The organism is Klebsiella ornithinolytica (assembly GCF_030505655.1).
Classification (GTDB): Bacteria; Pseudomonadota; Gammaproteobacteria; order Enterobacterales; family Enterobacteriaceae; genus Klebsiella; species Klebsiella ornithinolytica.
On the sequence record NZ_CP130153.1, the window covers coordinates 2,286,857 to 2,343,555 of the forward strand.

The 56,699-nt window shown below is 57.9% G+C and carries 54 protein-coding genes (2 of these 54 running past the window's edge); 24 read left to right on the forward strand and 30 right to left on the reverse strand.

All coding sequences use genetic code 11. The features are described from left to right. The 8 genes in view from ccmB to ccmI are tightly spaced (at most 53 nt apart) and all read left to right on the forward strand, a layout consistent with a single transcriptional unit that may run on beyond the window. A protein-coding gene (gene ccmB, locus Q1L34_RS10665) for a heme exporter protein CcmB (RefSeq protein WP_032717706.1) crosses the window boundary here: on the forward strand, positions 1-289 show its 3' end. Its footprint begins 371 nt before the window's first position; only the last 289 of its 660 coding nucleotides appear in the window; its start codon lies beyond the left edge, outside the window; its stop codon occupies positions 287-289. Positions 290-342: 53 nt separating this feature from the next. Next, the gene (locus tag Q1L34_RS10670) at positions 343-1,086 is read left to right on the forward strand and encodes a heme ABC transporter permease (RefSeq protein ID WP_004863001.1); all 744 of its coding nucleotides are present in this window, start codon (positions 343-345) and stop codon (positions 1,084-1,086) included. Then, positions 1,083-1,316, forward strand: a complete 234-nt coding sequence (ccmD, locus tag Q1L34_RS10675) for a heme exporter protein CcmD (protein WP_004862998.1) — start codon at positions 1,083-1,085, stop codon at positions 1,314-1,316. Before Q1L34_RS10670 ends, ccmD begins: the two co-directional genes overlap by 4 nt. After that, complete coding sequence (gene ccmE / locus Q1L34_RS10680; protein ID WP_004862993.1) at positions 1,300-1,758, forward strand: cytochrome c maturation protein CcmE; 459 nt, start codon at positions 1,300-1,302, stop codon at positions 1,756-1,758. The genes ccmD and ccmE overlap by 17 nt, the downstream gene beginning before the upstream one ends. Continuing rightward, a complete protein-coding gene (locus Q1L34_RS10685) occupies positions 1,755-3,707 on the forward strand; it encodes a heme lyase CcmF/NrfE family subunit (RefSeq protein WP_048024845.1) in 1,953 nt (650 codons plus the stop codon). Before ccmE ends, Q1L34_RS10685 begins: the two co-directional genes overlap by 4 nt. Then, on the forward strand, positions 3,704-4,261 hold the full coding sequence (locus tag Q1L34_RS10690; RefSeq protein WP_004862986.1) for a DsbE family thiol:disulfide interchange protein: 558 nt from the start codon (positions 3,704-3,706) through the stop codon (positions 4,259-4,261). The genes Q1L34_RS10685 and Q1L34_RS10690 overlap by 4 nt, the downstream gene beginning before the upstream one ends. An 8-nt stretch (positions 4,262-4,269) precedes the next feature. Beyond that, the gene (locus Q1L34_RS10695; protein WP_160873517.1) at positions 4,270-4,713 is read left to right on the forward strand and encodes a cytochrome c-type biogenesis protein; all 444 of its coding nucleotides are present in this window, start codon (positions 4,270-4,272) and stop codon (positions 4,711-4,713) included. Further along, a complete protein-coding gene (gene ccmI / locus Q1L34_RS10700) occupies positions 4,713-5,552 on the forward strand; it encodes a c-type cytochrome biogenesis protein CcmI (RefSeq protein ID WP_088911845.1) in 840 nt (279 codons plus the stop codon). Before Q1L34_RS10695 ends, ccmI begins: the two co-directional genes overlap by 1 nt. A gap of 118 nt (positions 5,553-5,670) precedes the next feature. On the opposite strand, the gene Q1L34_RS10705 is transcribed toward ccmI, so the two are convergent. From Q1L34_RS10705 to budA, 3 genes are read right to left on the reverse strand one after another with little or no spacing between them, the layout of a single operon-like run. Beyond that, complete coding sequence (locus Q1L34_RS10705; protein ID WP_004862981.1) at positions 5,671-6,441, reverse strand: (S)-acetoin forming diacetyl reductase; 771 nt, start codon at positions 6,439-6,441, stop codon at positions 5,671-5,673. A gap of 23 nt (positions 6,442-6,464) precedes the next feature. After that, on the reverse strand, positions 6,465-8,144 hold the full coding sequence (gene alsS, locus Q1L34_RS10710; RefSeq protein ID WP_015584151.1) for an acetolactate synthase AlsS: 1,680 nt from the start codon (positions 8,142-8,144) through the stop codon (positions 6,465-6,467). A 10-nt stretch (positions 8,145-8,154) separates the two neighbouring features. After that, positions 8,155-8,934: an acetolactate decarboxylase gene (gene budA / locus Q1L34_RS10715; RefSeq protein WP_004862971.1), complete on the reverse strand. Its 780-nt coding sequence runs from the start codon at positions 8,932-8,934 to the stop codon at positions 8,155-8,157. Between the two features lie 106 nt (positions 8,935-9,040). Between budA and Q1L34_RS10720 the strand changes: the two genes are divergently transcribed. After that, the gene (locus tag Q1L34_RS10720) at positions 9,041-9,913 is read left to right on the forward strand and encodes a LysR family transcriptional regulator (protein ID WP_015584152.1); all 873 of its coding nucleotides are present in this window, start codon (positions 9,041-9,043) and stop codon (positions 9,911-9,913) included. Positions 9,914-9,958: 45 nt separating this feature from the next. On the opposite strand, the gene cspF is transcribed toward Q1L34_RS10720, so the two are convergent. After that, positions 9,959-10,171: a cold shock-like protein CspF gene (gene cspF / locus Q1L34_RS10725; protein ID WP_004862967.1), complete on the reverse strand. Its 213-nt coding sequence runs from the start codon at positions 10,169-10,171 to the stop codon at positions 9,959-9,961. A gap of 299 nt (positions 10,172-10,470) precedes the next feature. On the opposite strand from cspF, the gene cspE reads away from it, so the two are divergent. Beyond that, positions 10,471-10,686: a transcription antiterminator/RNA stability regulator CspE gene (gene cspE, locus Q1L34_RS10730; protein WP_004862963.1), complete on the forward strand. Its 216-nt coding sequence runs from the start codon at positions 10,471-10,473 to the stop codon at positions 10,684-10,686. A 223-nt stretch (positions 10,687-10,909) separates the two neighbouring features. Here cspE and Q1L34_RS10735 read toward each other — a convergent pair whose 3' ends face one another. The 7 genes from Q1L34_RS10735 to Q1L34_RS10765 form a co-directional block, all read right to left on the reverse strand. Then, positions 10,910-11,080, reverse strand: a complete 171-nt coding sequence (locus tag Q1L34_RS10735; protein WP_213084092.1) for a YnfU family zinc-binding protein — start codon at positions 11,078-11,080, stop codon at positions 10,910-10,912. Between the two features lie 166 nt (positions 11,081-11,246). Then, a complete protein-coding gene (locus Q1L34_RS10740) occupies positions 11,247-12,017 on the reverse strand; it encodes a 3-hydroxybutyrate dehydrogenase (protein ID WP_015584153.1) in 771 nt (256 codons plus the stop codon). A 38-nt stretch (positions 12,018-12,055) separates the two neighbouring features. Continuing rightward, entirely contained in the window at positions 12,056-13,450 is a 1,395-nt protein-coding gene (locus tag Q1L34_RS10745; RefSeq protein WP_196770148.1) for a GntP family permease, read from the reverse strand. A 43-nt stretch (positions 13,451-13,493) separates the two neighbouring features. Next, entirely contained in the window at positions 13,494-14,417 is a 924-nt protein-coding gene (locus Q1L34_RS10750; protein ID WP_015584154.1) for a 3-hydroxyacyl-CoA dehydrogenase family protein, read from the reverse strand. A gap of 11 nt (positions 14,418-14,428) precedes the next feature. Beyond that, positions 14,429-15,610, reverse strand: coding sequence for an acetyl-CoA C-acetyltransferase (locus tag Q1L34_RS10755; RefSeq protein WP_015584155.1), 1,182 nt, complete (start codon positions 15,608-15,610; stop codon positions 14,429-14,431). 9 nt (positions 15,611-15,619) lie between these two features. Next, positions 15,620-16,276, reverse strand: coding sequence for a CoA transferase subunit B (locus tag Q1L34_RS10760; protein ID WP_004862947.1), 657 nt, complete (start codon positions 16,274-16,276; stop codon positions 15,620-15,622). Between the two features lie 2 nt (positions 16,277-16,278). Continuing rightward, a complete protein-coding gene (locus tag Q1L34_RS10765; protein WP_004862943.1) occupies positions 16,279-16,986 on the reverse strand; it encodes a CoA transferase subunit A in 708 nt (235 codons plus the stop codon). A gap of 142 nt (positions 16,987-17,128) precedes the next feature. Between Q1L34_RS10765 and Q1L34_RS10770 the strand changes: the two genes are divergently transcribed. Next, entirely contained in the window at positions 17,129-18,019 is an 891-nt protein-coding gene (locus Q1L34_RS10770) for a LysR family transcriptional regulator (protein ID WP_180553798.1), read from the forward strand. 48 nt (positions 18,020-18,067) lie between these two features. Here Q1L34_RS10770 and Q1L34_RS10775 read toward each other — a convergent pair whose 3' ends face one another. Further along, positions 18,068-18,208 (reverse strand): hypothetical protein, encoded by a 141-nt coding sequence (locus Q1L34_RS10775; RefSeq protein ID WP_004862935.1) that lies wholly within the window; start codon positions 18,206-18,208, stop codon positions 18,068-18,070. A 308-nt stretch (positions 18,209-18,516) separates the two neighbouring features. On the opposite strand from Q1L34_RS10775, the gene Q1L34_RS10780 reads away from it, so the two are divergent. Further along, entirely contained in the window at positions 18,517-19,425 is a 909-nt protein-coding gene (locus Q1L34_RS10780) for a DUF535 family protein (protein WP_004862932.1), read from the forward strand. A gap of 318 nt (positions 19,426-19,743) precedes the next feature. Beyond that, a complete protein-coding gene (locus Q1L34_RS10785) occupies positions 19,744-22,149 on the forward strand; it encodes a membrane-bound PQQ-dependent dehydrogenase, glucose/quinate/shikimate family (protein ID WP_044023519.1) in 2,406 nt (801 codons plus the stop codon). Between the two features lie 131 nt (positions 22,150-22,280). Here Q1L34_RS10785 and Q1L34_RS10790 read toward each other — a convergent pair whose 3' ends face one another. The 9 genes from Q1L34_RS10790 to Q1L34_RS10830 form a co-directional block, all read right to left on the reverse strand. Beyond that, entirely contained in the window at positions 22,281-23,267 is a 987-nt protein-coding gene (locus Q1L34_RS10790; protein WP_065906628.1) for an ABC transporter ATP-binding protein, read from the reverse strand. After that, entirely contained in the window at positions 23,264-24,244 is a 981-nt protein-coding gene (locus Q1L34_RS10795) for an ABC transporter ATP-binding protein (protein ID WP_015584159.1), read from the reverse strand. Before Q1L34_RS10795 ends, Q1L34_RS10790 begins: the two co-directional genes overlap by 4 nt. Then, positions 24,241-25,188: an oligopeptide ABC transporter permease gene (gene opp4C / locus Q1L34_RS10800; protein WP_032717691.1), complete on the reverse strand. Its 948-nt coding sequence runs from the start codon at positions 25,186-25,188 to the stop codon at positions 24,241-24,243. Before opp4C ends, Q1L34_RS10795 begins: the two co-directional genes overlap by 4 nt. 2 nt (positions 25,189-25,190) lie before the next feature. Then, positions 25,191-26,150, reverse strand: a complete 960-nt coding sequence (locus Q1L34_RS10805; RefSeq protein WP_015584160.1) for an ABC transporter permease — start codon at positions 26,148-26,150, stop codon at positions 25,191-25,193. Between the two features lie 45 nt (positions 26,151-26,195). After that, positions 26,196-27,899, reverse strand: coding sequence for an ABC transporter substrate-binding protein (locus Q1L34_RS10810; protein ID WP_015584161.1), 1,704 nt, complete (start codon positions 27,897-27,899; stop codon positions 26,196-26,198). Positions 27,900-28,047: 148 nt separating this feature from the next. Then, positions 28,048-29,106, reverse strand: coding sequence for a methionine ABC transporter ATP-binding protein (locus tag Q1L34_RS10815; protein ID WP_327204498.1), 1,059 nt, complete (start codon positions 29,104-29,106; stop codon positions 28,048-28,050). Positions 29,107-29,155: 49 nt separating this feature from the next. Beyond that, a complete protein-coding gene (locus Q1L34_RS10820; protein ID WP_032717762.1) occupies positions 29,156-29,932 on the reverse strand; it encodes a MetQ/NlpA family ABC transporter substrate-binding protein in 777 nt (258 codons plus the stop codon). Between the two features lie 43 nt (positions 29,933-29,975). After that, positions 29,976-30,641: a methionine ABC transporter permease gene (locus tag Q1L34_RS10825; RefSeq protein ID WP_015584164.1), complete on the reverse strand. Its 666-nt coding sequence runs from the start codon at positions 30,639-30,641 to the stop codon at positions 29,976-29,978. Between the two features lie 10 nt (positions 30,642-30,651). After that, complete coding sequence (locus Q1L34_RS10830) at positions 30,652-31,875, reverse strand: SfnB family sulfur acquisition oxidoreductase (protein ID WP_048024864.1); 1,224 nt, start codon at positions 31,873-31,875, stop codon at positions 30,652-30,654. Positions 31,876-32,164: 289 nt separating this feature from the next. Here Q1L34_RS10830 and Q1L34_RS10835 point away from each other — a divergent pair, with 289 nt between their 5' ends. Further along, positions 32,165-32,668 carry a DUF1543 domain-containing protein gene (locus Q1L34_RS10835; protein WP_015584166.1) on the forward strand — a complete coding sequence of 168 codons (504 nt, stop codon included), beginning with the start codon at positions 32,165-32,167 and terminating at the stop codon, positions 32,666-32,668. A gap of 40 nt (positions 32,669-32,708) precedes the next feature. Here the strand turns inward: Q1L34_RS10835 and arsH are convergent, their stop codons facing one another. Continuing rightward, a complete protein-coding gene (gene arsH / locus Q1L34_RS10840; RefSeq protein WP_015584167.1) occupies positions 32,709-33,407 on the reverse strand; it encodes an arsenical resistance protein ArsH in 699 nt (232 codons plus the stop codon). Between the two features lie 88 nt (positions 33,408-33,495). Here arsH and Q1L34_RS10845 point away from each other — a divergent pair, with 88 nt between their 5' ends. Genes Q1L34_RS10845 through arsC form a run of 3 tightly spaced genes read left to right on the forward strand, consistent with a single transcriptional unit; the run spans position 33,496 to position 35,589 of the window. Continuing rightward, the gene (locus Q1L34_RS10845) at positions 33,496-33,816 is read left to right on the forward strand and encodes a metalloregulator ArsR/SmtB family transcription factor (RefSeq protein WP_004862888.1); all 321 of its coding nucleotides are present in this window, start codon (positions 33,496-33,498) and stop codon (positions 33,814-33,816) included. Positions 33,817-33,861: 45 nt separating this feature from the next. Further along, positions 33,862-35,154 carry an arsenic transporter gene (locus Q1L34_RS10850; RefSeq protein ID WP_015584168.1) on the forward strand — a complete coding sequence of 431 codons (1,293 nt, stop codon included), beginning with the start codon at positions 33,862-33,864 and terminating at the stop codon, positions 35,152-35,154. A gap of 9 nt (positions 35,155-35,163) precedes the next feature. Then, positions 35,164-35,589, forward strand: coding sequence for a glutaredoxin-dependent arsenate reductase (gene arsC, locus Q1L34_RS10855; protein ID WP_327204499.1), 426 nt, complete (start codon positions 35,164-35,166; stop codon positions 35,587-35,589). Here the strand turns inward: arsC and Q1L34_RS10860 are convergent. Together Q1L34_RS10860 and Q1L34_RS10865 are read right to left on the reverse strand one after the other, a co-directional pair. Next, positions 35,569-36,210 (reverse strand): CatA-like O-acetyltransferase, family 1, encoded by a 642-nt coding sequence (locus Q1L34_RS10860; protein ID WP_048024870.1) that lies wholly within the window; start codon positions 36,208-36,210, stop codon positions 35,569-35,571. The genes arsC and Q1L34_RS10860 overlap by 21 nt on opposite strands. A 35-nt stretch (positions 36,211-36,245) precedes the next feature. After that, on the reverse strand, positions 36,246-36,629 hold the full coding sequence (locus Q1L34_RS10865) for a VOC family protein (protein WP_015584171.1): 384 nt from the start codon (positions 36,627-36,629) through the stop codon (positions 36,246-36,248). 90 nt (positions 36,630-36,719) lie between these two features. Between Q1L34_RS10865 and Q1L34_RS10870 the strand changes: the two genes are divergently transcribed. The 3 genes from Q1L34_RS10870 (at position 36,720) to Q1L34_RS10880 (ending at position 41,558) form a co-directional block, all read left to right on the forward strand. After that, on the forward strand, positions 36,720-37,490 hold the full coding sequence (locus Q1L34_RS10870) for a DeoR/GlpR family DNA-binding transcription regulator (RefSeq protein WP_004862872.1): 771 nt from the start codon (positions 36,720-36,722) through the stop codon (positions 37,488-37,490). 348 nt (positions 37,491-37,838) lie between these two features. Further along, positions 37,839-41,054, forward strand: a complete 3,216-nt coding sequence (locus Q1L34_RS10875; protein WP_064359778.1) for a molybdopterin cofactor-binding domain-containing protein — start codon at positions 37,839-37,841, stop codon at positions 41,052-41,054. Between the two features lie 45 nt (positions 41,055-41,099). Further along, positions 41,100-41,558 (forward strand): (2Fe-2S)-binding protein, encoded by a 459-nt coding sequence (locus Q1L34_RS10880; protein WP_004862868.1) that lies wholly within the window; start codon positions 41,100-41,102, stop codon positions 41,556-41,558. Positions 41,559-41,709: 151 nt separating this feature from the next. Here the strand turns inward: Q1L34_RS10880 and fdhF are convergent, their stop codons facing one another. Both fdhF and Q1L34_RS10890 read right to left on the reverse strand, forming a co-directional pair. Then, complete coding sequence (gene fdhF, locus Q1L34_RS10885) at positions 41,710-43,857, reverse strand: formate dehydrogenase subunit alpha (protein WP_327204500.1); 2,148 nt, start codon at positions 43,855-43,857, stop codon at positions 41,710-41,712. A 247-nt stretch (positions 43,858-44,104) separates the two neighbouring features. Then, positions 44,105-45,550, reverse strand: coding sequence for a nucleobase:cation symporter-2 family protein (locus tag Q1L34_RS10890; protein WP_004862857.1), 1,446 nt, complete (start codon positions 45,548-45,550; stop codon positions 44,105-44,107). A gap of 427 nt (positions 45,551-45,977) precedes the next feature. Between Q1L34_RS10890 and ygfT the strand changes: the two genes are divergently transcribed. Together ygfT and Q1L34_RS10900 are read left to right on the forward strand one after the other, a co-directional pair. Further along, positions 45,978-47,918 (forward strand): formate-dependent uric acid utilization protein YgfT, encoded by a 1,941-nt coding sequence (gene ygfT, locus Q1L34_RS10895; RefSeq protein ID WP_015584175.1) that lies wholly within the window; start codon positions 45,978-45,980, stop codon positions 47,916-47,918. Further along, positions 47,915-48,391 (forward strand): 4Fe-4S dicluster domain-containing protein, encoded by a 477-nt coding sequence (locus tag Q1L34_RS10900; RefSeq protein WP_048025211.1) that lies wholly within the window; start codon positions 47,915-47,917, stop codon positions 48,389-48,391. Before ygfT ends, Q1L34_RS10900 begins: the two co-directional genes overlap by 4 nt. 58 nt (positions 48,392-48,449) lie before the next feature. Here the strand turns inward: Q1L34_RS10900 and ssnA are convergent, their stop codons facing one another. From ssnA to Q1L34_RS10915, 3 genes are all read right to left on the reverse strand, one after another. Beyond that, positions 48,450-49,784: a putative aminohydrolase SsnA gene (ssnA, locus tag Q1L34_RS10905; RefSeq protein ID WP_128321164.1), complete on the reverse strand. Its 1,335-nt coding sequence runs from the start codon at positions 49,782-49,784 to the stop codon at positions 48,450-48,452. Next, on the reverse strand, positions 49,781-52,885 hold the full coding sequence (gene ygfK, locus Q1L34_RS10910; RefSeq protein WP_327204501.1) for a putative selenate reductase subunit YgfK: 3,105 nt from the start codon (positions 52,883-52,885) through the stop codon (positions 49,781-49,783). Before ygfK ends, ssnA begins: the two co-directional genes overlap by 4 nt. A gap of 278 nt (positions 52,886-53,163) precedes the next feature. After that, on the reverse strand, positions 53,164-53,763 hold the full coding sequence (locus Q1L34_RS10915; protein WP_327204502.1) for an NTP transferase domain-containing protein: 600 nt from the start codon (positions 53,761-53,763) through the stop codon (positions 53,164-53,166). 34 nt (positions 53,764-53,797) lie between these two features. Between Q1L34_RS10915 and yqeC the strand changes: the two genes are divergently transcribed. Continuing rightward, positions 53,798-54,556, forward strand: coding sequence for a selenium cofactor biosynthesis protein YqeC (gene yqeC, locus Q1L34_RS10920; RefSeq protein ID WP_327204503.1), 759 nt, complete (start codon positions 53,798-53,800; stop codon positions 54,554-54,556). A 57-nt stretch (positions 54,557-54,613) separates the two neighbouring features. Further along, on the forward strand, positions 54,614-56,239 hold the full coding sequence (gene yqeB / locus Q1L34_RS10925) for a selenium-dependent molybdenum cofactor biosynthesis protein YqeB (protein WP_044349858.1): 1,626 nt from the start codon (positions 54,614-54,616) through the stop codon (positions 56,237-56,239). 86 nt (positions 56,240-56,325) lie between these two features. On the opposite strand, the gene arcC is transcribed toward yqeB, so the two are convergent. Then, positions 56,326-56,699, reverse strand: the 3' end of a protein-coding gene (arcC, locus tag Q1L34_RS10930) for a carbamate kinase (RefSeq protein WP_004862832.1). Its footprint extends 559 nt past the window's final position; 374 of the gene's 933 nt are visible here — the last part of the coding sequence; its start codon lies beyond the right edge, outside the window — the gene reads right to left on this strand; its stop codon occupies positions 56,326-56,328.

Sequence of the window (56,699 nt, forward strand, 5' to 3'; positions counted from 1 at the left end):
TGCCGGCGTACTGGCGCTGACCCTGCTGCTGGGGACGCCGACCCTGAGTTTTCTCGGTGCGGTTGGCGTCGGCCTGACGGTAGGGCTGCGGCGCGGCGGGGTTCTGCTGAGTCTGCTGGTGCTGCCGCTGTCGGTTCCGCTGCTTATTTTTGCCTGCGGCGCCATTCAGGCTGGCGCCGCGGGGCTGCCGGTGGATGGCTATCTGGCGATTCTGGCGGCGTTTTTAGCCGCCAGCGCCACGTTGTGTCCGTTCGCCACCGCCGCCGCATTACGGCTGACGGTGCAATAATTCGCTGCGGTGACGCTGCCGCAGTCATAAAAACAGTAGTGTGAGCAAACGTTATGTGGAAAGCATTACATCAACTGGCGATACCCGAACGGCTGTACGGCCTGTGCGGCCGCTGTATTCCCTGGCTGACGGCCTTGAGCGCACTGCTGCTGGCGGTGGGGCTGGTGTGGGGATTTGTCTACGCGCCGGCGGATTATCAGCAGGGGCAAAGCTATCGGATTATGTATCTGCATGTCCCGGCGGCCATGTGGTCGATGGGCGTCTATCTGGCGATGGCCGTCGCCGCCTTTGTGGGGCTGGTCTGGCAGATGAAAATGGCCGATCTGACGGTGGCGGCGCTGGCGCCGGTGGGCGCCGCCTGCACGGCCATCGCGTTGGTCAGCGGGGCGGCATGGGGGAAACCGATGTGGGGAACGTGGTGGATCTGGGACGCGCGCCTGACGTCGGAGCTGGTTTTGCTGTTTCTCTATGCCGGGATTATCGCCCTCTGGCACGCCTTCGACGATCGCCGTCTGGCGGGCAGGGCGGTCGGTATTCTGGTGCTGGTGGGGGTGGTGAATCTGCCTGTCATTCACTATTCGGTCATCTGGTGGAACACGCTGCATCAAGGGTCGACCAACATGCAACAGTCGATTGACCCCAGTATGCGTCTGCCGTTGCGAATCTGTATTCTGGCCTTCCTGAGCCTGGTGGCCACGCTGACCCTGATGCGCCTGCGCAATTTGATTCTGTTACAGGAGCGGCGCCGGCCCTGGGTCCAGGCGCTGGTCACGGCCCCAAAAGGAGCGGAGAAATGACCCCCGCCTTTTCATCTGTCGCCGCCTTTCTGGCGATGGGCGGCTACGCATTTTATGTCTGGCTGGCGGTGGCGGCGACGCTGCTGATCTTCGGGGTTCTGACGCTGCATACCTGGTGGCAGCGACGGACGCTGTTCCGCGAGCTGAGTCGTCAGCAGGCCCGGGAGCGGCGTATCGCCGCCGCTCGCCGCCGTGCAGAAGCGGAGGGCGCCGATGCAAACGCGTCGTAAAACCCGGCTCGGGATCGCGCTGGCGGTGCTGGTTGGCCTCGGGTTGACCATTGGCCTGACGCTGTATGCCCTCAGCGCCAATATCGATCTCTTCTACACGCCGGGGGAGATCCTGTATGGCAAAACGGAAACTCATCAGCGGCCACATCACGGCCAGCGTCTGCGGATCGGCGGCTATGTACAGCCCGGCAGCGTCAAGCGTGATCCGCAGACCCTGGACGTCAGTTTCCGACTGTACGACGCTCGCGGTGTGGTGGAGGTCAGCTATCGGGGCATTCTGCCGGATCTGTTCCGCGAGGGGCAGGGAGTGGTAGCCCAGGGGGTGCTCGATGGCGATCGGCACATTACCGCCCGGCAGGTGCTGGCAAAGCACGATGAGAACTATACGCCGCCGGAAGTGAAAGAGGCGCTGCAGCCGGAGAAGAAAGGAGAACAACCATGATGCCGGAACTGGGGCACTATCTGCTGTGCCTGGCGACAGGCCTCGCGCTACTGCTGGGCATTTATCCGCAATGGGGCGCGGCGCGGCAGGACCCGCGGCTAATGGCGCTGGCGCGGCCTCTGGCCTGCGCGCTCTTTTTCTGCGTCGCGGGCGCTTTTCTCGTGCTGGTCCATGCCTTCGTGGTCAATGATTTCACCGTGCGCTATGTCGCGGATAACTCGAACAGCGCGCTGCCGATGTGGTACCGGGTCGCGGCGACCTGGGGCGCCCATGAAGGCTCATTGCTGCTGTGGGTGCTCCTGCTGAGCGTCTGGACTTTCGCGGTGGCGCTGTTCAGTCGGCGGATGCCGCAGGACGCCGTGGCGCGGGTGCTGGCAGTGATGGGGACCATCGCCTTCGGCTTTCTGCTGTTTATTCTGTTCACCTCGAATCCGTTTGCCCGCACGCTGCCGCTCTATCCGGTTGATGGTCGCGACCTTAATCCGCTGCTGCAGGATATCGGCATGATTTTCCATCCGCCGATCCTGTATATGGGCTACGTGGGCTTCTCGGTGGCGTTCGCCTTTGCGATTGCGTCGCTGCTCGCCGGACGGCTGGATACCGCCTGGGCGCGCTGGTCGCGTCCGTGGACCCAGGCGGCATGGGTATTCCTGACTCTGGGTATCGTGCTGGGCTCTGCCTGGGCCTACTACGAGCTGGGATGGGGTGGCTGGTGGTTCTGGGATCCGGTGGAGAACGCCTCGTTTATGCCATGGCTGGTGGGGACGGCGCTGCTGCACTCCCTGGCGGTCACCGAGCAACGCGGGAGCTTCCGGGCCTGGACCGTGCTGCTGGCGATTGCCGCCTTTTCACTGTGCCTGCTGGGAACCTTCCTGGTGCGCTCCGGGGTGCTGGTGTCGGTCCATTCGTTCGCCTCGGATCCGACGCGCGGGCTGTTTATTCTGGCGCTGCTGGTGGTGGCTATCGGCGGTTCGCTGCTGCTGTATGCCCTGAAGGGGGGGCAGGTACGGGCGCGAGTCGAACATGCGCTGTGGTCGCGAGAGTCGTTTCTGCTGGGGAACAATATTTTGCTGATCGCCGCCATGCTGGTGGTTCTGCTCGGCACGCTGCTACCGCTGGTGCACAAAGAGCTGGGGCTTGGCAGTATCTCGATCGGCGAACCCTTTTTTAATCTGCTGTTCACCGCGCTGATGGCGCCGTTTGCGCTGCTGCTGGGTCTGGGACCGTTGATCCGCTGGCGACGCGACCAGCCGGGCAAGCAGCTTAAGCGGCTGGCGATTGCGCTGCTGGTGACATTGTCACTTTCTCTGCTGCTGCCGTGGCTGTTGCAGGACCGGATTGTCGCCATGGCGGTTCTGGGTCTGATGATGGCGATTTGGGTACTGCTCTTTGCCCTGATTGAAATCCATGAACGGGCGACCCACCGGCACGGTTTCTGGCGCGGCCTGCGGGTGATTTCGCGCAGCCAGTGGGGAATGGTGCTGGGTCACGTTGGCGTGGCGGTCACCGTTATCGGGATTACCTTCAGCCAGAACTACAGTATTGAGCGCGACGTACGGATGAAAACCGGCGATAGCATCGATATTCATCGCTACCATTTCGTGTTCGACGGGGTGCGCAACATCGTCGGCCCGAACTGGACCGGCGGTGAAGGAGTGATTACGGTGACGCGCAACGGTCGCCCGGAGGCAACGCTGTACGCGGAAAAACGTTACTACAGCGCCAGCCGTATGATGATGACCGAAGCGGCGATCGGCGGCGGTTTGACGCGCGATCTGTATGCCGCGTTGGGGGAAGAGCTGGACGATGGCAGCTGGGCGGTGCGTCTGTACTACAAACCGTTCGTGCGCTGGATTTGGTTCGGCGGCGGCCTGATGGCCCTTGGCGGCCTGTGCTGCATGCTCGACCCGCGCTACCGGATGCGTAAACAACGGCAGGAGGCACAATGAAGCGCAGGCTGCTTTTTATTCCGCTGGCGCTGTTTCTGCTGCTGGCGATGGCGCTGTTCTGGCAATTGATGCGTAACGCCGAGGGCGACGATCCGACGATGCTCGAATCTGCGCTGATCGGCAAACCGCTGCCTGAGTTTCGCCTTGAGGCGTTGACGGCGCCGGGAAAAACCTACAGCCGTGCGGCGCTGATCGACGGGAAACCGCTGCTGCTGAATGTCTGGGCCACCTGGTGCCCGACCTGTCGCGCCGAACATCAGTTCCTGAATGCGCTGTCCGGGCAGGGGGTTCGCGTCGTCGGGCTGAACTACAAAGATGACCGGCAGAAGGCGGTGAACTGGCTCGACAGTCTCGGCAACCCCTATGCGCTGAGTCTGTTCGACGGCAGCGGCATGCTGGGGCTTGATCTGGGCGTATATGGCGCGCCGGAAACCTTTCTGATTGATGGCCAGGGCATAATTCGCTGGCGTCACGCCGGCGATCTGAACGCCCGGGTGTGGCGCGAACAGCTCCAGCCGCTATGGCTGAAATATACCCAGGAGCCGGCAGCATGAGGCGCTGGATACTGGCGCTGATGGCGCTGCTGCTCGCCGGCCAGGCGCTGGCCGCCATCGACACCTGGCAGTTCAAAAACGAAGCGCAGGAGCAGGCGTTTCGCGAGATCACCTCGCAGCTGCGCTGCCCGAAGTGCCAGAACAACAGTATTGCGGACTCGAATGCGATGATCGCCGCCGATATGCGGCTGAAGGTTTATGAGCTGATGCAGCAGGGACAAAGCAAAGATCAAATCATCGCCTATATGGTGGCGCGCTACGGCCATTTCGTCAGCTATGAACCACCGTTGACCGCCGGGACCTTACTGTTGTGGCTGGTTCCGGGGCTGTTTGTTATCGCCGGTGTCGCGCTGCTGGTGGCGCGAACCCGACGTCGCGGTGGCGCAAGCGCTGCGCTGAGTGAACAAGAGCGTCAGCGGCTGGCGGCGTTACTGAACAAAGGAGAGGATTGATGACCCTGTTTTTATTGCCGGCGCTCCTGATGTTGATCGGGGCGCTGGCACTGCTCTATTTTCCGTGGCAGGGGAAGGCGGAGGCGGATCGCGATAGTCTGAACCGGACGCTGTACCAGACGCGGCTCGACGAGCTGGCGCAGGAGGACAACGTTGCCGACCGGGAAGCGATGGTGGTTGAACTGCAGCGTACGCTGCTGGCCGATATTCCCGACGTCACGCCGGCAAAAGTCCGCCCGCTCAGCCGTTGGGTGCTGCTGCCCGGCGCGGCGGCGCTGGTACTGTTGAGTAGCGGGATCTTCCTTAAAACCAGCGATATTGGCCAGGTGTTGCTCTGGCAGCAGGCGGAACGTCAGACTCCTGCGCTGCTCCGGCAGGTGCAAGACCCAACGGCGGCGCCGCTGCGGATGGATCAGCTGGCTCAGCTCAGGCTCGGGCTGCGCAGCCAGTTACAGGATCGGCCTGACGATCTTGCTGGCTGGCAGCTGCTGGGACGTATTGCCCTGTTGCTCAACGATGGCGAGACGGCGATCGGCGCCTTTGCCCGCGCCCATCAGCTGGCGGCGGGCGATCCGCTGGCCGCATTCGATTACGCCAGCGTACTGGTGCGGGCCGGCGATAGCGGCCAGCTGCGGATGGCAGAACTGCTGCTGCGCGAACTGCATCAGCGGCAGCCGCACAATCTGCCGGTGCTGGAACTGCTGGCGCTGAGCGCGCTGCGTAGCGAAGATTACCCGCAGGCGGTTGCGGCATTGCAACAACTGCTGGATATATTGCCGGCGAACGATGCGCGACGTCAGGCCATTGAACGCCAGCTGGCGCAGGCGAGCGCGCGTTAATCGTCCGGGATAATCATTGCCCGCCGGGCCGCGGGGGGCGTTTATCGCCCGAGCGACCAGCACATAAAAAAAGCCCCTGTTTCGCGGCAGGGGCAAACCATGTCAGAGCATCATGGAATTAGTTAAAAACCATACCGCCGTCGATCAGTAGCGACTGGCCGGTCATATAGTCGGAGTCCGGGCTCGCCAGATACGACACGCAGGCCGCGACGTCTTCCGGTTCGGATAAACGTCCCAGGGTGATGCGTTTCGCGAACTCGGCCGTACCGTAGCCCAGCGGTTTACCCGCCGCTTCCGAAACCTGACGATCGATCTCTGCCCACATTGGGGTTTTGACGATCCCCGGACAGTAGCCGTTAACGGTGATCCCCAGCGGCGCCAGGTCGCGGGCGGCGGTCTGGGTCAGGCCGCGCACGGCGAATTTACTCGAACTGTAGACCGCCAGCTCCGGATTGCCGACGTGCCCGGCCTGGGAACAGGCGTTGATGATTTTCCCGCCGTGGCCCTCTTTTTTAAAGGCGTCGACGGCCGCCTGAATGCCCCAGATGACGCCTTTGACGTTGATGTTATAGACCTTATCGACGGTCTCCTCGACGATCGCTTCGATCGGCGTCGACGGGGCGATGCCGGCATTGTTGACGATAACGTCGAAACCGCCCAGCGCTGTACGCGCCTGTTCGACGGCGGCGAAAACCTGTTCACGGCGCGCGACGTCTACCTTAAGCGCCAGCGCCCGGCCGCCGTGCTGGTTGATCTCGGCGGCCACGGCTTTCGCCGCGGTATCGTTGTAATCGGCAATGGCCACGGCAAATCCGTCTTTAACCAGGCGCAGCGCGATAGCTTTACCGATGCCCTGAGCGGCGCCGGTGACAAGGGCGACTTTTTGCATATTTCTTTCCTTTTTGTAGTGACTCACAGTATTTGGCTGAGATGGAGTTGCCCCATCAGCAGAGGGTTATCGCGGTAGTCGACCGGAATAGCGACCACCGCCGGGCCATCGACGTCCATGGCGGCACGTAATGTCGGCTCCAGCGCGTCGGCGCTCTCCACCGAAAAGCCTTTGGCCCCGAAAGATTCGGCGTAGGCTTTGAAATCAACCGGACCGAACTCTACGCCGGAGAGGCGCTGGTATTTTTTCTGTTCCTGAATCGCCACCATGTTGTAACCGTTGTCGACCCAGATGATATGCAGGATATTGGCCTGCAGCCGGACGGCGGTCTCCAGCTCCATGCTGGATTGCAGGAACCCGCCGTCGCCGGAAACCGAGACCACTTTGCGCTGCGGATTGACCAGCCAGGCGCCGATTGCCCACGGCAGCGCGACGCCCATCGTCTGCTGACCGTTGGAAATCATCACCTGGCGGGCGCGGAAGCTGTACAGATAGCGGGCGATCCAGATATGGAAGCTGCCCATGTCGACGGTGAGGGTGACATCGCTGTTGACGATATCCTGCATCGCCCGCACGATGCGCAGCGGATGAAGGGCAAATTGATTCAGCTGCGCGCCGCGGCGGTCGAGCAGCTCGCGCTGATGCTGGCGATCGGTGAGGATCTCCGCCGCCTGCGGGGTTAACACCAGCTTATGGCTGATGCGTCGGGTCAGTTTGTTCAGCGTCGCGGCGATATCACCCACCAGCTCCATATCGGGGGTGTAGTTACGCTCTTCATAAGCCGGCAGCACGTCGATATGTACCAGCGTCGCGTTACCGCGGTTCCACATCGCCGGTTCATATTCGACCGGGCTGTAGCCGATGCAGATGATCAGGTCGGCGAGGTGGAGCAGGCGGTCGCCGGCCTGGTTGTTAAACAGTCCGACCCGGCCGGCGAAGCGCGCAAAGTGCTGCTGATTGACCGCCCCGGCAGCCTGGTAGGTGCTGGTGACCGGAATATGACTCTGTTCCAGCAGCTGGTGCAGGGCGCGGCTGTTTTCCGGCTGGCTGGCCATCAGCCCGAGCAGGAAAACCGGGTTCCTGGCGGCGGCGATCATCTGCGCGACCTTCTCGATCGCCTCGTCAGGGGCCGCGCCCATTTGCGGGGCGTTGCCGACCGGGAGAATCGCGCCGTGGGTGGGTTGATCGACAACATCCTGCGGCAGGCTGATAAAGGCGCTGCCGGGGCGCCCCTGCTCAGCGGCGCGGAAAGCGTTGGAGACAACTTCCGCCAGCGCGTCGGCGGCGGTCACTTCAACGGCATATTTGGTTACCGGGCTGAACATCGCCACGGTATCCATGCTTTGATGGACCAGTTTTGCCTTATCCGCCCGCTTAACCGCGCCACCCAGCGCCACCACCGGATCGCCCTCGCTGTTCGCGGTAGCCATCCCGGTAATCAGATTCGAACAGCCTGGGCCGGAGGTGACCAGCGCGACGCCCGCTTTACCGGTCAGGCGACCGACTGCCGCGGCCATAAAGGCGGCATTAGCTTCGTGGCGCACGGGAATAATCCGGATGGTGGAGTCCAGCAGCGAATCGAAGACTTTATCTATTTTCGCGCCGGGGATGCCGAAGACCTGGCGGACGCCCTGGGCCTCAAGCTGACTGACTATCATATCCGCGCCGTGCGCCCACTGGCGTTCGTGACGTTGATTGTCCATATGAAGCTCCTTAATTTTCTACCGCGCGAATGGCGGCGTCGAGATTGTCAGGATGCAAATCGGCCTGGAGAAAAGCGCTGTCGGCCGGGAGGTCAATCAGCAGTTTGTGGATCTCGCCGAAAGTCAGCACGCCGCTATCGAGCTGGTAATCCAGCAGATGGCCGCCGCCCTGACGATCGTCGGTGATGAAGTGTTCGTGATACCCGGCGACGTTAATCCCCTGCATATGCTGCGGGGTGCGAAAACCGACCAGTATCCCTTTGCGCTGGTTGAAGCGGAACACCGGCTGGTCGTCCAGAACATCGGTCATCGCCCGGTAGGGGGGAGTCTGGCGGGGTACGGTCCGGGTATGGGCGTGGCGAAAATGGCCGTCGATATGCAGGGCGCAGAACAGATTGTCGGAGGGGATCTGTCGGTCGATGATCTCATGCAACTGCTGGCGGTTTACCGGGTGGTCGAAGCTGACGCGGTGCTGCGGTCGAAACCAGGTCATCACCGCGAACGGTGTTTTTTGGTCCCCGCGGGCTTTGCGCGCGCTGCCGTCGGCGCGCAGCTGGTAGACCTCGCTGCTGAAGGCGATCAGTTCGCCATCGAGTTCGTTAAAGGTTCCGAGACCGAAATCGCCGTGGGTGAGCAGGTCGGCGATGGTGGTATTGCCCTCATAGACGCCGCTCAGGAGCGCGCTCATCAAAGAGGTCTGATAGAGCACGTTATCAGGCTGCTGGGCAGAAAAACCGCGTACGGTTTCGCACAGGCTTTGCTGGCAGGTGCATGCAGAAGAATGGGTCATCAGAGACTTCCTCGTTCAACAAATATAAGAAAGATTAAATAATTGTTGACCCGATTCAGCTCTCAGTTCCAATATACAAAGCATGCTGGTTTGAGACGTTTTTGATATGGAACTTCGTTATCTACGCTATTTTGTCGCCGTGGCCGAGGCGCGAAATTTCACCCGCGCCGCCAGGGAGCTTGGCATCTCTCAACCGCCATTAAGTCAGCAAATTCAGAGGCTTGAGAGGGAGATTGGTACGCCATTGCTGCGCCGTCTGACGCGGGGAATTGAGCTGACGGAAGCGGGAGAATCGTTTTATGAAGATGCCTGCCAGATCCTTGCTCTGAGCGACGCGGCGCTGGAAAAGACCAAAGGTATCGCCCGCGGGATGAACGGCAGGCTGGCGTTAGGTATCACCAGTTCTAATGCTTTTCATCCGCAGATTTTCGCGCTGCTGCGCCAGTTTCAGCGCCGCTATCCGGCGGTCGCCCTGCGCCAGGTCGAAGGCAATATGGCGGCGCTGATGAGCGCGCTGGGGGAAGGGGAGCTGGATATCGCCTTTGTGCGCCTGCCGTGCGAAAGCAGCAAAGCGTTTAACCTGCGCATTATCGATGTGGAGCCGATGGTTATCGCCCTGCACCGTGACCACCCGCTTGCCGGTGAGAACGCGCTATCGCTGGTACAACTGCAGGAGACCGCGCCGATTCTGTTTCCGCGTGAGGTGGCCCCGGGACTGTATGAGCAGGTCTTTAATAGCTGTTTGCGCGCCGGTATCGATATGCAGCAGGCGAGTCAATCTTCGCAACTCTCCTCCTCCTTAAGCATGGTGGCTGCCGGATTTGGTTTCGCGCTGGTGCCACAGTCGATGACCTGTATCCACCATCCCGACGTCATCTATCGCCCGTTATCGGGGACGCCGGTGACGACCGATGTTGCGATTGCGTGGCGGCGATTCGAACGATCGCGAACGGTAAAACGTTTTCTGGAGATGTTTTAGCCGCTCCGGTGGGCTATCGGAGCCGTATCAGCGGTCGGGTTGTGGCTATGAGAGGTAGACGTTAGCCGCCGTCGGACCGCGCAGGCCGTTGACCCGGCGAAATTCAACGCGAATACCTGGAATTATGGTTTCTGATTCACCAGGGGATAATGCAGAAATATGGACCTGAACGTCTTTACGACCATCGGAGGGAATTATAAGGCCTTTGCCGGTTTTATTATCAAACGCTTTGACAATGCCTGTCATTTTTTGGAACAAATAAAATCCTTGTAAAAATAAGTACCGGCGAACTATACATTAATCGAACAATAAAGCTATCGATTTAATTTTTTACCGGAGCAGGCTTCCGGACGGCTAAAATAAACCTTGCTAATAAATATACCCTGTGCCTTAATAGCCAGGTCGGTTTGTAAGACAGAAAGCAGTTCACTAAAGCAGTCCTCATTTCCAGGCGTTATCGCTGATACCTCCTTCCTTGAGTCCCTCCATTAAGTGTTAAGTTGATTCTGTAGCGCAAACCAGTTTGCCGATTAAGGGCTCATAAAAAGGAATATCGAATGTCGAATAAAATGACTGGTTTAGTCAAATGGTTTAACGCAGATAAAGGCTTCGGCTTCATTACGCCGGCCGACGGCAGCAAGGACATCTTCGTCCACTTTTCTGCGATTCAAAGCGAAGACTTCCGCACCCTGTTTGAAGGGCAGAAGGTTGAGTTTGTGGTCGGCAGCGGCGCGAAAGGCCCGGCGGCGACAAACGTTTCCATCGTAGGCTAAGTATGCTGAACATGGGCGGGTCTGCGATAACGAAGACGGCAGCAGCCTGAGTAGACAGATTTACCCGTGGAACAGACAGAATAGATTTATTTAAAACCCGCCAGAGTGCGGGTTTTCTATTTGCCAAAAAAATAACAACCGATTGTGCCATTCATTCAAGGTGATAAGAATAATCTAATCAGTGTTGGATTTCGTGGAACAATCAGCGTCTGGCATCTAGAGATTAAGCAGCATTTTTTGCTGTTGTCTGGAAGAGTTTGTGGCAGTAGGGGCAAATGAGCTGGGCGCCTTTTTGTACTCGGCTGAAGCTGTGTTCTGAATCCTGGGAGCAATTAGGGCAGGTGCATTTTACAAGATAATTACGGCGGCTTTTGGCATCTTTTCGATCTGACATATGATTTCCTTCCTGATTTAATGGCCTGAAACCATACATCATTATTAAATAAATAGCCCGAACTCATTGTCTTTTGCCGAAAATAAACCGACGGCAGGAAAATATCCCGCCGGAAAAATGAGGCGCCTGCTCAGCAGGAACGGGCGCCTCCTGAGCAGGTTGTCGGTTATTGCGCGACCCAGCCGCCGTCCATGTTCCATGCCGCGCCGCGCACCTGGGCGGCGCCTTCGCTACAGAGAAACAGCGCCAGTTCACCCAGCTGTTCCGGGGTGACAAACTCGCCGGAGGGCTGCTTTTCCGCCAGCAGCTGTTCGCGGGCCTGCTCAGGGTCGCTACCTTCAGCGATGCGTTTATCGATCTGCTGCTGTACCAGCGGGGTTAGCACCCAGCCGGGACAAATCGCATTGCAGGTCACGCCGGTTCTGGCTGTCTCCAGCGCCAGCGTTTTGCTCAGGCCGATCACGCCGTGTTTGGCCGCGACGTAGGCCGACTTATCCTTCGAGGCCACCAGGCCGTGAACCGAGGCAATATTGATAATGCGCCCCCAGTTACGCGCCCGCATCCCGGGGAGCGCCAGACGACTGGTGTGAAAAACGCTGGAGAGGTTGATAGCTATAATATCGTTCCACTTCTCTACGGCAAAATGCTCCACCGGCGCCACGTGCTGGATCCCGGCGTTATTAATCACAATATCCACGCCGCCAAATTGTGCCTCGGCGTAGGCCATCATCGCCTCAATTTGCTGCACATCGCGCAGGTCGGCATCGTGATATCCCGGGGTTTTGCCGATTTGCGCCACTTCCGCGCGCGCGGATGCGCTATCGCCAAAGCCGTTGAGGATCAGCTGCGCGCCGGATTTTGCCAGTACCTTCGCGATCCCTAAACCGATACCGCTTGTTGAGCCGGTGACCAGCGCCACCTTTCCGTTCAGATTCATGCTATTTTCCTTCATGATGCCGGTAAAATATTGTCGCATCAGACAATGCCGGTTAAATAGAAGACGGCAATGACAAACAGAACCGCCAGACTTTTAATCAGGGTAATGGCAAAAATGCCGCCGTAGGCCTGACGATGGCTGAGGCCGGTAATCGCCAGCAGGGTGATTACCGCGCCATTATGCGGCAGCGTATCCATACCGCCGCTGGCCATCGAGGCCACGCGATGCAGCACCTCCAGCGGAATATCGGCGGCGTGGGCGGCAGCGATAAAGGTCTCCGACATCGCCGCGAGGGCGATACTCATCCCGCCCGATGCGGAACCGGTAATCCCCGCCAGCACCGTCACGCTGATGGCTTCATTCAGCAGCGGGTTGGGAATGGCCGTCAGCGCTTTTGACAAAACCAGGAAACCGGGCAGCGCGGCAATGACGGCGCCAAAGCCATATTCCGAAGCCGTATTCATCGCCGCGAGAATAGCGCCGCTAACGGCGGTGCGGCTGCCTTCCGCCAGACGCCCGCGGATATTGCGAAAGCCGAACACCAGCACCACGACAATGCCAGCCAGCAGCGCTGCTTCAACGGCCCAGATCGCGGTGATTTTGCCCACTTCGGTGACGATCGGCTTCGCCAGTCCCGGTAAAACCAGCTCGTGAGTGGTACCGTACCACCGCGGGATCCAGCGGGTAAACAGCAGGTTCAGGATCCCAACCAGCAGCAGCGGGGCAATGGCTATCAGCGGATGGGGAAGGTTGATGTTGTCCGGCGTGTCCGGCTCGTTTTGTAAATCCGTGCCGTAACCTTCTCCCGCGTGCTGGGCTTTACGGCGTTGACGTTCCAGCCAGAGCAGACCGAAGGTGATGATAAACAGCGAACCGATCGTTCCAAGCCAGGGGGCTGCCCAGGCGTTGGTGCCAAAGAAACTGGTGGGAATAATGTTCTGGATCTGCGGCGTCCCGGGCAGGGCATCCATGGTGAATGAAAACGCCCCCAGCGCAACGGTGGCCGGAATCAGCCGTTTGGGGATAGCGCTCTGGCGGAACAGCTCGGCGGCAAACGGGTAGACCGCGAAGGCCACCACAAACAGCGAGACGCCGCCATAGGTTAGCAGGGCGCAAACCAGGACGATGACCGGGATGGCGTGACGTCGGCCGAGGATCTGAATGGCGGCGGCGACGATGGCGCGCGAGAAGCCCGACAGCTCAATAAGCTTGCCGAACACCGCGCCCAGCAGAAACACCGGGAAGTAGAGTTTTACAAACCCGACCATTTTTTCCATAAACAGACCGGTAAAGGTCGGTCCTACTGCGCCAGGGTCGGTGAGCAGTACTGCGCCGAGGGCGGCGATAGGGGCAAAGAGGATAACGCTATATCCTCGATAGGCCGCCAGCATCAGTAATGCCAGCGCGGCCAGGGCAATCAAAACACTCATCACGACACCTCACTCTCATTGTTATTGTGGGCTACAGTTCGAGACGCTACGGTTTCAGGGCATAGCGCAGGAGGTGCTCCCGACGCGACTGGATACGCGCCATTCGGGCATTATCCCAGCGATAAAATCCTTGCCCGCTGCGCGCACCGGTCTCGCCCCTGGCGACCTTTTCCGCCACCAGTTCCATCATTTGTGCGCCGCCGGCCAGCTCCGGCAGCAGGTGCTGACAAATATCCTGCACCGTCGCCAGCCCGGTCATATCGGCCGCCTCCAGCGGACCGACCATCGCGTAGCGGCGGCCGAGGGAGGCGCGCATGACCCGATCTACCACTTCCGGTGAGGCGATACCGCTGTGGACGATATGCAGCGCCTCGCGCAGCAAAGCGAACTGCAGGCGATTGCCGACGAACCCCGGCGCCGCACGTTGAAGCACCACCGCTTCCAGCGCCGCGGTGGCGAAAAAGTCGCTCACCAGCGCGGGGAGGTCCGGGCGCGTGGCGCTGCCGGGCACCACTTCCACAAGCGGAATAAAGTGCGGCGGGTGCCAGAAGTGGGCGATTAACAGCCGCTGCGGGTGGATCATACCCGCCGCGAGGCTATCCGGCGGCAGGCCGCTGGTGTTGCTGGCAATGATCGCATCGTCGGCAATCAGCGTTTCCAGCTGAGCGTACAGTGCATGTTTGAGCGGCAAACGTTCGGGAATCGCCTCAATCAGCAGCGTCGATTCCGCCAGATCGCTGAGGCTGGTGGTCCCGGTTAAGCGCGCCAGAACCGCCTGCTGGTGGGCGGCGTCAAATTGTCCGCTCTCCTGCAGTTCATGCAAAATAGCGGCGGCAACGGCAGGGACTTCCGCCAGACGCGTCGGGTCGGTGTCGTAAAGCCGTACCCGGTGGCCGTGGCGAGCAAAGTGGCAGGCGATACCGATACCCATCAGTCCGGCGCCGAGCACCGCCAGCGTTGGTTTATACATAGTGACTCCTGTTAACGTGCGATCGTCATGGCGATACCCTGTCCGCCGCCCACGCAGAGGGTGGCAAGCCCTTTACTGACGCTCCGGCGCTGCATTTCATGCAGCAGGGTGACGAGGATCCGGCAGCCGGAGGCGCCGATAGGGTGGCCGAGGGCAATGGCGCCGCCGTTGACGTTGACCTTGCTGCTCTCCCAGCCCAGGGACTGGCCAACCGCCAGCGCCTGAACGGCAAACGCCTCGTTAGCCTCAATTAAATCCACCTCATCCAGCTGCCATCCGGCCCGGGCCAGCGCCATCTCGCAGGCGCTGACGGGACCAATGCCCATGATCGCCGGATCGACGCCTGCCACGGCGCTGCTGACAATGCGTCCCAGTACCGGCAGTCCCCGCTCCCGGGCTTTGTCAGCGCTCATCAGGAGTACCGCCGCCGCGCCGTCGTTAAGCGAAGAGGCGTTCCCGGCGGTGACGGTGCCGTTTTCCACGCGGAACGCAGGGCGCAGCTGCGCCAGCTGCTCTGGAGTGGTGGCCGGGCGGGGCTGCTCGTCGCGGGTAATGGTCTGCGGCGGTTGCTTCCCCTGTCTGACGACGACCGGCACGATCTCTTGCTCAAAGCGGCCCGCGTCGATCGCCGCCGCCGCTTTCTGCTGTGAACCGGCGGCAAAGGCGTCCTGCTGTTGGCGATCGATGGCATAGCGGTCGGCGAGATTTTCTGCCGTTACGCCCATGTGATAGTCGTTGAAAGCATCCCACAGGCCGTCCTGAATCATGCTGTCCCGCATGCTGCTATGGCCGATGCGTAGCCCGGCACGGGCGCCGTCAATCAGATAGGGGGCATTGCTCATGCTCTCCTGCCCCCCGGCGATGACCACCTGGGCGTCGCCGCTGCGGATCGCCTGCACCGCTTGCTGCACGGCTTTCAGCCCGGAACCGCAAACCAGATTCACCGTCACTGCCGGACAGTCGATCGGCAGACCGGCGCGTAAGGCCGTCTGGCGCGCCGGATTCTGCCCGCAGCCGGCGGTTAAAACCTGGCCGAAAATAAGCTCGTCGACTTCCGTTACCGACAGCGAGCAGCGGGCCAGCAGGCTGCGCACGACTTCGGCGCCGAGGTCAACGGCGGAAAGCGCTGAGAATACGCCACGAAAGCTGCCGATGGGCGTTCTGACCGCACTGACAATCACCACTTCTTTCATGTTGCCTCCTCAGTTGAAACGCATTTCACAGACGTCGTCCGGGACAATCAGGCGTCCGGCGGTTTTGCGCCTGATGTCGTCGAGGGTGACGCCCGGCGCGTGTTCGCGCAGGACGAAGGCCCCGTCGCGTATCTCCAGCAGGGCGAGGTCGGTCAGTACCCGCCGAATACAGCCGACGCCGGTCAGCGGCAAGGTACAGCGCGGCAGGAGTTTGGATTCGCCGCTTTTCGAGGCGTGGGTCATCACCACGATGATGTTTTGTGCCCCGGCCACCAGATCCATTGCGCCGCCCATGCCTTTCACCATTTTTCCCGGGATCATCCACGAGGCGATATTGCCCTCAACGTCAACTTCAAAGGCGCCGAGAACGGTCAGATCGACATGACCGCCGCGGATCATGGCGAAGGACTGCGCGGAGTCGAAGATCGCCGCGCCGGTCCGGGCGGTGACCGTCTGTTTCCCGGCGTTGATCATGTCGGCGTCGAGCTCCGCCTCGTGCGGAAAACCGCCCATACCGAGCAGGCCGTTTTCGGATTGCAGCATGACGTCAACGCCTGCCGGGATGTAGTTGGCCACCAGCGTCGGGATGCCGATCCCGAGATTGACGTAGTCGCCATCGCGCAGCTCCCGGGCGACGCGGATAGCCATTTGTTCGCGAGTCAGCATAATCAGAGGCTCCCTGCGCGCAGCGTGCGCTGTTCAATGCGTTTCTCGAACTGGCCGACGATCAGCCGGTCGACGTAGATGCCGGGGGTGTGGATTGAAGAGGGCGGAAGTTCCCCCGGCGGGACGATCTCTTCAACCTCGACCACCGTAATGCGCCCGGCGGCGGCCATCAGCGGATTAAAGTTTTGCGCCGTATGGCGATAGATAACGTTGCCGTACCAGTCCGCCTTCCAGCCTTTGATGAGAGCGAAGTCGCCGGTGATGGCCTCTTCGAGGATGTAGTGCTTACCGGCAAACTGGCGCACCTCTTTTCCTTCCGCCACCGGCGTACCGTAGCCGGTGGCGGTGTAAAAACCGGGGATGCCTGCGCCGCCGGCGCGAACTTTTTCCGCCAGCGTGCCTTGTGGGGTCAGCTCCACCTGCAGTTCGCCGCTGAGCGCCTGCTGCGCAAAGAGGGCGTTTTCGCCGACATATGAGGCCACCACTTTGCGTACCTGGCGCGTCTCCAGCAGGATGCCAAGACCGAAACCGTCGACGCCGCAGTTATTTGATACCACCGTCAGCCCCTGTACGTTCCGGCGTTTGACTTCGGCAATCAAATTTTCGGGAATGCCGCACAGGCCAAAACCGCCGGCCAGCACGGTCATACCATCCGTTAACCCTTCCAGCGCCGCTTCGTAGCTGGCGACGCGCTTATCCAGTCCTGCCATGTTTCACCTCTGCTGGCTTGCGATGGGGCTATCATTGGCGGCGCAGACTGATTTGTTAATTTTGAATTTGTGACCTACTCATTGGGTTTTCTTATTAATTTGTTGTTAACTAAATTTTTTCAATTAGTTAACGGGATGAAAAATGAGAATGAGTGTCAAACAGTTACGCGCGTTTTTAGCGGTAGCTCACACTCTGAATTTTGCCCACGCCAGCGAACGGCTGAATATTTCGCAGCCGGCCCTCAGTCTGACCATCAAAGGACTGGAGGAGGGGCTCGGCGGCGCATTGCTGCAACGCAGCACCCGCCGGGTGACGCTGACTCAGGAGGGGGAGATCTTTTTACCGATGGCTCGTCAGCTGCTGGCCGACTGGGATAACGCCGAAGAGGCGATGCGCCAGAGCTTTACCCTGCAGCGTGGCAAAATCTCGATCGCGGCCATGCCCTCGTTTGCGGCAAACGTCCTGCCCGAGGTGTTGAAAGCCTTTCGCGATCGCTATGCCGGAATTAACGTGACCGTTCACGATGTGATTAACGAGCAGGTGATAGAAATGGTTCGTGAAGGGCGGGTGGAGATGGGGATCGCCTTTGAGCCGGCGCCAACCAATAATCTGCTGTTTACGCCGCTGGGCGTTGACCGTTTTATCGCGATTGTGCCGAAATCATCGCCCCTGGCCGGTAAACATCGTCTCTCGTGGCGCGAGCTGTTGACGCTGGATTTTATTACGCTGCAGCGGCCTTCGGCGGTCCGCCTGATGCTTGAAGAGGAGCTGGCGCGCAGCGGTCGTCAACTGGATGTTGCGCTGGAGAGTCACCAGCTGGTGACGGTAGGCAGAATGGTGGCCAGCGGCCTCGGCGGCAGCGCCGTCCCGGCGCTCTGCCAGTCACAGATGCAGGCGCTGGGCGCCGTATGTCTGCCGCTGGATAACCCGCCGATTGAGAAGTGTGTCGGGGTGATCCATGCCGGTCATCTGCAGCTGTCGAAGGCGGCGCAGGCGTTGCTGTGCACGCTGAAGGGGGCATTTACGGCTTGACTGACGGGCGAGGATAAAAAAAACCGGCGTGGTTAGCCGGTTCAGGAATCAGATTTTGCAGGCGTCGCCACAATCATCATCGGCAACGATCGCTTCGGCTTTTTTGTCAGCGTCTTCAAGGCGTTCGGCATTGCGCTCTTGCGCTTCTTCCAGACCGCTGAAGACCAGATTGTCGAGATCAATTTCCATGAGTTACCCACTTTAGTTCACTTTTGACTGGGGTCAGATTATAGAGCAAAACCATGCCAGGATGAACCCTCGGCGCCCCGTTACCGCACAGAGCGGTAATAGCGTGGCGCCGCGTGATATTTTCATCTGACGCCAGAAGAGACTGCCAATAATAAGAGTTGACATCCCCCCGCCTTTAATTATAGGCGTGAGAATGATTATCTACCTATTTATTAAATGAAAGGACAACGACTCACTAATCAAGCGTTGACTTGAACTATTTATGATATTATGGCCGCGATTATGGTTGATTCTATGGATCTTGATCAATGGCTCAAACAGCAACAGTTGCCATCAAAGAATGGCGAAAAAATAATAAATTGATTTGTCAAATTAAACTCAAATATAAAAAGGTCTTACGAAAATGCAGAGAAATACCTCTCGCAGGGGGAAAGTATAAGGAATATCAAGCGCTTTGTGATAAATATGTTTGCGCCAGATTAACCGGTGCAACGCAGGGGCTGGTCAGTTTTCAGGATAAGCCGTTCAAAGCCTATTTAAATAAAAAAATGTCAAGAAGAGCCAAGCTGGATATTGCCTATGGCTCCTTGATTTTTATCGAGAAAACCTTTAGCGCAGCCGCGCTGCCACAGCTGTATAACGTGGTGGAGTATGGGCTGACCGTGGCGGAAATTCCGCTGAAAAACGGTAGCCACATTGCGGTGAAATTGCTGGCTTCGCCTTTTCAGGAAGAGGGCGAACTGATGCTATTAATGCTTCAGGATGGAAAACGCATTTACAGCATCTGTTTTTCCTGCACCGAGGATGGCCGGGCTTATATCGGCGGCATTCAGGGAGGGAAGGATATTGCCAATGATGAAATTAAAGTGCTGACTAAAGAGCTGCACGGCACCCGACCGAAAAATTTAATTATCTCTCTGCTATATGGTTTTTTACAGCATAGCGATATTAAAGAGATCTATGCCATCGACTCCGATTTTCACGTCAAAAGCGAGAAAGTACAAACCAGTTATGCTGCGCTGTGGCTGGAAGTCGGGGGCGAAAAACATCGTCGCGGCTGGTATAAATTACCGCCGCAGGAGATCAAAAAAAGTATAGAAGAGGTCAAAAGCAAACATCGCAGTCAGTTTATCAAACGCGAAGGTTTGAAGGAGCTGGCGCAGCTGGAAATGAAGGCTGCTCTGCGGCAAATCAGTGGGTCCCGGCCCGTAAACTAATTTGCACCTACCGGTGTGCTGGCCCACAGGGGGCTGTTGGCCAGCCATCTCCCGCCCGTTTATCCTCCTCTGGTGATTTATCACGCGCTTTATCACCGTTTCTGATGCAACTTCCGTTTATATATTAAAAAATTTTAAACATTTAATGCTGGTTTGTTTTACATAACTTTTACAAATCCATATACTTTATTACGTTCTTCGCTCGGCTCATGAGCGTCCAACCAGGATGTTATGCGGTCTGTATCCGATTTGTTTGGATCGGATGCTGTTAAAAATAAATATATTGGTTATAACGACTAAAGTCGTATGGGATGAGATATGGACGAACAGCGAGGTAGCGGCAGGAGGATCTTCTTCACCGTCTACCGGGTTATATTTGTATTACTCAGTTTTTGTACTGGACTCTTTTTCACTTTCTGGGGCGGTAAGCTCCTGACTCTGGGCGGTAGCGCCTGGTACCTGTTGGCTGGAGTGGCCTATCTGCTTATCGCCATCGGATACCTTATCCGCAGTCAATACGTCCTCCCTTTCACCATCGTGACCTTCTTACTGACCCTTGTCTGGGCGCTTTATGAAGTGCAGCTCAGCTACTGGGGACTGATTCCTCGTCTGGTGGTTCCGGCTCTGCTGCTGATGCTGGGCCTGTGGCTGGCCACAACGCTGCCGGTCAAACGCACCGCGGTCCGCTATGCGAACTGGAGCGCCTCGGCGATTTTCATCGCGCTGCTGGCGACGCTGGTCTCGGCGTTTTCTCCCCACGGTGGCATTCATCATGGCGTGGTGAAAGCCGCCGCCGATAGTAAGCCAACCCTCGCTTCCCAAAGCGACAACTGGGAGTTTTTCGCCCGCGATGCCTCAGGTACCCGTTTTGCTCCATACGATGACATTACCCCGGAGAACGTGAAAAACCTGAAGGTGGCGTGGACCTACCACACCGGCCGCCGGGTAAGCGGCCCGGGGATCGGGGTGGATGAGAATACGCCGCTGCAAATTGGCGATACGCTCTACTCCTGTACGCCGCTGAACGTGGTCACCGCCCTGGATGCGGATACCGGGAAAGCGCGCTGGCGCTTTGACCCACACGCGCAGACCGCAGAGCACGTTACCTGCCGCGGCGTCGGCTACTATGATGTGCAAAACGATACGACGCTGACGGCGCAGGAGAAAGCCAGCCCGGACCTGCAGCAGTGTCCGCAGCGGATTCTGGTCTCTACCGTCGATGCGCGCCTGCTGGCGCTGAACGCCAAAACCGGCGAGCTGTGCGATAACTTCGGCCGCCACGGTAGCGTCGATCTCAAGCAGGGGATGGACAACACCGAAAACAGCAAGCGCTACCATCCGACTTCGACGCCGGTGATCATGGGGCATATTGCGATACTGGGCGGCTGGGTTCGCGATATTATTCACGGCGAACCTTCCGGCGTGGTCCGCGCCTTCGATGTGCGCAGCGGCAACGTGGTTTGGGCCTGGGATGTGGGGCAACCGGAAAATGTGACCGATCCGCAAAAAGGGCGGGTGTACACACTCGAAACGCCGAACGTGTGGACGGTTCCGGGCTTTGATAAAGAGCTGAACCTGGTTTATCTGCCGACCGGCAACGGTCCGCCGGATTACTGGGGCGGCGATCGTAATGAGGCCAAAGAGAAGTACGGCTCTTCGGTGGTGGCGGTGGATGCCAGCACCGGTGAAACAAAATGGGTCTTCCAGACCGTTCACCATGATGTCTGGGACTATGATTTGCCGTCTCAGCCGGTGCTGTTCCATATGAAAAATGACCAGGGCGAAGAGGTTCCGGTCCTGATTCAGACCACCAAAACCGGTCAGATCTATGTTCTCGATCGTCGCACGGGCAAACCGGTGACGCGCGTTGAGGAACGGCCGGTAGCGCACGCAGGCGCAGAAGGCGAACGTCTTTCTACCACGCAGCCGTTCTCGACCGGGATGCCGCAGCTCGGCGTTGAGCCGTTAACCGAGAAATCCATGTGGGGCGTGACGCCGTTTGACCAGCTGATGTGCCGCATTGACTTCAAAGAGTCCACCTACCTTGGAATGTATACGCCGCCGTCAGAGAAGCCGTATATCGAATGGCCGAGCCTGCTGGGCGGCATGAACTGGGGCGGCATCACCATCGATGAACGCACCGGGACGCTGTTTGTTAACGACATGCGTATGCCGCTGAGAATGTCTCTGGTGCGTCAGGAAGATATGGCGAAATACAAGGTCTCCACCGACGAAGTCCCGGGATTTATGGGCACCGTCCGTCCGCAGATCGCCGGGCCATATGGCGGCGTGCGGATCGATATTCTGCAATCCGCGCTGGGGATTCCGTGTAATACGCCGCCGTTCGGCACGATGAGCGCCATCGATCTCAATACTCGTCAGCTGATGTGGCAGGTTCCGATGGGCTCCGTCGAGGATACCGGTCCGCTGGGTCTGAAAACCCACATGCATATCCCGCTGGGTATGCCGACGCTGGGCGGCCCGACCTCGACCGCTTCCGGGCTGATCTTCTTTGCCGGGACCCAGGATAACTACCTGCGGGCGCTGGATTCCGCAACCGGTAAAGAGCTGTGGCGCGCGCGTCTGCCGGTAGGCGCAGTGGCCGCGCCGCTGATCTACAAATCGCCGAAAACGGGCAAGGAGTATGTGGTGATCTCCGCCGGCGGCGCCAGCCACTCCCCGGATGTGGGCGATGATATTATTGCCTATGCGCTGGAAGAGTAGCGCCCTGAAGGCGGCGTATTGAGTTCGCCGCTCCGCCAGGTTAAAACCAGCCAGCGTCATTGCTGACTGGTTTTTTTTTGCCTCAGCTCAGGTGTCGGCCACGTTGACCGACAGTCGCAAGGCCTCGCGCTTTAGCAGGAGGCGACCACCTCATGGCAGGCCACAAAGTGGCCGGCGGCTATCTCACGCAGCGTGGGGATTTCGCGGCGACAGCGGTCGTTAGCGCTCGGGCAGCGTGAAGAAAAACGACAGCCGGGCGGCGGATTCGCGGGATCGGGGATCTCGCCTTGTACAACCGCGACGGGTTCGGCGTGCGGCTCGAGCGTCGGTATCGCCGCCAGCAGCGCCTGGGTGTAAGGGTGGCGCGGTTGGGCAAACAGCGCATCGCGACTGGCGGTCTCCACCAATTGTCCGAGATACATCACCGCCACGTCATCGCAGAGATGCTCCACCACGCCAAGGTCATGGGAGATAAACAGAAAGGTAACGCCGAAATCGTCGCGCAGATCGGAAAACAGGTTGATGATCTGCGCCTGGATAGAGACATCCAGCGCCGAGATCGGCTCGTCGGCAATGATAAAGTCCGGGTTGAGAATCAGCGCCCGGGCAATCCCGATACGCTGGCGCTGACCGCCCGAGAACTCATGTGGAAAGCGATTGTAGTGGTGGGGCGCGAGGCCGCAGATCTGCATGACCGCAATCACCTTGTCATAGAGTTCCGCCCGGCTGCACAGTTTATGCTGCAGCATGGCTTCGCCAATCGCCTCGCCAACGCGAATCCGCGGGTTCAGTGAACTGTAGGGATCCTGAAACACCAGCTGGATTTTCGGGCGTAGCGCCTGCATCTCCTGCGAGGAGAGGGCGGAGAGCTCCCGGCCCCGGTATTTCACGCTACCGGCGCTCTTTTCGTATAGCCCCAGTAGCGTGCGCCCCACGGTCGTTTTCCCGCTGCCGGATTCGCCCACCAGGCCGAAAATGGTCCCCTGGCGGATGCGAAAGCTGACGCCGTCCACCGCCCGTAGCTGCCCAGTTTGCTGGCCAAACAGCCCCTCGCGCAGCGGAAAGTGTTTTTTTAATCCTTCGACTTCAATGACATATTCATGGTTTTCAGTGTTCATGCAACCGGCCCCGCGGATAGGGTGTGAAAGCAGGCGGCCTGCCGCGTTGTTCCCAATAACGGAGGGAGACTCTGGCGGCAGACTGCGCTGGCCCGCTGGCAGCGGTCGGCAAAGGCGCAGCCGGCCGGCAGGGCGGCCAGATCCGGCACCTGGCCGGGAATTGAGTACAGGCGACGGCGTCGTTCGCCGGGCACCGGACGCGAGGCGATCAGCCCCTGAGTATAGGGATGCTGCGGGTGGCGTAAGATCTCGGCCGTCGGGCCAGACTCGACCACCCGGCCGGCGTACATCACCACCACCTGTTCCGCCATTTGCGCAATCACGCCCAAATCGTGGGTGATCAGCAGCATCGCCATCCGCCTGGACTGCGCCCGATCGCGCAGCAGGCGCAGGATTTGCGCCTGAACGGTGACATCCAGCGCGGTGGTGGGTTCATCGGCGATCAGCAGCTTCGGTTGGCAGCTCAGCGCCATGGCAATCATCACGCGCTGTAGCATCCCGCCGGAGAGCTGGTGCGGGTAGCTGTTCATCAGGCTATCCGCGCGCGCCAGCCCCACTTCGCTTATCAAACGGGTGGCGTGGAGCCAGGCGGCTTTGGGCGTTTCGCCACGGTGGCGAATGAGCGGCTCGCACAGCTGCTCGCCGATGGTCAGCACCGGGTTCAGCGCGGTCATCGGTTCCTGAAAGATCATCGCCAGCTGGTTGCCGCGCAGGTCGGCCATAGGGTTGGCTTTCAGACGCAGCAGGTCCTGCCCGTCAAAGAGGATTTCGCCGCTATCAATACGCGCGGCCTGGGGCGGCAGTAGGCCCATTAAGGCCATGGCGGTGACGCTTTTTCCACAGCCGGATTCGCCGACGATCCCAACGGTCTGGCCGGCATGAATAGCGAACGACACCTCCTGTACCGCCCGCACACGCTGTTTTTCAGCGGCGAAGGAGACCGAGAGTTGTCGGAAAGTGATTAACGGGGCGCTCATTTCAGCCTCTGTTTCATTTTCGGATCCATCGCATCGCGCAGGCCGTCGCCCAGCACGTTAATGGCAATCACGGTGATAAAAATGGCGATACCCGGCGGCATCCATAGCCACGGACGACGCTGGAAATCGATCAGGCTGTTGGCGGCGTCCATCATATTGCCCCAGGAGGGCGTGGGGGGAACCACCCCCAGTCCAAGGTAGCTGAGCGCCGATTCGCTCAGAATGGCATTTGCCACCGCCATGGTGGCCATAACCACCAGAATCGGAATGGTATTGGGCAGCAGATGGCCAAACAGGCGACGGCGCGCGGAGAGGCCCAGCACCCGGGTTGCCAGCATGAAATCACGTTCGCGCAGCGACAGGCATTGACCCCGCACCAGCCGCGCCAGCTTTGGCCACTCCAGCAGGCTGAGCATCACCACGACCATATAGATCCGGGCATCCGGGGAAAAATCGAGTTCGGATAACATCGCGCCAGCGACGATCAGCAGCGGCAGGCCGGGAATCGTCATGACCAGGTCCGCCAGGCGCATGATCAGCTTATCGGTCAGGCCGCCGGCATAGCCGGAGACGGCGCCGAGCAGGTAGCCCAGCGCCACCGACAGCAGCATGGTGAGCAGGCCAATAATCAACGAAATACGTCCGGCCATCAGCAGGCGGGTGTAGACATCGCGGCCGAGAAAGTCGGTGCCCAGCCAGTGCTCAGCGCCGGGCGGCTTGTTAATCATCAGGACATCGGTGGCATCATCTTTCCACGGCGACCACAGCGGCCCCAGCACGCACCAGGCGGCCATTACCGCCAGCAGCAGCAGGCAAAACATGGCCAGCCGGTTGCGTTTAAGCGACCGCCAGGCCTGACGCCACGGTGACGGGGTGATCATAGCGAGCGCCGGAATCTCCGCCTTGCGCAGGCGACGTGGCGTTGAAAACAGAGTGCTAAACATGATTATGACCTCAGCCGAATTCGCGGGTCGGCCCACGCGTAGAGAACATCGGCTATCAGGTTGCCCAGAATGGTGAGCACCGCCAGAAACAGGGTAAATCCCATCAGTACCGGATAATCGCGGGCGGCCAGCGAGTCGATATGAATATGCCCGGCCCCGGGCCAGTTAAAGACCTTTTCCGTGATGATGGCGCCGGAAAACAGTCCCGGTAACTCGAAGCCGAGCAGCGTGATAATGGGCAGCAGCGCATTGCGCAGCGCGTGTTTGAAGATCACCGTCCGTTCATGCAGCCCTTTGGCGCGGGCGGTACGAATAAAATCCATTCTGACCACGTCAAGCATACTGGCGCGGAAGTAGCGCGTCAGGCTGCCGGCCTGCAGCATCACCAGCGCCAGAACCGGCAGCACCAGGTGCGCGGCCACCTGCAGGATATAGCCCCAGCCGCGGTCATCGCTGCCGGTGTTGGTCATTCCGCCAACCGGCAGCCAGTGCAGATCCACGGCGAACCACTTAATCAGCAGCAGACAGAGGAAAAAGGTTGGAAAGGACATCGCGGCAAAGACCGCCACGCTCACCAGGTGGTCAAACAGCGAGTTTGGCTTCATGGCGGAGACGATACCCACCGTCAGGCCGATGCCCCAGTAAAAAACCAGCGCAATGCTTGCCAGCAGGAACGAGTTCCAGATGTACTGGTTTAGCAGCTGGCTGACCGGAATCTGGTACTGCAGCGAGAAACCGAGATCGCCTCGCAGCAGCTGGCCGAGCCAGTGCAGATAGCGGGTCAACAGCGGTTGGTCGAGGCCATAGATGGCTTTGAGTTCGGCGGCGCGAGCGGCAGTGAGGGTAATATTACCGTCGATAAAGTCACCGGGCGTTTTGGCAAACAGCATAAAAATAATCAATGAGGCCAGTAGCAGCATCGGCAGCGTTTGCAGCAGCCGTCTCAGGATAAAATTTCTCATAACATTCTCACATCAGCCGCCGGGTTATTCCGGCGGCTGTGATGGTTACCTGGCGATTTTCACATCCGGCAGGCTGCCGGTCAGGCCGTTATAAATATCCGGTTTAAAACCGGATACCCTGGCGCTGCTGGCCGAGAGAATCTGGCGGTAGCCGAGAAGAATGACCGGCGGGTCTTCCGCCAGCACCTGATACAGCTGGTGGTAAATCGGCTTACGTTTTTCGACGTCGAGCACGGCGTTGCCCGCGTTAATCAGCTTATCGACCTGTGGATTGTTATAGCCTGACTCTTTGGCTTCAGTGCTGTAGAAATCCCATACGCCATCGTGCGGATCGTTGAGCGTGCTGGTGCTGAAGGAGGCCAGGTCATAGTTGCCCGCTTTACGCTGGGCCATCAGGGCGTTGAAGTCGACCACCTGCGGCTTGAGCACGACGCCGATCTGCTGCCAGTTCTCTTTGGCAATCGGGATCAGCGCATCGTTGAGCACCTTCTTACTGACCAGCAGCGTCAGCTCCAGACGCTGGCCGTCTTTCACGCGGATGCCGTCCGGACCCGGTTTCCAGCCCGCTTCATCGAGCAGTTTTTTCGCCTGCGCCGGATCGTAGTGATACGGGTTAACCCCCTGCGGATTGTAGGCCCAGGAGATAGGGGCGATCGGTTCAACGGCCACCTTGCCATAGCCCTGGTACACCACATCGATCAGCTTCTGGCGGTCGAGGCCGTAAATCAGTGCCTGACGAACTTTGACATCCTTCAGCGCCGGACGACGGACGTTAAACTCCACCTGGCTGTAATCGCTGGAGCCGTAGAGGTTGATATTGGCGAAGCCGAGCATTCTCAGCTGTTCGATATCGTCCGGGCGCGAGGTAAAGGCGTCGTAGTCGGTTTCGCCGGTCTGGAACAGCTGGAAGTTGGTCGACGGGTTGGTGACGCGGTAGATAAAGCGCGGCGTCGGCGGTGTGCCGCGGTAGAAGTGGCTGTTAGCGTGGAAACGAATCTCCTGGCCCGGAATATATTTGTCATAGACGTAAGGACCGTTGCCCAGCGGTTTTCCGTGCAGGGTGCGGAGATAGTCGAGGTTGCCGCGCTGATACTCTTTGCCGTACCAGGCTTTCGACAGCACCGGCCCTCCGATCCGCGAAAGGGTGGTGGCCCCGGGCTGCGTCGTCGTGACCTGCAGGGTCAGCGGGTCGATGACCTTCAGGCCGCTGACGCTGTCGGCTTTCCCGGCTTTATACTCGGCGCCGCCGGCAATGTTGGCGAGGGTAATATCGGTATCGCCGTCATACTTTGGATCCAGCAGCACGGTCAGAGTAAAGGCGACATCTTCCGCGGTGAGCGGCGAGCCGTCGCTGAAGGTCAGATTCGGCCGCAGCTTGATGGTATACACTTTGTTGTCGGCGCTCACTTGCCAGCTTTCGGCCAGGCCAGGGACCAGGTTGCCGTGGCTGTCCCAGTCAATCAGGCGTGAAAAGATGACGTTGGTGACGTTTTCGTCCCAGCCGTTAACGAAGAAGTAGGGGTTAAAGATCCCCTGCGGCTCGGAAATCCCGGCGACGACGGTGTCTTTACGCAGTTTGGCTGCCGCCGGGATCTGGCTGGCATCGGTGGCCGGCGTGATGCCTTCCTGCAAAATATCGTCCGCGCTGGCCACAGAAGAAAATGCCAGCGTGCCGCCGATTAACGCGATTCCAAGAGCGTGTGAAAATCGCGTCCGTTTAGTTTTTAATCCATGCAGTAATCTGGACAAAAGTGTTCCCTCATCAAATGATTGCGTTGAAATTTACAATTCATGACGAAAGATAAGAGGCGCACCACGGCCTGTCTAACAACGAAAAAATATGATTTATAGCGAATCAGCATTAGCAATAATCTGGCAATAAAATGCCAGATTTTGATTAAGACGTAGAATTTTCCACCGACAGGTCCGTAGCGAGAGTCAGACGGTCCGCGACCCAGCCGTGCTGACCCAGCGCGCGCTCATCCAGCTGCCGGGGCAGCCGGATGCGCAGTTGCCCGATGACCCGCCCCTGAATCTGCTCGCAGTTGCCGTACAGCAGGCGTGCCCCGTCGCCGAGCAAAGCGGCGATGTGGTGTAAATCCGGTTCACCGCCGCTGCTGCCGTCGAAGTGCAGGGTGACCAGCTGCGAGCCGTCCACCGACGACAGGTTCTCGCCGGGACGACCGTGATGCAGCGTACTGGTCATGCTGCGCGTCACCTCGTGTTGCGGGTTGCCAAACACTCGCCACACCTCGCCCTGTTCGATAATGTGCCCGCGCTCCAGCACCGCCACCCGATCGCAGAGCGTGCGGATAACCTCCATTTCATGGGTAATGAGGATAATCGTCAGACCCAGGCGCTGGTTAATCTCTTTCAACAGCTTAAGCACAGAGAGGGTGTTTTCCGGATCGAGCGCCGAGGTTGCCTCGTCGCAAAGCAGAATTTCCGGCTGGGTCACCAGCGCACGAGCGATCCCGGTGCGCTGCTTTTGCCCGCCGGAGAGCTTTGCCGGCCAGCTATCGCGCAGGGCGCCGAGGCCGACCAGTTCCAGCATCTCATCGACCCGACGCTGTCTTTCGGCCCGCGGGACGCCGGCCATCTTGAGCGGCAGCTCGACGTTTTGCGCCACCGTTTTGGTCGACATCAGGTTGAAGTGTTGAAAGATCATCGCCACCCGGCGGCGCAGGTCGCGCATCTGACTGCGTGAATAGCGCAATGTCTGTTCACCGTGAATGGTGATTTCGCCGCTGTCGGCGTTTTCCAGGCGATTAAACAGGCGCAGCAGCGTCGATTTCCCGGCGCCGCTGCGGCCGATAATGCCAAAAATCTCGCCCTGATAGAGCGTCAGGTCAATATTCTGCAGCGCCTGAACGCCGTTAGGGTAGGCTTTGCTTATTCCGCTTAACTGGATATGCGGTACGGCATGAGGATCGTGAGTCACGGTAGTTTGCTCCATCAACCTTGAAAAACCGGCAGCATCAGCGCTGCCGGATACGCTCCGGCGATCAGAAGCCCGGGACGATTTTGCCTTTGTAGCGGGTCAGGATAAAATTGCGCACCGCGTCGGAGTGCAGCGCTTTCGCCAGCTTCTGGATCCCCGGATCGTTGAGGTTATCGGGACGGGCCACCAGATACTCGACGTACAGATCGCTGCCTTTTTCCACCAGCAGGGCTTTATCGGTGTCGATCCCTGCTTCCAGCGCATAGTTGGCGAAAATAAACGCCAGATCGACCTGATTCACCGCCCGTGCCAGCATGGCGCCTTCCAGCTCGCGAATTTTAAAATGGTGCGGGTTGGCGACAATATCCCGGGTCGCCGATTGCGGATCCTTCGGATTTTTCAGGGTCAGCAGGCCGGCATCGCTTAACATGACCAGCGCCCGCCCGGTGTTGACCGGATCATTCGGCACCGCGATGGTTGCGCCATCCGGGAGCGCTTTGATGTCGTGGTATTTGCTGGAGTAGGCGCCAAACGGTTCAATATGGACGCCTACCACCGGCACCAGATGGGTATGTCGCGTCTGGTTGTAGTTCTCGAGGAACGGACGGTACTGATAGTAGTTGGCGTCGAGGTTTTTCTCCGCCAGCTGTTGGTTGGGCTGAATAAAGTCGTTAAAGACTTTGATTTTCAAATCAACGCCCTGTTTGGCCAGCTCCGGCTTTACAAACTCAAGGATTTCCGCGTGCGGTACCGGCGTGGCGCCGACGGTCAGCGTCTCGTTGGCGGCGACAGAGGCGGAGAAGAGGGTCAGCAGCCCGGCAGCGATAAGGGTTTTTTTCACGATGTTGTTCATGGTTTTTTCCTGGAAAAGTAGCGTGTCTTTGTTATTTACGGCTCATGTACCGCACGAGGCGGTCGCCGCTCATCTGTAAAATCTGCACCAGGGCAATCAGCAGCAGGACGGTGACTACCATCACGTCGGTCTGAAAGCGCTGGTAGCCAAAACGAATCGCCAGATCGCCGAGCCCGCCGCCGCCGATAACCCCGGCCATAGAGGTGTAATCCACCAGCAAAATCGCGGTAACGGTGACGGCGGCAAGCAGTCCGCCGCGTGATTCGGGCAGCAGGGTGTGCCAGATCAGCTGCGCGGTATTGCCGCCCATTGACCAGCTGGCCTCCACCAGACCGTGATCCACCTCGCGCAAAGCGCTTTCCACCAGCCGGGCGAAGAAAGGCGCGCAGCCCGCCACCAGCGGCGGAATGGTGCCCTGTACGCCCAGGGAGGTGCCGGTAATTAAGGTGGTGACCGGGATCATGACGATCAGCAAAATAATGAACGGCAGCGAACGCAGGACGTTGACGCAAAGCGACAGCAGGCGATACAGCCGCGGGGCATGCAGCAGCTGCGGCTGGCCGGTGAGGTAGAGGACAATCCCCAACGGCAGGCCGAACAGTACGGTAAAGCCCAGCGACCAGCCCAGCATGATTAACGTGTCGATGCCCGCCTGGGTCACATCGCTCCAGTCGATATCGGCAAAAAACTCCAGCACGGGGGCCACCTTAGTTCCAGTCGTGACGCTGTGGGCGAATGCCGTTTAATACCCAGTTGCCGAGCAGCTGATATTTCCAGCGTACCGGGTCGTGCAGGGTGTGAACGCGCGCATTGCGCCAGTGGCGATCGAAGTTATGGCGGTTGCCGGTCGCCCGGGTGCCGCTGAGTTCAAACAGGCGGCTGGCGGCGTCAAGGGCGACCTCGGTGGTGAACACTTTGGCGCGGGCAACGGCGATGGAAGCCTGCGCCACATGCTCTTCGCTGAGATCATGTTTAAACCGGTCGAGAACCTTGCCTGCCTGCTCCAGCAGCGCCTCAGCGGCGGCCAGTCGGCTATCAATCTGTCCGATATGGTAGATGGTGAGCGGATCGTCGCTGGCCCGTTCGACGCCGGCATCAATCCACGGTCGGGCGAACTGGCGAACAAAGGTGACCGTGTCGTTGAGGGCCGCGCGGGCGATCCCGGCATCAATCGCGGCGGTGGTGAGCTGCGCGAAGGGGCCGGCGAGCGTCGGCGTGGCATAAGATTTCCACGTCGGGAAAAGATGGAACGGCGCGACCGCCAGATTCTCCGCCAGCACCGTGCCGCTGGCGGTATTCCGCTGTCCAAGGCAGTCCCAGTCATCGAGCACCGTCAAGCCAGCGCTGTCGCGCGGTACGAAGGCCAGCTGCGCGCGATCGTCGGCGTCCAGCGCCAGAATACCTATCCAGTGGGCGTAGAGCGATCCGGTGCAATAGCCCTTACGTCCGTTGATGTACAGCGTTTCACCGCGGGTTTCCAGGCGGGTGCGGATATCGAGCACCGTTTTGCCGCCGGTCTCGGAGAGCGCGTTGGCAAAACGATACCCCTGTAACACCAGACCAAAAAAGAAGGCCTGCTGCTCTGCGCTGCCCTGCAAACGAATGTCCTCGAGCAGGCAGTAGTGGTTTTGCGGAATTTGTCCGAGCGACGGATCGGCGGCGGAGATGATGGCAATCACCTGGGCCAGGGTGGCGGCGGAGACCTCGGCACCGCCCCATTGGCGCGGCACCGTGATGCCCCACAGGCCGCTGTTGGAGAAGGTATCGACAATCTCGGGCGCCACCGTCCCGTGACGGTCGCGTTCTGCGGCCCCGGGTTGTAGCCGCTGGGCAATCTCGTGGGCGATGGCGATGGCTTCTTCATCGCTGCTGATGACATGGGCATTCGGCGAATGGCGGGTGTAGCTGACAGGCGATTTACTTTCTGACATACGGATTTCTCGTGGTTAACTAAATGGCTATATGCAAAAAATGGATAACTAAATAACCTATAATTCCAATGTGTTATATGTGAATAGCAAAGGCTGTGCCAGTTCGCGGAGAATTTTTAGATGAATAAAATCAATTAATTACGTTTCTATTTGCCGGAGGGGCTGCTGCAAATGCAGCTGCGGTGATAGCAGGCTGTTGCATTTCCGACAGCCTGCGTCGGGGAAACTTGCTGCAACAAGCGTTATGTAGTTTGATATATATCGAAAAATGATCATCAGAGGATCGGCAATGCATCTGTTTATGTTCTACGTCGGTGGCAATGCGGGTAAATCGAATATTGAAGTCCATGACATTCAGTTTGTGGTGGCGCGAACCCCGGAAGAGGCGTGGCCTGCGCTGCGCGAGGCCTGGTTTGGCGATGCGGATAAAATCCATATTGACGGCTATAGCAGGATCCGCTGGGCCGATGGTTATGAGGTGACTTTGGCCAGAACGCCTGCTCACGACGGGGTGAAGCTGTTCTTTGTTAACGCCGGCGGCTATCGATCCGACACCCTGGCGGAGCTACATGAATTCGGACTGTTTGCGGCGAGTGATGCGCGGGAGGCGAAGGCGAAAGCGCTGCAGACGCTGCTGCGCGGCGCCTGGCAGCAGCATAAGGACAACCTGCAGGCCGTCGATGATTGTCTGCTGCTGGACAAGGTGGGCGACTGGTATCTACACCTGACGCCCAACGCTGCGGGCGAGGCGGCAAAACCCGAGTGGCAAGGCTATCAACCGATTGGGATTTGAAATCCTGTCAGCGCCGGGAGGCATCCTCGCTCATTGCCCGTCAGATTTTGGCCTGATTGACTCGCGTTGAGAGGGCCTGATGGCTCTCTTTACGTTCGCTGTATCGCCCGGCGAGCAGCGGGGTATGGCCTTTCAGCAGCTGGGTTATCTTGAACAGTTCTTCGCTGACGTCGACGATTCTGTCGTACCACGGCGAGGGCTTCATGCGACCCTGTTCATCAAACTCCTGCCAGGCTTTGGGGACAGACGATTGATTCGGGATAGTAAACATCCGCATCCAGCGCCCGAGGATGCGCATCTGATTGACGGCGTTGAACGACTGGGAACCGCCGCACACCTGCATCACCGCTAGCGTTTTGCCCTGAGAAGGGCGGACAGCACCTTCGCTCAGGGGGATCCAGTCAATCTGGGCTTTCATCACCGCGCTCATCGCACCATGTCGCTCCGGTGAACTCCAGATCATCCCGTCGCACCAGCGCACCCGTTCACGCAGCTCAACCACTTTAGGGTGCGATTCCGGCGCATCATCGGGCAGCGGCAGTCCGGAAGGATTGAAGGTCTGGACGCTGGCGCCCATGGCCGTCAGCAGTCGCCCGGCCTCTTCCGCGGCGAAGCGGCTGAAAGAGCGCTCGCGAAGCGAGCCGTAGAGAATGAGGATGCGCGGTGGCGCCCGATCCGGGAGCTTGTTGGCAAGTTCAAAATCAAAAAATTCATGTTGCAGGGCAGGAAAATCAGCCATGGGGGAACGCCTTTTTTTGAGAGCGGTTGTTTCAAAATGAATATATATGATTTAGCATATATGTAAATGTCACGCTAAGGAATCGAAAATGCCGCATCCGCTAGAGGTTTTTAAAATATTGTCTGACGCCACGCGCCTGACGATCGTGATGTTGCTCAGGGAGCAAGGTGAACTGTGCGTCTGCGATATTTGCGCGCTGACAGCGGAATCACAACCCAAAATCTCCCGTCATATGGCGATTCTTCGCGAGGGAGGGCTGGTTCTTGACCGCCGGGAAGGGAAATGGGTGCACTACCGTTTGTCGCCGCATATGCCGGCCTGGGCGGCAGAGATCATCGACAGCGCATGGCGATGCCTGCGTGATGAGGTGCGTGCCCGGGTCGCTGACGCTTCGCCGTCTTCCTGCTGATGGCGGCTTAATATATCTGTTATTGCATATTTGATGGGGTGAGGGATGCTGCTCGCAGGGACCATTTTTTTATTGACGCTGCTGCTGGTTATCTGGCAGCCGAAGGGACTCAGTATCGGCTGGAGTGCGAGCCTGGGGGCGGCGCTGGCGCTGGCGTTCGGCGTTATTCATCTGAGCGATATTCCGGTGGTCTGGAATATTGTCTGGAATGCCACGGCGGCGTTTATTGCGGTGATTGTTATCAGTCTGCTGCTGGACGAGTCGGGCTTTTTCTCCTGGGCGGCACTGCACGTTGCCCGCTGGGGGAACGGGCGCGGGCGGAGACTGTTTAGCTGGATAATTCTGCTGGGCGCCGTCGTGGCTGCGCTGTTTGCTAACGATGGCGCGGCGCTGATTCTGACCCCCATTGTTATTGCGATGCTGTCGGCGCTGGGTTTCAGCCAGCGCGCGACGCTGGCCTTTGTGATGGCTGCCGGTTTTGTTGCCGATACCGCCAGCCTGCCGCTGGTGGTGTCGAATCTGGTCAATATTGTTTCGGCCGACTTTTTCCATCTTGGCTTCAGCAGTTATGCGGCTGTTATGGTGCCGGTCGATATCGCGGCGATCCTCGCGACCCTGGCGATGCTGCATCTGGTCTTTCGTCGCGATATTCCAGCGGTCTACGATCTGGCCCTGTTGCCTGAACCGGCCAGCGCGATTAAAGATCGCCCGACGTTCCTGACCGGTTGGGTGGTGCTGGTGGCGCTGCTGGCCGGCTTTTTCATCCTGGAACCGCTGGGGATCCCGGTCAGCGCTATTGCCGCTGCCGGCGCGGCGGTGCTGCTGGCGGTGGCGAAAAAGGGACGAGTCATTCATACGGGCAACGTGCTGCGCGGCGCGCCGTGGCAAATCGTCATCTTTTCGCTGGGGATGTATCTGGTTGTTTACGGTCTGCGCAATGCCGGGTTAACCGACGCGCTCTCCGGCGTGCTGAATGTGCTGGCGGAAAACGGGCTGTGGGTGGCCACGCTCGGCACCGGGGTGCTGACGGCGGTGCTCTCGTCGCTCATGAATAATATGCCGACGGTGCTGGTCGGAGCGCTATCCATTGATGGCAGCACGGCAACAGGGGTGATTAAAGAGGCGATGATCTACGCCAACGTCATTGGCTGCGATCTGGGGCCAAAAATCACCCCCATCGGCAGCCTTGCGACGCTGCTCTGGCTGCATGTTCTGGCGCAAAAGAACAGAGCCATCTCCTGGGGCTACTATTTCCGTACCGGGATCATCATGACTCTACCGGTACTGCTGGTGACGCTGGCCGCACTCGCTTTGCGTCTCTCTTTTTCTCTGTCGTGAGAACCTGATATGAGCAACACCATCATTTATCACAACCCGGATTGCGGCACGTCGCGCAATACGCTGGCCATGATCCGCAACAGCGGTATTGAGCCGACGATTATCTACTATCTCGACACACCGCCGTCGCGGGAAGAGTTAGTGGGTCTGATTGCGGCGATGGGGATAACGGTGCGCGCGCTGCTGCGTAAAAACGTCGAACCCTACGCGCAGCTGGGGCTCGATGATGAAACCCTTAGCGACGAACGACTGATCGAGAGCATGTTGCAGCAGCCGATCCTGATTAACCGGCCCATTGTGATCACCCCGTTGGGCACACGCCTTTGTCGTCCGTCGGAAGTGGTGCTGGAGATCCTTACCCAGGCGCAGAAACAGCCGTTTCGTAAGGAGGACGGGGAATGGGTCGTGGCGACTTCAGACCAGCGGCAGCCATAAGGTATCCGGCTCGGCAAACCCCGCTTCAACCTGGGCGAAAAAACGGCTGGCGTGCAGCCCATCCACAAAAGCGTGGTTGAATTTACCCGCGACCGGAATGACGCCGTTTTTCAGTTTGCCCCAGGTGAGCGCCGGAACCGCCGCGCCCGTATAATACTCGGCCTGGGTGATGGCGCTAAAATGGAGCCACGGTAGACAGCTGGCGCAAAAAAAGTGCTCGCCCTCGACAATCAGCGGCGCCGGATCGGTGGTTTTTGCCGCCTCAATATTCGGCGTCGCCGCCCGGCTAAAGGCGGCGAAGTCGGCGGCATTGTTGCACCACACCTGACGAAACCCTTCCTGGGCGGTCATGACGGGCGTCATCACCGCAATATCATCATATTCAATAATATCGTCGCCTCGCATCCGCTGTTTGAGCTGAGGTACCGCGTTGGCTGCCCGCAGCAGCGCGTAGAGCGCCAGCTGGAAAAAGGAGACCTGGCGATCCTTCGCGCACTCATACAAGCGCTGTGCTTCTACCGGCACGCAGAGGTTAAAGCTGGGGTTGGCAAAAGTGCGATAAAACTCGAAATGATCTCGACGATGCCAGCTCTCTTTATCGATGACATGGTAGGTAGACACGGCGCGTTCCTGCTCAGAATGGGTTGCAGAGATGACTATGCAACGATTTCAATCAGATTGCCATCCGGGTCTTTGATCACCGCTTCATAATAGCCGTCGCCGGTCGTGCGCGGCGGGGAGACTAAAATCCCCTGTGTTTCTGCCCGCTTCGCCAGCGCATCGACCTGCTGTGCGCCGCCGACGGAGATAGCCAGATGAACCCATCCAGTGTGGTTATTGTCCGGCGTGACCGCCTGCAGCCCCGGTTTGCACATCAGCTCAATGGCAATATCTTCGCCAATTTTCACAAAATAAGACTCAAAGCCGGGATTGGTCCGGCTGCAATATTTTTCGTTAATCTGGCCGTTAAAGAAGCTGGTCCAGAAACGGGCCTGTTGTTCAAGCTGCCGGGTCCAGAGCGCGATATGGGCAATTTTCATTTTTACCTCTTTACAGGGTAGGTTGACAGAGCCGGGCGGATGCATGATCATGCTCCTTAATGCTCGGTTAAGATAAATTCAGGAGTTAATGTGCTCGATTATGCAGCTTTCCCTCAGCAACGACAAGCGCTGATTTGTCAGATCCTCCAGGAAAACGGTCGGGTGGTCTGTAGCGAGCTGGCCAGCCGCTTAAACGTCTCCGAGCATACAATTCGCCGCGATCTGCATGAACTTAGCAAAGACGGGTTCTGTAAAAAGGTCTACGGCGGCGCGGTAATGAACCTGCCGGAAGCCGGGGATTACAGCGAGCGGAAAGACAAAAATGCAGCAACAAAACTCAGAATCGCGCAGAAATGCGCAAGGCTGGTGAAGCCCGGCGGCTGCATCTTTATCGATACCGGTACCACCAATCTGGCGATGGCGGAGGCGCTACCAGCTGAACTGGCGTTAACGGTGGTGACCAATTCGCCGGAGATAGCCGCAGAGCTGCTCAAAAAGCCGCTGTATGACGTGGTGATGCTTGGCGGGCAGGTTCAGCGAGCGTCGGGCGGCTGCGTTGGCGCTTCGGCGGTGGCTCAGCTGCAGGGCGTGCTGTTTGATCAGGGGTTTATCGGCGGCTGCGCGATGGCGCCGGAATCCGGTCTGACCGGATTCGACTATGCCGATTGCGAATTTAAAAAAGCGGTGATTAAACAGTGCAGTGAAATTATCGTCGGCCTGACTTCGGATAAAATTCCGGCGGTGGCCCGTTTTGTCGTCGCCCAAAGCGGCGATATCGATGTGCTGGTGGTGGAGGAGAACATCAGTCGCGAGTATCGCGACACGTTCCGCGAGCACGATATCCGCATTTATACCGTCTGACCCCCGCTAAACGCCGCCGCATCGGCGACAGACCTCCTGCTGAGCCGCGCCATCCGGGCGACGGCTGGCAATTATTAATTTGATAAATTACGTCTTCTCACTTTGATAAAATCACCGTCGTTCGGGCGGTGATACGCTCTCCGCATCCTCCGCTGCGCTGATTTTTCACCGTCGGTGCCTCTTTTTGCGTTTCCAGTCACAAATAATAACCTGCACCACATCCCGGCGGACTTATGGCACAGATATTGGATTTGTTGTCCCGGACGGGTTTTTCCCGTGGGTGAACGGATACTGCATGCAATGGCTAAGTCTGGTTTGCCATCAACGGACAATAATAAGGGGAATATTATGTGCGCTTTACGTTCAGCGTCGCCGGGACGAGTGGATGGCCTGGCGAAAGTCAAAGGAACGGCCATTTATGGTGATGATATCACCCTGCCAGGTATGCTATTTGGTGTCTGCCGCTATGCGGATATCCCGGCGGGCAAAATTGAACACCTTGATTTGAGCGATGCGCTGGCGGTCGACGGCGTGGTGAAAATTGCCACCTGGCAGGATATTCCTGGCACGCCAGCGGTGGGGGTTATCGTGAAAGATTACCTGCCGATCGTCAAAGATGAGGTGGTCTTTCACGGCGACGTGATTGCCGTGATCGCGGCGACCACCTATGAGGCCGCCTGCGAGGCCGCTGACAAAATACACGTCCGCTATACGCCCTATGCGCCGCTCACCGATGTTGAGCAGGCGCTGGCACCCGGTGCCCGGCTGATCCATCCGCAACGCAGCGACAACATTGCCGCGCATCATCATACGATTAAAGGCGATGTTAATAAGGGGTTCGCCGAGGCTCGCCATGTGCTGGAGCGCGAGTATGAAGTGGGCTTTCAGGAGCATGCGTATATCGAGCCGGAAGTGGTGCTCAGCTGGCTGGATCCCACCGACGGCAGCCTGATCATTTCCGGTTCGATTCAGAATCCGCATCGTGTTCGCGGATTCGTGGCCAAATTTATGGGCTGTCCGCAGAGCTTAATTAATATTAAGCGGGCGGTGATGGGGGGATCGTTTGGCGGTAAAGATGATGTGATCGACCATCTGGCCTGCCGTTCGGCCTTACTGACCCACTTAACCGGTCGCCCGGTGAAATTCGCCTATACCCGCGAACAGTCGATTATCGAGAGCTGCAAACGTCACCCCTATAAAATGAAGTATAAAGTGGGGCTCGATGAGGTCGGGCATATTGTCGCGATGAAGGTCGATATTCTCGCGGACAGCGGCGGCTATGCCGCTTCTTCGCCCTTCGTGACCTGGCGGTCTTCGGTACAGGCCGCGGGTCCTTATCGTATTCCTAATGTCCATATTGATGTGAAAGCGGTCTACACCAACAACAGCTATACCTCGGCGATGCGTGGCTTTGGCTCGCCGCAGGTCGTCTACGCCCATGAATCATTGATGGATGAGATTGCGGAATACCTGGATATTCCACCGCTGAAGCTGCGTGAAAAAAACGCGCTACGACAAGGCGATACTTCGATTACCGGCCAGGTGTTTGATAACCACACCGTTTCGGCAATTGAAGTGTTGAATAAGGCCAGCACGTCGGCAGAATTCATGGCGAAACGCCAGCATTATCGTGTGTTGAATCAACAGGGAGGCGTCTGGCGCTACGGTATTGGCCTGGCGCTGAGCTATCGCGGCTGTTCTATCGGTGCGGAAGGGGTTGATACCTCAACGGCGCTGATTCAGGTCAACGAAGACGGCAGCGTTAACCTTTCGACATCAGTATCAGAAAATGGTCAGGGGTTACAGACCACCATGTCGCTCATTGCCGCCGAAGCGTTTGGTATTGGGCTTGAAGACATTCATTTTAGCGAACCGCCAACCTCGGTAATTGGCGATGGCGGATCCACGGCGGCCACGCGCGGAACGATGGTGGGCGGCGGGGCGATTCTCGATGCGGCAGAGAAGATTAAACGGCGCATTCTCAGCGTCGTCGGCGACACGCTTGGCACCTGCGAGCTTGCCGACACCCTCTGGTCAGGTGGGTTGATAATCAATCGCCATGACGAAAGCCGGCGTATTGATTTTAAAAGCGCCGTCAATAAAACCAAATGGGCCAGCGTCAGTCTCACCGAGTATGGCTGGTTCGTCCCACCGCCGATTCACTGGGATGAGGAAAAAGGCTGCGGCAGTCCGTACTTTACCTGGGTGTATGGCTGCCAGGTGGCTGAAGTTCGGGTGAACACCAGTACAGGGAAAACTGAACTCCTGCATGTGACCGCCGCGCACGATGTTGGGCGGATACTCAATCCGGTGGGGTTTGAAGGCCAGGTCTGCGGCGGCGTCGCCCAGGGGTTTGGCTATGCGCTGCTGGAAGATTTCAATATTGAGCACGGCCAGGTGAAGTCAGAAAACTTTGACAGCTACCTCCTGCCGACCATTAAAGATATTCCACGAATGACGGTTATCGGCGTAGAGAATCCCGATCTTGCCGGACCGTACGGTGCGAAAGGAATCGGCGAGCCGGCGACTGAACTGGCGGCGGCAGCTATCAATAATGCGGTCAGCTTCGCGCTGGGGAAACGCTTTAATAAGTTGCCGCTGACCCTTGAGCAGGTGATCCTCGGTTTCAATCTGAAAAAGCCCGCCCGGCAGAGCGAGTTGATGATTGAGCCTGAAAATAAAAAGCAGGTGCTGCGGCTGACCGACGTGACGGTAACCCGTCCACAGAATCTGGAACAGGCGCTGACGCTGCTGGCTCAGGAAGGCGTGAGCGCAATAGCGGGAGGGACGGACGTCATTGTACAAGGGCGCATGCAAACCCGGGCAATGAAGCTGGTGGATATTTCCCGTCTTCAGGAACTGACCGGGATTACAGAAGATCCCCATAGTCATGAGATGGTCATTGGCGCGGCGATGACCTTTAACCGTATCAGCGAGCATCCGCTGCTGTGCGAGCGTTATCCGCTACTGGTTCAGGCCTGTCACACCGTAGGCTCACATCAGATTCGTAACCGCGCCACCATTGGCGGCAATATCGTTAACGCCGCACCCTGTGGCGACTCCATTCCACCGGCGATCCTCTACGATGCGAGTATTGTGCTGCATTCTCTGCGCGGCACGCGGCGGATGTCGCTGGGTGAGTTTCTGCTATCTGGCTATAAAACCCAGCGTCAGCCGGATGAGCTGCTGACTCAGGTGATCCTGCCGCCGCCGGCCAGACCGGAGGCCAGAGGTTTCTATCATCAACTGGGGCGACGTAATGCGCTGAATATTACCCGGCAAAGTCTGAGCGCGCTGCTGGCGCTGGATACCAACGGCTGCGTCGACTACTGCCGGCTGGTGGATGGCGCGCTGTTTAGCAAACCGCAGCGCCTGCCTGATGTCGAGCGTTGCCTGATTGGCCAGCGGTTAGAGCATGCATCGATTGACAGCGCTTGTGCGGTTCTGGAAAAGCTGATCGATGCCGCCATCGGCAAACGCTGGTCCGCGGCCTATAAGCAGCCTGTGTTTATCAGTATGTTCCGCGACATGATGGCGCAGGCGAAGCAAGAATTTGATAAATAACCATTAATTAACGGGGCGTGATATCGCCCCGCACAGGATAGCGCAATGAGCACAATCAAAGTGAAGGTCAATGGTAAGCTGGTGGAAGCGAAAGTGGAAGGTCATATGCGGTTGTTGGATCTGGTGCGCGACACTTTGCACCTGAGTGCCACTAAAGAGGGCTGTTCCATCGGGGAGTGCGGCGCCTGTACGGTATTAATGGATGGTCATGCCGTCTGTTCATGTCTGGTTCTGGCCGGGCAGTGCGATGAGGCGGAAATCACCACGCTTGAAGGATTGAACGATAACCCGCTGACGCAAAAACTGCAGCAGGCATTTGTCGAGAAAGGCGGCGTGCAGTGCGGTTTTTGTACTCCTGGCGTACTGGTGAGTACCACGGCGCTGCTGACTAAAGTGCCGCAGCCGACGGATGAACAGTTGAAAGATGTGCTGGAGGGGAATATCTGTCGCTGTACCGGCTATCAACCGATTCTTGATTCTATTCACCATGCTTTAAAGTCATAGATCGTACAACCCGGGCTAAGGTGTAGACACCTGGCCCGGGTTGCTCTCTTTTCTGTCTGATAACCTGACCCGCTGATCTAATCGCTCCTGACGACTCCCGAGAGCGGCCGGATCTTTTCCCCGATAAACGTAGCGCAAGCGGGGAACAGTGTTAACCCATTGCGCTTTCGCGCAGGCGGGCTTTCAGCCTGGTGTACTCATCAATTACATACTGCTCGGCGGCGCGCTGGTCGGCGATGCGCTCAACGTTCACGGCACAGTACTTGTACTCCGGCGTTTTGGTTATCGGGCTTAAGTTCTCCGCTACCAGCTCATTACAGGCGCCAATCCACCACTGATAGGTCATATAGACCGCCCCTTTATTCGGACGGTTGCTGACCTGTGCGCGGGTGATAATGCGGCCTTTACGTGAGTTCACCCACACCAGCGCCTCATCCTCAATACCCAGTCGCGCGGCATCGGCGGTATTGATTTGCGCATAGCCCGGTTCATCCGCCAGCGCGGCCAGCGCCGCGCAGTTGCCGGTCATGGAGCGGCACGAATAGTGGCCTACTTCCCGCACGGTGGAGAGCACCATTGGATACTCGTCGGTGAGCTTATCGATCGGCGCAACCCAGTCGCAGGTGAAGAACTGCGCCAGGCCGTTCGGGGTGTCGAACTTCTCTTTAAACAGATAAGAGGTCCCCTGGTCGGCGTCGGACTCATCGCGGCACGGCCACATCACGTAGCCCAGCTCGCCCATTTTCTCGTAGGTGGCGCCGTAAAAGTCCGGGCACAGATGCCGCAACTCGTCCCAGATCTCCTGGGTGTTGTTGTAGTGCATCGGATAGCCCATCCGGGTGGCGATTTCGCTGATGATCTGCCAGTCGGTTTTCAGGTCCCACTTCGGCTCTACCGCCTTAAAGAAGCGCTGGAAGCCGCGGTCCGCTGCGGTATAGACGCCTTCGTGCTCGCCCCACGAGGTGGACGGCAGGATAACGTCGGCCGCCGCGGCGGTTTTGGTCATGAAAATATCCTGGACAATCACCAGCTCCAGCTCTTCAAACGCTTTACGCACGGCAGAGAGCTCGGCGTCGGTCTGCAGCGGATCTTCGCCCATAATGTACGCTGCCCGTACTTCACCGTGCGCCGCGCGGTGCGGCAGCTCGCTGATGCGATAGCCGGTATGCGCCGGCAGGCTCCCGACGCCCCAGGCTCTGGCGAACTTCTCGCGGTTCTCCGGGAATTTCACGTATTGATAGCCCGGATAGGTGTCCGGCAGCGCCCCCATATCGCAGGCGCCCTGCACGTTGTTCTGGCCGCGCACCGGGTTGACGCCGGCGCTCGGCTTGCCGAGGTTGCCGGTGAGGATCGCCAGGCTGGTCAGCGAGCGCACGGTCTCCACGCCCTGATAGAACTGGGTCACGCCCATACCCCACAGGATGGCGGCGGATTTCGCGCCGGCATACATCCGGGCACAGGCGCGGATCTCCTGCGCGCTGACGCCGGTGATGGCTTCCACCGACTCCGGCGTATAGCCTTCGACGATTTTACAATACTCCTCGAAGCCCTCAGAACGGCTGGCGACGAAGGATTTATCGTAGAGATCCTCTTCGATAATGACGTGGCCGATGGCGTTGAGCAGCGCGATGTTGGAGCCGTTTTTCAAGGCAATATGCATATCGGCAATGCGCGCGGTTTCAATCTTGCGCGGATCGCAGACGATAATCTTCGCCCCGTTGCGTTTGGCGTTAATGACGTGATTCGCCACAATAGGGTGTGAGTCGGCCGGATTGTAGCCGAAGATAAAGATGAGATCGGTGTTATCAATCTCCGTGATGGCATTACTCATGGCGCCATTACCGACCGACTGGTGCAGACCTGCAACCGAAGGGCCGTGTCAGACGCGAGCGCAGCAGTCGACGTTATTGGTACCAATAACGGCGCGCGCGAATTTTTGCATCACATAGTTGGTTTCGTTCCCCGTCCCGCGGGACGAGCCGGTGGTCTGAATGGCGTCCGGACCGTACTTCGCCTTAATGGCGCTGAGACGGGTCGCGACGTAGTCGAGCGCCTCCTCCCAGGAGACGGATTCCAGTTTTCCGCCACGCTGACGGCGGATCATAGGGGTTTTCAGGCGCGGGGTGAGGATCTGGGTATCGTTAATGAAATCCCAGCCATAATAGCCTTTCAGGCACAGGGTTCCCTGGTTGTTTTTTCCCATTGCCGCTTCGGCACGAAGGATTTTTTCCTCCTCAACGACCAGCCTGATCTTACAGCCAGCTGCGCAATACGGGCATACGGTAATCACCTTTTTCATTATGATAATTTTCCTCGTCAGAACGAAGCGGAGACAGCGCGATTAAAAGAATAACCAAAAGTCGAAGCGGCTATGGAAACTCAAATTAATGGCATATTGCACCGCTGGCAGGCTCAGCAAACAGAGAACCGCGGTGGCGAAAACCAGGCGTAATAACATGATAAGTGCTCCTGAGTTCGCGGAATGAATGCTCCCGGTAGCGGGATGACGGCGTCAGAGTTATGCATTGACGCCGTAGTCTTTCTCGTTATTCATCGTGTTGCTGCTGTTTAACTTTGCGCATCAGTAACCACATGCGCATCGTACGTGGCTGGCGCTTAACCGCCGGGTTCTCGGGAATCAGCCCCGTGTGTTTGTTGTAACCGTTAAAGAACAGATTGAGGGTGACGGCGCTGAACGTGGCCAGCATGATCCCGCTATGCAGTAGCGGCTGCAGTACTGTCGGGAATTTTGAGAAAAAATCATGCGACAGCGTTGGTGTCAGACCCACGCCAAGGCTGATGGCGACGATATAAAGGTTGTAACGATTAGAGGAGTAGTTAATACGCGCCAGAATGCGAATTCCCGTCGCCAGTACCATGCCGAACATGACCAGCCCTGCGCCGCCCAGCACAAACTGCGGGATTGAGGCGACCAGCACCGCCATTTTCGGCACCATCCCGAATATGATCAGAATAGCGCCGGAAGCCACGCAGACCCAGCGGCTGTGAACGCCTGTGACGCTGACCAGCCCGACGTTTTGCGAAAAAGAAGTGTGGGGGAAGCTGTTGAAAACGCCGCCAAACACCGTGCCGATACCGTCAACGCGCAAACCACGAACGATATCCTGCGGCGTCAGCTTGCGGCCCACAATTTCACCCAGCGCCAGGAACATCCCCATCGACTCAATAAAAACGATGATGACCACGGCGGTCATCGTGATAATCGACACCGGATCGAAGACCGGCGTCCCTAACGCCATCGGAGTGACAATTGCGAACCATTTGGCGTCGTACAGGCCGTTGAGGTTGACTTCATTCATCATCATGGAAAGGCCAAAGCCAAAGACGATGCCTAACAGGACGGCGACATTAGACATAAAACCTTTGGCGAAGCGTGTGACCAGCAGGATAAACAGAAGTACGGCGAAGGAGATGCACAGATAAACCGGATTACCATAGTCAGGATTGCCTTTCCCGCCGGCCGCCCAGTCGATCCCGACCTGCATAATGCTCAAACCGATAGAGGTGATCACCACGCCGGTGACCAGCGGTGGAAATAGTGGCATCAGCCGTCCGATGAGAGGGGCGAGCAGGGTGGTGATGATTCCGGCGCCGATCGTCGCACCGAAAATCCCCAGCAGTCCGATGTCAGGGTGTATACCAATGGCCAGCATCGGCGTGACGGCGGCAAAGGTCACTGACATAATGACCGGGAGACGAATCCCCATAAAACGACCGATACCGATACATTGCAGTAGCGTCACGACGCCGCAGCAAAACAGATCGGAGCTGATCAGTAGCGCCACCGTATCCTTACTTAATCCTAGCCGGTCCCCTATCATTAAAGGCACGGCGACGGCACCTGCATACATAACCAGAACGTGTTGCAAACCCAAAACGACCAGCTTCCCCGGCGACAAGACGCGATCCACCTCATCTGTTGTATGGGGGCTGCCAGAGACCGATGGTGGCTGAGAATCAATGGCGCTCATAACTTTGTTCTCCTTATTATCCGACATTTTCCGCCAGTGCTTCCTGAAAGGCGCGACTGGGGAGAAGGATGAGTAACGATTGAATACACCTGAGGGGAATATGCTTAGGGAGTGCCAGTTTTTTGAATTTGAGGCAGAAAGTTGTCGAAATGAGTCGACTGTCACAGAACGCGCCTTTTACGTCGCGACAGGTCAGGATTAAACAACGGATGAGGAAGAGAAGGTTCTCATAATGATAGGAATGAAATCATTATGAATCGCCACATGATTCTGCGCGGCATTTCACTGGAGGTCCCCGGTCGGCGCTGGGAAGGGTGTTTCTTTGAGGCGCTTCTCAAAAATGAACCTGCTACGCGGCAGAACATAAAAAGCGCCTGATTATTGCATCGTGACCCTTGTCATTTTCATAATAATAAAAGGGACGCAAATGAATAGATTTATCGTTGCCGATGCCGCCAGCTGCATTGGCTGCCATGCCTGTGAGATAGCCTGCGTGACTGCGCATCATCAGGATGTCTGGCCGCAGCAGCGTCGTCATTTTCTTCCGCGCATCCACATTGTCTTCCACCGTAATGAGAGTCGTGCCGCTACCTGTCATCACTGTAACGATGCGCCCTGCGTAACCTCATGCCCGACGCAGGCGCTCTATTTGGCTAAAGACAGTATTCAGCTCAGACAGGCGCAGTGCATCGGCTGTAAAAACTGTGTGATAGCCTGCCCGTTTGGCGCCATCGAAATGACCTCGGTGGCAGCGGATGCGCCGCAGCTGGCGCAGAAGTGCGATTTGTGCAGCGAACATGCCTCGGGTCAGCAGGCCTGCGTGGCAGCCTGCCCGACCCAGGCGTTGAAGCTGATGGATGAGGCCGGTATCAACCGGCTGCGCCGCGAACGACAGATTCGTGCGGCCCAGGGGCTGGCGGTGCAGCCTCGTCAGAGGACGCGACGCGAAGCGTTCCTCGATAAATTACCGCGCGTCGGGGCGAAGAAGATCGCTGCCGAAACGCGAAAGACCCATTTTGCCGAAATCTACCACGGGCTTGAGGCCTGCGATGCGGAATACGAAAGTGAACGCTGCCTCTATTGCGCCCAGAAAGCCTGGTGCAACTGGACCTGTCCGCTGCATAACCACATTCCGGATTTTATTCGCCTTGTCAATAAGGGCAATGTCATCGAAGCGGCGGAGCTGTGTCATCAAAGCAGCTCTTTGCCGGAAATTTGCGGCCGGGTTTGTCCGCAGGATCGTCTATGCGAGGGGGCCTGCACACTGAAAAATGAAGGCGGCTCGGTCACCATTGGCAACCTTGAGCGTTATATCACCGACAGCGCGCTGGCGATGGGCTGGCGACCGAGCGTGGGGCATGTCGTGCCGCGTAAGGAGCGGGTGGCGGTCATTGGCGCCGGTCCGGCAGGCCTGGGCTGCGCTGATATTCTGGCACGCGCGGGGGTACAGGTGGCGGTGTTCGACAGGCATCCTGAAATCGGCGGCCTACTCACCTTTGGTATACCGCCCTTCAAGCTCGATAAAAGCATCCTGCGGGTCAGAAGGGAGATCTTCAGTGAGATGGGGATTACTTTTCACCTTAATCATGAAGTGGGGCGCGATGTGGCGTTCAACGACCTGGTTGCCGGTTATGACGCCGTTTTTCTTGGCGTGGGTACCTACGGCCTGATGGCGGCGGGACTGGAAGGGGAAGACGCAGCGGGCGTGATTCAGGCGCTGCCGTTTTTGATTGCCAGCACGCGTGAAGTGATGGGGCTTGAGGAGAGTCCGGAATATCCGCTGACCGAGATTAAAGGTAAACGCGTAGTGGTGCTCGGGGGCGGCGATACGGCGATGGACTGCCTGCGTACGGCGGTCCGTCGCGGCGCAGCCAGCGTAACCTGCGCCTACCGGCGGGATGAACTGAGCATGCCGGGTTCGAAAAAAGAGGTGGTGAACGCTCGTGAAGAAGGGGTGGAGTTTCAGTTCAACGTTCAGCCGCAGTATATTCTGCGTAACCGCAAAGGCCAGGTCAGCGCGGTTGGGATGATCCGCACCGAAATGGGTGAACCCGGCGCGGACGGGCGTCGTCGTCCGCAGCCGATTGTCGGCTCAGAGTTTGAGCTCCCGGCCGATGTGCTGATCATGGCGTTTGGCTTCCAGGCACATGATATGCCCTGGCTACGTGGGCACGGGATCCAACTCGATCGCTGGGGGCAGATTCGTACCGGTGGTAAAGGTCGCGGCACGACGCAAACCGACAATGACAAAATTTTTGCCGGCGGGGATGCGGTGCATGGCGCCGATTTGGTGGTTACAGCGATGGTGGCCGGGCGCCAGGCGGCTCACGAGATGCTGGATCTGTTCAGGAACAAGGAGGGGATATGACCAGCTTTATCGTCGCCAGTCCACAGGCCTGCATTGGCTGCCGGACCTGTGAAGTCGCCTGCGCCCTGTCGCATATAGCTGAAGGGGCGGAGTTTCATCCGCGCCTGAAGGTGATGCGTCTCGCTAATCTCAGCGTACCGGTGATGTGTCATCAATGTGAAAACGCGCCCTGCGTGTCTGCCTGTCCGGTTGGCGCGTTAACGATGGGAACCGAGCGGGTTGAAGCCGATGCCGCACGTTGTATCGGCTGCCAGGGGTGCGTGGTAGCCTGTCCTTTTGGGGCAATAACGATTGTGGCCACGGCGGCACATCCGCCGGTGGTGGTGAAGTGCGATCTGTGCGTGGCGCGTGAACAGGGGCCCGCCTGCGTTGATGTTTGCCCGACGGCTGCGCTCAGGGTGATGAGCGCTGAGGCGCTGGCGGCGTTGCAAAAACAGCGTAACGTCGCCACCGCCAGTCTGTTGACGCTGTAGATTTGCTGCAAAAAAAGAACCCGGCGCAGAGACCGGGTTCTTTTTCCTGCCAGAGGCGTCAGGCCAGGGCATCCATTCGCTTCCACATCTTCGCCGCAACCTTTCTGGCTTCGGCAAACACCGGTTCGCAGTCAAAGGTAAACTGACGGTCCTCGTAAACCATGACCCCGTTGACCATGACGCTATGCACGTTGCTGCTCCCCATCCCGAAGGCAATGTGGCCGGCAATATTTTCAGCGATAAACGGCGTGGGCGAGGCGTAATCGCTGATGGTCAGGTCGGCCTTGTAACCGGCTTCAACACGACCAAACTGTGCATTAAAGTTACGACTGAGCAGTTCGTTACCATTGCTCAATGCACGGGCAAAGCTATCCGGCCACAGCGGCCCGCCGGCATCACGGTGCTTGAAGAAGGCAAACTTAAGCTCCTCAAACATATCAGAACCTATACCGTCGGTCCCGAGCGCCAGGTTACGGAACGTCGCCAGACGCTGGTTATAGCCCACATGATTGTTCATGTTAGAACGGGCATTATGTACCAGGAACCCGTCATGCGCATTCAGCAGCTCAATATCCCTGACCGAAAGATACAGCCCGTGGGCGATCAGCGTTTTGCTGTCGAGCAGATCGAAATCAGCCAGCCTGACCAGCAGGTCTTTTGCATAATGATGGTGGCTATGGGAGACATCGTAGCGGTCTTCCGCGGCGTGAATATGCAGCCCGCGGCCGGTTGTCTTCAGGGCCTCGGAGAGCATACTCAGGCCCTCATCCGGGACAGTGAACGGCGCGTGAGCGCCGATATGGGCCTCCACCAGATACGGGGTATCGCCTTTTTCCTTTGCACTATCTATTTCGCGAGCAAAGCGAATGTTTTCCTCAACGCCAGCCCGTAACTCTTTGACGCCACCGTTGCGATCCGTGGTTTCGAAGCAGGTCATTCCGCGTAGCCCCACCTTCAGAAAGGCCTGACGCAGTTGACTAAGCGACCCGGCAATATAATCCGGAGAGGCGTGGTGGTCGATAACCGCGGTACAGCCGCAGCGAATGGCCTCCAGCGAGCAGATGAGTCCGCTGTAGTACAGCGACTCTTCATCCAGCGCCCGGTCGAGCCGCCACCACAGGTTTTTCAGCGTCGAGATAAAGTCCGGACAGGGGGCGATGTTGGCCTGGATACCGCGTGATAAGCCGGAATAGAAATGGTTGTGGGAACATACGTTGCCAGGCATGACCAGGCGGCCCCGCATTTCTTTGATGCTGGCCAGCGGATAGCGCCGACACTGGTCCGCACCAACATCGATAATCGTCTCATTTTCGATAACGATATCGACATTTTCCACGACTTTTGCCGGGTAAAGTTGCACGACAGTCGCATTTTTTAGAATCAGGATACTCATACTTCGACGCCTCCCAGCAGATAGCGATGGTGGAGATGAACATGGCTGATAATGCGGCACATGTCGGTAAGCGGTGGCGGTACGTCGTTAAGCTGACCGCGTTCGTCGATATTCAGCAGCCAGATCCGATCGTTTTGTCGTACGTGAACCTGGTTCGCTTCGACAAGAAAACCCGGGTTGGTGCTGTTGCCGAAATCCTCGGCCAGGCTAAAGATGGTGATTTTGTCTTTGTATGGTTTGCCCTGCCACGGGCAGAACTGGGCGCAGTTACCGCATTCGTTGCAGAAGGCGTCAAGGTGCAAGGTCTGGTAGCGATTCTGGAACCCAGGTACGGCGATTGAGACGTTGGCGCGGTTTGGACAGACATCCACGCACTTGCTGCAGATGTAGTTGCACTCAAGGCAACGGGAGGCCTCCTGGGCCACGAATGCATCGCGATCGTCTTTGTTTACCCTTGCCACGGCAATGGTTCCCTTACGGCGGTAGACTTCCGCCGGATTGACGTTATTCCAGCGTTTATCACCATGGTGACTGAGGATATTCTCGCGGGCCAGAATCGTATCCGTGGCCCGGCGGGCATTGCCGATTGCGGAAACAATGGAAGAGGGGCCGCGCTGCACATCGCCGATCAGGAAGACGTTGGCCTTACCGGTTTCCCCATTGAGATCGACAACCGGCCAGCCATGTTCATTGAGCGGAATACCCATCGCCGCGAGGGCATCGTGATCCTGCTGCTCGCCGATGGCGGTTATCAGGGTATCGACCTGCAGCGTGCAGGTCTCGGCGGTTTGTACCGGGCGGCGGCGGCCCTTTTCATCGGCTTCGCCGAGAGTCATAACGCGCAGCGTCAAGGTGCCATCGGCGTTAAACTCTTCCGGGTTGTTCAGAAAACGGAACTGAACGCCATCAGCAACGGCTTCTTCATACTCCTCACGCCACGCCGGCATCTCCTGTTGTGAACGGCGATAAACGATGGTGGCCTTCTCCACGCCGGGGACGCGCAGGGCCGCGCGGGCGCAGTCCATTGCGGTATTGCCTGCACCAATAATGGCCACATGTTTCCCCAGCTTCAGGTTGTCGCCGCGGTTATACTCCCGCAAAAACTGGAGTGATTTTAGTACGTTAAGGTTATCACCGCGTAGCGGGACGCCGCTGTTCTTATCGGTACCGGTTCCCACCAGAACGTAGTGGAATCCTTCCTGCTGCAGCTTTTCAACGCTCAGATGCGGATCGCAGCCGTAAACCAGATTCACCCCATGCCGGGTCACGAAATCAATATCATGTTCGATCAGCTCTGCGGGAATACGGAATTGTGGGATGATATTGCGTACCACGCCACCGGCGTTGGCTTCGCGCTCAAAAAGCGTCACCGGATGCCCGGCGCGGGCGAGAAAATATCCGGCGGCCAGTCCTGCCGGACCTGCGCCAATCACGGCTACCGGATGTCTGGTGCCGGAACCTGCGGGTTTATGCCAGCGCTGCTGGTATTCATCCCAGCCTTTCTCAAGGGCGATTTTTTTCAATTCACGAATGTTAAGTGCGCTGTCGTAGTCCAGGCGAGTACAGTTGTACTGACACTGATGATCGCAGATATGACCGGTAATGGCCGGTAGGGCATTGCGCTGGTAAATCAGCTCCAGCGCGTCGGCATAACGCTGTTCGCCCATCAGACGAATATATTCCGGGATATCCTGCTTAATGGCGCAGGCGGTAACGCAGGGGGCGACGTAGCAGTCGGTGAGGGGCAGTTGCTCGCCGACATCAATACGGTCATCGGGTTTCCAGTGTTTCTGGGTGTACGCCATGCTGACGGCTTTTTCTGCCAGCGCATTCAATCGTGCGACGTCCACCCGGGTCATCTTCCAGCCGTCAGACTGCTCAAGTTCGCGCATACATTCGCTAAGCCGCAGGTAGCCTCCCGGTTTCAGCAGGTCCGTCGCCATGGTGATTGGATGTATTCCTGTTGCAAAAATTTCGCGCATATTGAGCTGGCTGGCGCCTCCGGAATAGGAGATTGGCAGCTTGCCGTCAAAAGCGCGGGAAAGAAGAGCTGCAACATTGATGGACAGCGGGAACAGCGCGCGACCGGACATATACATCTCATCTCCCGGCAGCGCGCCTTTGTTGTTGACGGTGCCGAGGGTATTGGTGAGCTTCACACCGAAGCCGAGATGCCTCTCTTTTGCCAGTTGCATCAGGCGTTCCAGCATTTCTAATGCCCGATCGATTTTCAGATCGTGGTCAAAGGACTCTTCATTGAGGGCGATATAGCCGAAGCCGCAGGTATCAAGAATTTCGCGTACCCGCGAATAGCCGAGAAGCGTCGGGTTGAGTTTGACGAAGGTATTGAGGTTTTTCTCTTCCAGCATATAGCGACAAATGGCTTCAATTTCGTCCGGCGGACAGCCATGCATCGTCGACAGCGTCACGCCGTGTACCAGGGTGGCGGGGATCCGGTGTGCCAGCGTGTCGAGCCGTGGACGGATATCATCGAACCGGAAGCGGAGAAGGAACTTGTCGTCATGTAGCCAGCGGTCGAGAATATCGCGATAGCGGGAAAATTCGGGTTGCTTGCTGGCGTTCATCATGCAGTTGATGAACTGCTGCATCGGCGGCTGCTTGATACCGTCCAGGTTATAACCCACGCTCATATTGAAAATAAATGATTTGCCGCCCTTCATCGGCGTGAGCGGGAAAATCTCTTCCAGCAGGTGCAGAATAAACCAGGCTTTCAGGTACTCATCAGCAGCCTTTTTCAGGGTAAATTCGGTCGACCATTCAGTATTAAAACATTCATCTTCGGCGTCGATACACGGTTTTTCCAGCTCAAGCCGATCGAGGATCTGCACGGTTTTCAGTTCGATAAACCGACCGCCGGTTAACCAGGAGGTGATAATATTTTGCGCCAGCTGGGTATGCGGTCCGGCGGCAGGTCCAACCGGGGTTGCACAACTCTCGCCGAACACGGTGAGTCGATTTGGGTTTGCCGGCGAGTAAAATTGCTGTTCAGGAATACCAAATATCGAGCGATGGTTTTGGTATTCATCAAAGATACGCGTCAATAATGCCTCAAACGGGACGGGACGCATGATATCTCCCATAACCCTCTCCTTAGATTAATCGGTGAACGAATATTATCGGGAAAGCGATCTTTCCGACGAATTGGGAGAGGTGGAGCAACAATCACACCAGTTATTTAGCCATTAAGCTAAGCGGGTGCGAATCTGTGAGAGAGATCTAAAGTTAACGACGCTTTATGAAATACATCACGTTACGCTAATGCGAATTAAAATCACTCACCAAAATGAGCTGTGTTTATTTCTCAAAATCAACGCTTATCTATCACAATGATAATTTACGTTATCGCGATAAGCGCGCCTCATGAGGTGCGATGGCATCGCGACGAGAAACGCGGGCTATTCTGCAGGCGAATAAAATCGGCAGGGGTATCAATATCAAAAATAATTTCCGGATATTCCAGTTCCAGTCGTTGATGCCGACCGCTGAGCAGAGCTTTGCGGACAGATGAACCGTCAGATCGGTTCAGCCGCTGTTGCAAATAGCGGCTGGCAACGAGGATGGGATGGCCCGGTATTCCTTGATAATGCGGAAGGAGCGAACCGTTATAGCGCAACGGCCACATGGTGCGGAACACATCAGACGTGATACAAGGCAGATCGCCGTGGGTGATAAAGCAGTATTCGCTTGTCACGGCGCGGGCCCCGCAAATCACGGATGAGAACAACCCATGTTGATAATCCGCATTATGGGCCAGCGTTATCCTGGGATTGTTGCTATACCGTGTCTGCAGTTCCTGCGCGTGAAAACCCGTCACCAGAATAATACGTGAGCAAAATTGCAGGGCATTTTTAATACTTGCATCAAGTATTGTTCCCTCTTGCCAGGGTAACATCATTTTCCATTGCCCCATTCGGGAGGACAACCCGGCGGCGGTAATAATGCAGTCGATCGGCTTCATAGCTCTCTTTAAATAATGGAAATGAACCTGATTAATGGAAAATATACCGCAAGATGACGCCTTGTTTTGTGATTTGGGTGCGTCTGCCAGCCCGTTACTTATTTCCACCGTCGGCGCTGGCGGCAAAACCAGTACGTTGTTGTGGCTGGCTGAATTATTTGTCCGGGCTGGACGACGGGTCCTGTTGACCACCACCACGCATATGTATCTACCGGCGCAGATGCCGGTTGTTATCTGTCGCGATCCGCGGTGGCTGTCGCCAGTCGTCTGGCAACAGCCGCTGCTGGCCTGTTTTTCCGCATGGCTGCCGCAGGCTGGAAAAGTAAAGGGTTTTACCGGCGAGCAACTCGATGGACTGGTGGCGCAGGCTGACGTCGACGTGGTGCTGGTAGAAGCCGACGGCGCTCACGGTTTTGCACTCAAAGCGCCAAACGAGCATGAACCTTGCATCCCTGATTCAAGTCGCTGCGTCATTGCCGTGACGGGAGGCGGGTTGATTGGGCAATGTATTGGTCCTGGGACGGTTCATCGCTGGCCGTTTTTTTCCCGAATAACCGCCGCCGTACCGGGTGACAGGCTGAGCTGGCCGATGCTGCATCGTTTCATTCAGCATCCTGAAGGGGCCTTTAAAGATACGCCGACGGGTGTCCGGCGCATCTGGTTACTTAATCAGCTTTCTCAAAATGATAATTTGCTGACAGCCGACCTGCTGACCGATGGCGATGTTGATGCCATCTGGGCGGGATCCGTTCAGGCGCGTCCGGCAATCACGCGCAGACGAGTGAGAGAGTGAGAGAGTGAGAGAGTGAGATCCACTCTGGGGTGAAAAGGGATAGCCATCGAGGTTGTTATGAATATTTTCTCAGAAGCTGCAAGACTCGAAGAACAGAATCGCCCGTTTGCGCTGGCGCAGATTGTTGACAGCAGAGGCTCAACGCCCAGGCACTCGGCGCAGATGTTGATCCGCGCTGACGGGACCATTGCGGGAACTATAGGCGGCGGGATGGTGGAGCGAAAAGTGATTGATGAGGCACTGGTGGCGCTGGGTGAGAAGGCGTCGAGAATGTTTCACGGCAGGATGGCGCGCAACGGGGCCGATGCCGTTGGTTCTGACTGCGGAGGCGCGATGTCGGTTTATATCAGCGTGCATGGCCTGCGGCCGCGCCTGGTGCTGATTGGCGGCGGACACGTCAACCGCGCAATTGCGCAAATTGCGGCGCTGGTGGGGTTCGAAATCGCCGTTGCCGATATCTATCGGGAGAGCCTCAATCCTGATTTTTTCCCTCCGTCGACCCAGCTGCTGCATGCCGAAACCTTTGGTTCCGCGTTAGAAAAGCTGGACATTCGCCCGGACAACTTTGTTCTCATCGCCACCAACAATAAAGATCGCGAAGCGCTGGATCGGCTGATTACCCAGCCAGTGGCCTGGCTTGGCCTGTTGGCCAGCCGCCGTAAGGTTCAGGTTTTTTTACGTCAACTGCGTGAAAACGGGGTTGCGGAAGAACACATTGCGCGTCTGCATGCGCCGGTGGGCTATAACATTGGCGCAGAGACGCCAAACGAGATTGCTATCAGCGTCCTGGCGGAGATCCTGCAGGTGAAAAATCAGGCCGCTGGTGGCCTGATGATGGCGGTGGATCATCCCTCACAGCATCTGCGGGTCGTGATTCGCGGTGCCGGAGATATTGCTACCGGGGTGGCGCTGCGGCTCTGGCATGCCGGATTTAAGGTGATCATGCTCGAGGTTGAAAAACCGACGGCGATCCGCCGCAGCGTGGCCTTTGCCCAGGCGATATTCGACGGTGAGGTGACGGTAGAGGGCGTTGTCGCCCGGCGCGCAGCGTCGGTACATGAGGCTATTCGTATCGTCGAAAATGGGGCCATCCCGCTTCTGGTCGATCCAGTGTGCCACTCCCTACACGACCTGAGGCCCGCCTGCGTGGTGGATGCGATTCTGGCGAAGGAAAACTTCGGTACTCATTGCGGGCTGGCACCGGCGGTGATCGCGCTTGGCCCCGGTTTCTGTGCTGGAAAAGATTGCCACGCGGTAATTGAAACCCATCGGGGCCACTGGTTAGGTCAGGTGATTTACCACGGCTGCGCTCAGGCAAATACCGGGATCCCGGGCAATATTCAGGGCCACACGTCGCTGAGGGTAATCCGCGCTCCGGTGGCCGGCGTGCTACAGGGGCGGGTGCGGCTGGGAGATATTGTCAACGAAGGGGAGACGATCGCCACCATCGGTGACCGGGAGATTCTGGCCCCGCTGGGCGGGATGGTGCGTGGGTTATTAAACGATGGCCTGGTGGTTAACAGCGGTTTCAAAATCGGTGATATCGATCCGCGCGGCGCAGACGCCGATTATACCAGCGTATCGGATAAGGCCAGAGCGATTGGCGGTGGCGTGCTTGAAGCGCTAATGACGCTAATGCATCGAGGTGTTAAGGCGAAGGAAGCGGTGTTAACGGTCGCCTGAGCCTGATATCCCGTGGGCTGGTCCTGTAAAAATCGCCCGGAACATCACCGGGCGTATCGAGGGTTACTGGTTTTCTCAGACCCTGTTTAACCCGCTATCACGGTTCCGGTTTTGCCTTCAATTCCTTCTTGAGCCTTGCTCAGAACCGTAATCAGTGCTTGACGTCCGGGACGGGAACGCGCGAACGAGGCGGCAGCCTCGACTTTCGGTAACATCGAACCTTTCGCGAAATGGCCTTCGCGAATATAGCGTTCGGCATCGCTGAGCGTGAGCCTGTCCAGCCACTGCTCATCCGCTTTGCCGAAGTTGATGGCGACTTTCTCCACCGCGGTCAGGATAATCAGCATATCGGCGTCAATCATCGCTGCCAGTTTCGCGCTGGCCCAGTCTTTATCAATCACCGCGCTGGCACCCCGCAGGTGGTGGCCTTCACGAATGACGGGGATACCGCCGCCGCCTA

Coding starts and splice junctions, on each gene's coding strand:
- Q1L34_RS10805 (WP_015584160.1), bottom strand. CDS start 26,150: ATGAGAAATTTTATCCTGAGACGGCTGCTGCAAACGCTGCCGATGCTG.
- Q1L34_RS10735 (WP_213084092.1), bottom strand. CDS start 11,080: ATGTCAGATCGAAAAGATGCCAAAAGCCGCCGTAATTATCTTGTAAAA.
- ccmE (WP_004862993.1), top strand. CDS start 1,300: ATGCAAACGCGTCGTAAAACCCGGCTCGGGATCGCGCTGGCGGTGCTG.
- Q1L34_RS10755 (WP_015584155.1), bottom strand. CDS start 15,610: ATGAAAGAAGTGGTGATTGTCAGTGCGGTCAGAACGCCCATCGGCAGC.
- alsS (WP_015584151.1), bottom strand. CDS start 8,144: ATGGACAATCAACGTCACGAACGCCAGTGGGCGCACGGCGCGGATATG.
- Q1L34_RS10830 (WP_048024864.1), bottom strand. CDS start 31,875: ATGTCAGAAAGTAAATCGCCTGTCAGCTACACCCGCCATTCGCCGAAT.
- Q1L34_RS10740 (WP_015584153.1), bottom strand. CDS start 12,017: ATGAATCTGAACGGAAAGGTGGCGCTGGTCACCGGCTCAACAAGCGGT.
- Q1L34_RS10915 (WP_327204502.1), bottom strand. CDS start 53,763: ATGAAGCCGATCGACTGCATTATTACCGCCGCCGGGTTGTCCTCCCGA.
- Q1L34_RS10720 (WP_015584152.1), top strand. CDS start 9,041: ATGGAACTTCGTTATCTACGCTATTTTGTCGCCGTGGCCGAGGCGCGA.
- Q1L34_RS10900 (WP_048025211.1), top strand. CDS start 47,915: ATGACCAGCTTTATCGTCGCCAGTCCACAGGCCTGCATTGGCTGCCGG.
- Q1L34_RS10770 (WP_180553798.1), top strand. CDS start 17,129: ATGAGAATGAGTGTCAAACAGTTACGCGCGTTTTTAGCGGTAGCTCAC.
- yqeC (WP_327204503.1), top strand. CDS start 53,798: ATGGAAAATATACCGCAAGATGACGCCTTGTTTTGTGATTTGGGTGCG.
- Q1L34_RS10785 (WP_044023519.1), top strand. CDS start 19,744: ATGGACGAACAGCGAGGTAGCGGCAGGAGGATCTTCTTCACCGTCTAC.
- Q1L34_RS10790 (WP_065906628.1), bottom strand. CDS start 23,267: ATGAACACTGAAAACCATGAATATGTCATTGAAGTCGAAGGATTAAAA.
- Q1L34_RS10845 (WP_004862888.1), top strand. CDS start 33,496: ATGCCGCATCCGCTAGAGGTTTTTAAAATATTGTCTGACGCCACGCGC.
- Q1L34_RS10750 (WP_015584154.1), bottom strand. CDS start 14,417: ATGTATAAACCAACGCTGGCGGTGCTCGGCGCCGGACTGATGGGTATC.
- ccmD (WP_004862998.1), top strand. CDS start 1,083: ATGACCCCCGCCTTTTCATCTGTCGCCGCCTTTCTGGCGATGGGCGGC.
- Q1L34_RS10765 (WP_004862943.1), bottom strand. CDS start 16,986: ATGGCAGGACTGGATAAGCGCGTCGCCAGCTACGAAGCGGCGCTGGAA.
- Q1L34_RS10795 (WP_015584159.1), bottom strand. CDS start 24,244: ATGAGCGCCCCGTTAATCACTTTCCGACAACTCTCGGTCTCCTTCGCC.
- Q1L34_RS10780 (WP_004862932.1), top strand. CDS start 18,517: ATGGCTCAAACAGCAACAGTTGCCATCAAAGAATGGCGAAAAAATAAT.
- Q1L34_RS10850 (WP_015584168.1), top strand. CDS start 33,862: ATGCTGCTCGCAGGGACCATTTTTTTATTGACGCTGCTGCTGGTTATC.
- Q1L34_RS10835 (WP_015584166.1), top strand. CDS start 32,165: ATGCATCTGTTTATGTTCTACGTCGGTGGCAATGCGGGTAAATCGAAT.
- budA (WP_004862971.1), bottom strand. CDS start 8,934: ATGACCCATTCTTCTGCATGCACCTGCCAGCAAAGCCTGTGCGAAACC.
- arsH (WP_015584167.1), bottom strand. CDS start 33,407: ATGGCTGATTTTCCTGCCCTGCAACATGAATTTTTTGATTTTGAACTT.
- Q1L34_RS10690 (WP_004862986.1), top strand. CDS start 3,704: ATGAAGCGCAGGCTGCTTTTTATTCCGCTGGCGCTGTTTCTGCTGCTG.
- Q1L34_RS10685 (WP_048024845.1), top strand. CDS start 1,755: ATGATGCCGGAACTGGGGCACTATCTGCTGTGCCTGGCGACAGGCCTC.
- ssnA (WP_128321164.1), bottom strand. CDS start 49,784: ATGAGTATCCTGATTCTAAAAAATGCGACTGTCGTGCAACTTTACCCG.
- Q1L34_RS10875 (WP_064359778.1), top strand. CDS start 37,839: ATGTGCGCTTTACGTTCAGCGTCGCCGGGACGAGTGGATGGCCTGGCG.
- Q1L34_RS10815 (WP_327204498.1), bottom strand. CDS start 29,106: ATGGAGCAAACTACCGTGACTCACGATCCTCATGCCGTACCGCATATC.
- ygfT (WP_015584175.1), top strand. CDS start 45,978: ATGAATAGATTTATCGTTGCCGATGCCGCCAGCTGCATTGGCTGCCAT.
- Q1L34_RS10865 (WP_015584171.1), bottom strand. CDS start 36,629: ATGAAAATTGCCCATATCGCGCTCTGGACCCGGCAGCTTGAACAACAG.
- arsC (WP_327204499.1), top strand. CDS start 35,164: ATGAGCAACACCATCATTTATCACAACCCGGATTGCGGCACGTCGCGC.
- Q1L34_RS10670 (WP_004863001.1), top strand. CDS start 343: ATGTGGAAAGCATTACATCAACTGGCGATACCCGAACGGCTGTACGGC.
- ccmI (WP_088911845.1), top strand. CDS start 4,713: ATGACCCTGTTTTTATTGCCGGCGCTCCTGATGTTGATCGGGGCGCTG.
- opp4C (WP_032717691.1), bottom strand. CDS start 25,188: ATGTTTAGCACTCTGTTTTCAACGCCACGTCGCCTGCGCAAGGCGGAG.
- ygfK (WP_327204501.1), bottom strand. CDS start 52,885: ATGGGAGATATCATGCGTCCCGTCCCGTTTGAGGCATTATTGACGCGT.
- Q1L34_RS10705 (WP_004862981.1), bottom strand. CDS start 6,441: ATGCAAAAAGTCGCCCTTGTCACCGGCGCCGCTCAGGGCATCGGTAAA.
- Q1L34_RS10890 (WP_004862857.1), bottom strand. CDS start 45,550: ATGAGCGCCATTGATTCTCAGCCACCATCGGTCTCTGGCAGCCCCCAT.
- cspE (WP_004862963.1), top strand. CDS start 10,471: ATGTCGAATAAAATGACTGGTTTAGTCAAATGGTTTAACGCAGATAAA.
- Q1L34_RS10775 (WP_004862935.1), bottom strand. CDS start 18,208: ATGGAAATTGATCTCGACAATCTGGTCTTCAGCGGTCTGGAAGAAGCG.
- Q1L34_RS10880 (WP_004862868.1), top strand. CDS start 41,100: ATGAGCACAATCAAAGTGAAGGTCAATGGTAAGCTGGTGGAAGCGAAA.
- yqeB (WP_044349858.1), top strand. CDS start 54,614: ATGAATATTTTCTCAGAAGCTGCAAGACTCGAAGAACAGAATCGCCCG.
- Q1L34_RS10760 (WP_004862947.1), bottom strand. CDS start 16,276: ATGCTGACTCGCGAACAAATGGCTATCCGCGTCGCCCGGGAGCTGCGC.